Origin of the sequence: Dongia sp. (assembly GCF_041910485.1) — a bacterium.
Taxonomy (GTDB): Bacteria; Pseudomonadota; Alphaproteobacteria; order Dongiales; family Dongiaceae; genus Dongia.
Window position 1 is genome coordinate 1 of sequence record NZ_JAYRQR010000024.1, and the last position, 55969, is coordinate 55969.

57 protein-coding genes, 1 tRNA gene and 2 pseudogenes (1 of these 60 cut by a window edge) are annotated in these 55969 nt (G+C 59.5%); 30 read left to right on the plus strand and 30 right to left on the minus strand.

Features of this window, described 5'->3' with window-relative positions:
* Positions 1-272: 272 nt before the first annotated feature.
* The 3 genes from ACE3PP_RS06600 to ACE3PP_RS06610 are packed head-to-tail and all read right to left on the minus strand — an operon-like array spanning position 273 to position 3558.
* Positions 273-1163, minus strand: a complete 891-nt coding sequence (locus ACE3PP_RS06600) for a transglutaminase domain-containing protein (protein ID WP_374379454.1) — start codon at positions 1161-1163, stop codon at positions 273-275.
* 15 nt (positions 1164-1178) lie between these two features.
* Complete coding sequence (locus ACE3PP_RS06605; protein WP_374379456.1) at positions 1179-2120, minus strand: alpha-E domain-containing protein; 942 nt, start codon at positions 2118-2120, stop codon at positions 1179-1181.
* A gap of 1 nt (position 2121) precedes the next feature.
* Positions 2122-3558, minus strand: a complete 1437-nt coding sequence (locus tag ACE3PP_RS06610; RefSeq protein ID WP_374379459.1) for a circularly permuted type 2 ATP-grasp protein — start codon at positions 3556-3558, stop codon at positions 2122-2124.
* A 348-nt stretch (positions 3559-3906) separates the two neighbouring features.
* Here ACE3PP_RS06610 and ACE3PP_RS06615 point away from each other — a divergent pair, with 348 nt between their 5' ends.
* The 3 genes from ACE3PP_RS06615 (at position 3907) to ACE3PP_RS06625 (ending at position 6533) form a co-directional block, all read left to right on the plus strand.
* Positions 3907-4689 carry a metal ABC transporter ATP-binding protein gene (locus ACE3PP_RS06615; RefSeq protein WP_374379462.1) on the plus strand — a complete coding sequence of 261 codons (783 nt, stop codon included), beginning with the start codon at positions 3907-3909 and terminating at the stop codon, positions 4687-4689.
* A 9-nt stretch (positions 4690-4698) separates the two neighbouring features.
* Positions 4699-5568 (plus strand): metal ABC transporter permease, encoded by an 870-nt coding sequence (locus ACE3PP_RS06620; RefSeq protein WP_374379464.1) that lies wholly within the window; start codon positions 4699-4701, stop codon positions 5566-5568.
* A 224-nt stretch (positions 5569-5792) separates the two neighbouring features.
* Positions 5793-6533 carry a type 1 glutamine amidotransferase gene (locus tag ACE3PP_RS06625; protein ID WP_374379467.1) on the plus strand — a complete coding sequence of 247 codons (741 nt, stop codon included), beginning with the start codon at positions 5793-5795 and terminating at the stop codon, positions 6531-6533.
* A 110-nt stretch (positions 6534-6643) separates the two neighbouring features.
* Here ACE3PP_RS06625 and ACE3PP_RS06630 read toward each other — a convergent pair whose 3' ends face one another.
* From ACE3PP_RS06630 to ACE3PP_RS06650, 5 genes are all read right to left on the minus strand, one after another.
* Entirely contained in the window at positions 6644-7993 is a 1350-nt protein-coding gene (locus ACE3PP_RS06630; protein ID WP_374379470.1) for an RsmB/NOP family class I SAM-dependent RNA methyltransferase, read from the minus strand.
* A gap of 82 nt (positions 7994-8075) precedes the next feature.
* Positions 8076-9539: an IMP dehydrogenase gene (gene guaB, locus ACE3PP_RS06635; protein ID WP_374379473.1), complete on the minus strand. Its 1464-nt coding sequence runs from the start codon at positions 9537-9539 to the stop codon at positions 8076-8078.
* A gap of 151 nt (positions 9540-9690) precedes the next feature.
* Positions 9691-10608, minus strand: a complete 918-nt coding sequence (locus tag ACE3PP_RS06640; RefSeq protein WP_374379476.1) for a nucleoside hydrolase — start codon at positions 10606-10608, stop codon at positions 9691-9693.
* A 42-nt stretch (positions 10609-10650) separates the two neighbouring features.
* Entirely contained in the window at positions 10651-11382 is a 732-nt protein-coding gene (locus ACE3PP_RS06645) for an RlmE family RNA methyltransferase (RefSeq protein WP_374379479.1), read from the minus strand.
* Between the two features lie 15 nt (positions 11383-11397).
* Positions 11398-12519 (minus strand): Ppx/GppA family phosphatase, encoded by a 1122-nt coding sequence (locus ACE3PP_RS06650; protein ID WP_374379482.1) that lies wholly within the window; start codon positions 12517-12519, stop codon positions 11398-11400.
* A gap of 272 nt (positions 12520-12791) precedes the next feature.
* Between ACE3PP_RS06650 and ACE3PP_RS06655 the strand changes: the two genes are divergently transcribed.
* Positions 12792-12865 (plus strand) — tRNA-Gln (locus ACE3PP_RS06655).
* A 294-nt stretch (positions 12866-13159) separates the two neighbouring features.
* Here the strand turns inward: ACE3PP_RS06655 and ACE3PP_RS06660 are convergent.
* From ACE3PP_RS06660 to ACE3PP_RS06680, 5 genes are all read right to left on the minus strand, one after another.
* Positions 13160-14842, minus strand: coding sequence for a recombinase family protein (locus ACE3PP_RS06660; protein ID WP_374379485.1), 1683 nt, complete (start codon positions 14840-14842; stop codon positions 13160-13162).
* Positions 14835-15284, minus strand: coding sequence for a DUF2924 domain-containing protein (locus ACE3PP_RS06665; RefSeq protein WP_374379488.1), 450 nt, complete (start codon positions 15282-15284; stop codon positions 14835-14837). Before ACE3PP_RS06665 ends, ACE3PP_RS06660 begins: the two co-directional genes overlap by 8 nt.
* Positions 15285-15295: 11 nt before the next feature.
* Entirely contained in the window at positions 15296-15586 is a 291-nt protein-coding gene (locus ACE3PP_RS06670) for a DUF3489 domain-containing protein (protein WP_374379491.1), read from the minus strand.
* Positions 15587-16068: 482 nt separating this feature from the next.
* Positions 16069-16860 carry a hypothetical protein gene (locus ACE3PP_RS06675; RefSeq protein ID WP_374379494.1) on the minus strand — a complete coding sequence of 264 codons (792 nt, stop codon included), beginning with the start codon at positions 16858-16860 and terminating at the stop codon, positions 16069-16071.
* A gap of 85 nt (positions 16861-16945) precedes the next feature.
* Positions 16946-17116 (minus strand): YegP family protein, encoded by a 171-nt coding sequence (locus ACE3PP_RS06680; protein ID WP_374379497.1) that lies wholly within the window; start codon positions 17114-17116, stop codon positions 16946-16948.
* Positions 17117-17129: 13 nt separating this feature from the next.
* Here ACE3PP_RS06680 and ACE3PP_RS06685 point away from each other — a divergent pair, with 13 nt between their 5' ends.
* From ACE3PP_RS06685 to ACE3PP_RS06695, 3 genes are all read left to right on the plus strand, one after another.
* Complete coding sequence (locus ACE3PP_RS06685; protein WP_374379500.1) at positions 17130-17351, plus strand: hypothetical protein; 222 nt, start codon at positions 17130-17132, stop codon at positions 17349-17351.
* Between the two features lie 514 nt (positions 17352-17865).
* Complete coding sequence (locus tag ACE3PP_RS06690; RefSeq protein ID WP_374379503.1) at positions 17866-19062, plus strand: AAA family ATPase; 1197 nt, start codon at positions 17866-17868, stop codon at positions 19060-19062.
* A gap of 450 nt (positions 19063-19512) precedes the next feature.
* Positions 19513-21603: a S8 family peptidase gene (locus ACE3PP_RS06695; protein WP_374379506.1), complete on the plus strand. Its 2091-nt coding sequence runs from the start codon at positions 19513-19515 to the stop codon at positions 21601-21603.
* 307 nt (positions 21604-21910) lie between these two features.
* Here the strand turns inward: ACE3PP_RS06695 and ACE3PP_RS06700 are convergent, their stop codons facing one another.
* From ACE3PP_RS06700 to ACE3PP_RS06710, 3 genes are all read right to left on the minus strand, one after another.
* On the minus strand, positions 21911-22390 hold the full coding sequence (locus ACE3PP_RS06700) for a helix-turn-helix domain-containing protein (protein WP_374379508.1): 480 nt from the start codon (positions 22388-22390) through the stop codon (positions 21911-21913).
* Positions 22391-22507: 117 nt separating this feature from the next.
* Positions 22508-22699: a hypothetical protein gene (locus ACE3PP_RS06705; protein ID WP_374379511.1), complete on the minus strand. Its 192-nt coding sequence runs from the start codon at positions 22697-22699 to the stop codon at positions 22508-22510.
* Between the two features lie 155 nt (positions 22700-22854).
* Positions 22855-23046 (minus strand): helix-turn-helix domain-containing protein, encoded by a 192-nt coding sequence (locus ACE3PP_RS06710; protein ID WP_374379514.1) that lies wholly within the window; start codon positions 23044-23046, stop codon positions 22855-22857.
* A 146-nt stretch (positions 23047-23192) separates the two neighbouring features.
* Here ACE3PP_RS06710 and ACE3PP_RS06715 point away from each other — a divergent pair, with 146 nt between their 5' ends.
* From ACE3PP_RS06715 to ACE3PP_RS06735, 5 genes are all read left to right on the plus strand, one after another.
* The gene (locus tag ACE3PP_RS06715) at positions 23193-23426 is read left to right on the plus strand and encodes a hypothetical protein (RefSeq protein WP_374379517.1); all 234 of its coding nucleotides are present in this window, start codon (positions 23193-23195) and stop codon (positions 23424-23426) included.
* A 201-nt stretch (positions 23427-23627) separates the two neighbouring features.
* Positions 23628-24443, plus strand: coding sequence for a hypothetical protein (locus tag ACE3PP_RS06720; RefSeq protein WP_374379520.1), 816 nt, complete (start codon positions 23628-23630; stop codon positions 24441-24443).
* Between the two features lie 292 nt (positions 24444-24735).
* Entirely contained in the window at positions 24736-25203 is a 468-nt protein-coding gene (locus tag ACE3PP_RS06725; RefSeq protein WP_374379523.1) for a hypothetical protein, read from the plus strand.
* Between the two features lie 327 nt (positions 25204-25530).
* Complete coding sequence (locus ACE3PP_RS06730; RefSeq protein ID WP_374379526.1) at positions 25531-26823, plus strand: site-specific DNA-methyltransferase; 1293 nt, start codon at positions 25531-25533, stop codon at positions 26821-26823.
* On the plus strand, positions 26810-27334 hold the full coding sequence (locus ACE3PP_RS06735; protein ID WP_374379529.1) for a DUF5681 domain-containing protein: 525 nt from the start codon (positions 26810-26812) through the stop codon (positions 27332-27334). The genes ACE3PP_RS06730 and ACE3PP_RS06735 overlap by 14 nt, the downstream gene beginning before the upstream one ends.
* A 123-nt stretch (positions 27335-27457) precedes the next feature.
* Here the strand turns inward: ACE3PP_RS06735 and ACE3PP_RS06740 are convergent, their stop codons facing one another.
* A complete protein-coding gene (locus ACE3PP_RS06740; protein WP_374379532.1) occupies positions 27458-27595 on the minus strand; it encodes a hypothetical protein in 138 nt (45 codons plus the stop codon).
* Positions 27596-27783: 188 nt separating this feature from the next.
* Here ACE3PP_RS06740 and ACE3PP_RS06745 point away from each other — a divergent pair.
* Positions 27784-28592, plus strand: a pseudogene (locus ACE3PP_RS06745) (IS3 family transposase); the annotation flags it as partial.
* 218 nt (positions 28593-28810) lie between these two features.
* Here ACE3PP_RS06745 and ACE3PP_RS06750 read toward each other — a convergent pair.
* Positions 28811-30103: an IS110 family transposase gene (locus tag ACE3PP_RS06750; protein WP_374379535.1), complete on the minus strand. Its 1293-nt coding sequence runs from the start codon at positions 30101-30103 to the stop codon at positions 28811-28813.
* 155 nt (positions 30104-30258) lie between these two features.
* Here ACE3PP_RS06750 and ACE3PP_RS06755 point away from each other — a divergent pair.
* The 5 genes and pseudogenes from ACE3PP_RS06755 to ACE3PP_RS06775 all read left to right on the plus strand — a co-directional run.
* Positions 30259-30645: pseudogene (locus tag ACE3PP_RS06755) on the plus strand (transposase); the annotation flags it as partial.
* On the plus strand, positions 30638-31552 hold the full coding sequence (locus ACE3PP_RS06760; RefSeq protein WP_374379538.1) for a sensor histidine kinase: 915 nt from the start codon (positions 30638-30640) through the stop codon (positions 31550-31552). The pseudogene ACE3PP_RS06755 and the gene ACE3PP_RS06760, both read left to right, overlap by 8 nt.
* Positions 31553-31611: 59 nt before the next feature.
* Complete coding sequence (locus ACE3PP_RS06765) at positions 31612-32961, plus strand: MASE1 domain-containing protein (protein WP_374379541.1); 1350 nt, start codon at positions 31612-31614, stop codon at positions 32959-32961.
* A 15-nt stretch (positions 32962-32976) separates the two neighbouring features.
* Positions 32977-34893 carry an ATP-binding protein gene (locus tag ACE3PP_RS06770; RefSeq protein WP_374379544.1) on the plus strand — a complete coding sequence of 639 codons (1917 nt, stop codon included), beginning with the start codon at positions 32977-32979 and terminating at the stop codon, positions 34891-34893.
* Positions 34894-35016: 123 nt separating this feature from the next.
* Positions 35017-35553, plus strand: a complete 537-nt coding sequence (locus tag ACE3PP_RS06775; protein ID WP_374379547.1) for an enolase C-terminal domain-like protein — start codon at positions 35017-35019, stop codon at positions 35551-35553.
* A gap of 373 nt (positions 35554-35926) precedes the next feature.
* On the opposite strand, the gene ACE3PP_RS06780 is transcribed toward ACE3PP_RS06775, so the two are convergent.
* The 3 genes from ACE3PP_RS06780 to ACE3PP_RS06790 all read right to left on the minus strand — a co-directional run bounded on the left by ACE3PP_RS06780 (position 35927) and on the right by ACE3PP_RS06790 (position 37750).
* Entirely contained in the window at positions 35927-36253 is a 327-nt protein-coding gene (locus tag ACE3PP_RS06780) for a GFA family protein (RefSeq protein ID WP_374379550.1), read from the minus strand.
* Between the two features lie 79 nt (positions 36254-36332).
* Positions 36333-36998: a ChrR family anti-sigma-E factor gene (locus tag ACE3PP_RS06785; RefSeq protein ID WP_374379553.1), complete on the minus strand. Its 666-nt coding sequence runs from the start codon at positions 36996-36998 to the stop codon at positions 36333-36335.
* Positions 36995-37750 (minus strand): sigma-70 family RNA polymerase sigma factor, encoded by a 756-nt coding sequence (locus ACE3PP_RS06790; protein WP_374379556.1) that lies wholly within the window; start codon positions 37748-37750, stop codon positions 36995-36997. Before ACE3PP_RS06790 ends, ACE3PP_RS06785 begins: the two co-directional genes overlap by 4 nt.
* Before the next feature lie 255 nt (positions 37751-38005).
* On the opposite strand from ACE3PP_RS06790, the gene ACE3PP_RS06795 reads away from it, so the two are divergent.
* The 4 genes from ACE3PP_RS06795 (at position 38006) to ACE3PP_RS06810 (ending at position 42212) form a co-directional block, all read left to right on the plus strand.
* Positions 38006-39340, plus strand: a complete 1335-nt coding sequence (locus tag ACE3PP_RS06795; protein WP_374379874.1) for an NAD(P)/FAD-dependent oxidoreductase — start codon at positions 38006-38008, stop codon at positions 39338-39340.
* Between the two features lie 4 nt (positions 39341-39344).
* On the plus strand, positions 39345-40169 hold the full coding sequence (locus ACE3PP_RS06800; RefSeq protein WP_374379559.1) for a DUF1365 domain-containing protein: 825 nt from the start codon (positions 39345-39347) through the stop codon (positions 40167-40169).
* A 91-nt stretch (positions 40170-40260) separates the two neighbouring features.
* Positions 40261-41568, plus strand: a complete 1308-nt coding sequence (locus tag ACE3PP_RS06805; RefSeq protein ID WP_374379561.1) for an MFS transporter — start codon at positions 40261-40263, stop codon at positions 41566-41568.
* 23 nt (positions 41569-41591) lie between these two features.
* On the plus strand, positions 41592-42212 hold the full coding sequence (locus tag ACE3PP_RS06810; protein WP_374379564.1) for a DUF3833 domain-containing protein: 621 nt from the start codon (positions 41592-41594) through the stop codon (positions 42210-42212).
* On the opposite strand, the gene ACE3PP_RS06815 is transcribed toward ACE3PP_RS06810, so the two are convergent.
* From ACE3PP_RS06815 to ACE3PP_RS06835, 5 genes are all read right to left on the minus strand, one after another.
* The gene (locus ACE3PP_RS06815; RefSeq protein WP_374379567.1) at positions 42171-42620 is read right to left on the minus strand and encodes a nuclear transport factor 2 family protein; all 450 of its coding nucleotides are present in this window, start codon (positions 42618-42620) and stop codon (positions 42171-42173) included. The genes ACE3PP_RS06810 and ACE3PP_RS06815 overlap by 42 nt on opposite strands.
* A gap of 16 nt (positions 42621-42636) precedes the next feature.
* A complete protein-coding gene (locus ACE3PP_RS06820; RefSeq protein ID WP_374379570.1) occupies positions 42637-43377 on the minus strand; it encodes an SDR family NAD(P)-dependent oxidoreductase in 741 nt (246 codons plus the stop codon).
* On the minus strand, positions 43374-44096 hold the full coding sequence (locus ACE3PP_RS06825) for a DUF6134 family protein (protein WP_374379573.1): 723 nt from the start codon (positions 44094-44096) through the stop codon (positions 43374-43376). Before ACE3PP_RS06825 ends, ACE3PP_RS06820 begins: the two co-directional genes overlap by 4 nt.
* 300 nt (positions 44097-44396) lie before the next feature.
* Entirely contained in the window at positions 44397-44864 is a 468-nt protein-coding gene (locus ACE3PP_RS06830) for a tetratricopeptide repeat protein (RefSeq protein WP_374379575.1), read from the minus strand.
* 24 nt (positions 44865-44888) lie between these two features.
* Positions 44889-45773, minus strand: a complete 885-nt coding sequence (locus tag ACE3PP_RS06835; RefSeq protein ID WP_374379578.1) for a metallophosphoesterase — start codon at positions 45771-45773, stop codon at positions 44889-44891.
* A 158-nt stretch (positions 45774-45931) separates the two neighbouring features.
* On the opposite strand from ACE3PP_RS06835, the gene ACE3PP_RS06840 reads away from it, so the two are divergent.
* Both ACE3PP_RS06840 and ACE3PP_RS06845 read left to right on the plus strand, forming a co-directional pair.
* The gene (locus tag ACE3PP_RS06840) at positions 45932-46465 is read left to right on the plus strand and encodes a sigma-70 family RNA polymerase sigma factor (RefSeq protein ID WP_374379581.1); all 534 of its coding nucleotides are present in this window, start codon (positions 45932-45934) and stop codon (positions 46463-46465) included.
* Positions 46462-47241 (plus strand): anti-sigma factor, encoded by a 780-nt coding sequence (locus tag ACE3PP_RS06845; protein ID WP_374379583.1) that lies wholly within the window; start codon positions 46462-46464, stop codon positions 47239-47241. Before ACE3PP_RS06840 ends, ACE3PP_RS06845 begins: the two co-directional genes overlap by 4 nt.
* 23 nt (positions 47242-47264) lie before the next feature.
* Here the strand turns inward: ACE3PP_RS06845 and ACE3PP_RS06850 are convergent, their stop codons facing one another.
* Positions 47265-48395, minus strand: coding sequence for an FIST N-terminal domain-containing protein (locus ACE3PP_RS06850; protein WP_374379586.1), 1131 nt, complete (start codon positions 48393-48395; stop codon positions 47265-47267).
* Positions 48396-48974: 579 nt separating this feature from the next.
* Entirely contained in the window at positions 48975-49688 is a 714-nt protein-coding gene (locus ACE3PP_RS06855; RefSeq protein WP_374379589.1) for a GntR family transcriptional regulator, read from the minus strand.
* 265 nt (positions 49689-49953) lie between these two features.
* Between ACE3PP_RS06855 and pcaD (ACE3PP_RS06860) the strand changes: the two genes are divergently transcribed.
* Entirely contained in the window at positions 49954-50769 is an 816-nt protein-coding gene (gene pcaD, locus ACE3PP_RS06860; RefSeq protein WP_374379592.1) for a 3-oxoadipate enol-lactonase, read from the plus strand.
* Positions 50770-50809: 40 nt separating this feature from the next.
* On the opposite strand, the gene ACE3PP_RS06865 is transcribed toward pcaD (ACE3PP_RS06860), so the two are convergent.
* Together ACE3PP_RS06865 and ACE3PP_RS06870 are read right to left on the minus strand one after the other, a co-directional pair.
* Positions 50810-51547 (minus strand): MBL fold metallo-hydrolase, encoded by a 738-nt coding sequence (locus tag ACE3PP_RS06865; protein WP_374379595.1) that lies wholly within the window; start codon positions 51545-51547, stop codon positions 50810-50812.
* The gene (locus ACE3PP_RS06870) at positions 51540-52676 is read right to left on the minus strand and encodes an NAD(P)/FAD-dependent oxidoreductase (RefSeq protein ID WP_374379598.1); all 1137 of its coding nucleotides are present in this window, start codon (positions 52674-52676) and stop codon (positions 51540-51542) included. The genes ACE3PP_RS06865 and ACE3PP_RS06870 overlap by 8 nt, the downstream gene beginning before the upstream one ends.
* 105 nt (positions 52677-52781) lie before the next feature.
* Between ACE3PP_RS06870 and pcaD (ACE3PP_RS06875) the strand changes: the two genes are divergently transcribed.
* From pcaD (ACE3PP_RS06875) to ACE3PP_RS06895, 5 genes are all read left to right on the plus strand, one after another.
* The gene (gene pcaD, locus ACE3PP_RS06875; protein WP_374379601.1) at positions 52782-53573 is read left to right on the plus strand and encodes a 3-oxoadipate enol-lactonase; all 792 of its coding nucleotides are present in this window, start codon (positions 52782-52784) and stop codon (positions 53571-53573) included.
* A gap of 68 nt (positions 53574-53641) precedes the next feature.
* Positions 53642-54709 carry a sugar ABC transporter substrate-binding protein gene (locus ACE3PP_RS06880; RefSeq protein WP_374379604.1) on the plus strand — a complete coding sequence of 356 codons (1068 nt, stop codon included), beginning with the start codon at positions 53642-53644 and terminating at the stop codon, positions 54707-54709.
* 43 nt (positions 54710-54752) lie between these two features.
* Positions 54753-54977 carry a 2-hydroxymuconate tautomerase gene (locus tag ACE3PP_RS06885; protein ID WP_374379876.1) on the plus strand — a complete coding sequence of 75 codons (225 nt, stop codon included), beginning with the start codon at positions 54753-54755 and terminating at the stop codon, positions 54975-54977.
* Between the two features lie 26 nt (positions 54978-55003).
* Entirely contained in the window at positions 55004-55759 is a 756-nt protein-coding gene (locus ACE3PP_RS06890) for an SDR family NAD(P)-dependent oxidoreductase (protein ID WP_374379607.1), read from the plus strand.
* A gap of 85 nt (positions 55760-55844) precedes the next feature.
* Positions 55845-55969, plus strand: partial view of an ABC transporter permease gene (locus ACE3PP_RS06895; RefSeq protein WP_374379610.1) — the beginning only. The gene runs 859 nt beyond the window's last position; only the first 125 of its 984 coding nucleotides appear in the window; the start codon lies at positions 55845-55847; its stop codon lies beyond the right edge, outside the window.

Sequence of the window (55969 nt, forward strand, 5' to 3'; positions counted from 1 at the left end):
ACCCTGGGGGAGCGTCCTGTGACCCGGGACTCGCGGAGGATCGCTCACCCGCTGATCCGGGGGGCCGGGCCTTGTGGCCGCCGACCAAGCCTGCCCCTCTCAAACAGGGGCCGATGCTTTCGGCCTGCGTCCATCGCTGGACTTGCGCCGAGGGACAACCGAGCGGCTCCGGATGGGGAGCCAGGGTGATGTGTGTGCACAGCTCTATTAGTACAACATTCCTAGTTCTTTGTCAAGAACAATTTAGGAACATCCGGAAGATCGGGCGCACGCTAAGCCTGGAATTGCTGGCTGGCTTGTTCGATGGCGCCGATCGGGGGCTGCCAGCGGCTTTGCTGGGCGAGGTCGTGGGGATAGGTGTCGGCGACGGTGACTTCGACTTCCAAGCGTTCGGCATGGCCGCCCAGCCTGGCGCCGCGGATGGGGGAGGCGCCGAGATAGTCGAGGCCGGTCGCGACCCTGACATGCGCTTCCGTGGGGCAGATACCGTTCGCCGGATCGAAGCCGACCCAGCCCAAGCCGTCGATATAGGCCTCGGCCCAGGCATGGCCCGCTTCCTGGTGGATATTGTCGTCGGAGCGCATGAGATAGCCGCCGACATAGCGCGCCGGGATGCCGAGATACCGGGCAGCGGCCACGAAGATGTGGGAGAGATCCTGACAAACGCCCTGCTTCATCTGAAAGGCGGCAGCGGCGGTCGTCGCCGTGTCGGTCTGTTCGGTGTCGAAGACGATCTCGCTGTGGATGGCGCCGAGGAGGCCGTGCAGGATTTTGAGCTTGTTGCTGCCCGCCTTGCCGGCAATGTCGCGCGCGAAATCGACGATGGCGGCATCCGCGACCGTGAGGGGCGTTTCGCGCAAATAGAGGTCGGCTGGAAATTTCTCGAGCGCGCCGCGCACGATGCCGTTGGTGTCGAGCATTTCGACTTCGCCTTCGACCGTGATGGTGAGGCTCGACAGTGGCCCGTCGAGGGAGAGCATGTGTAGGACATTGCCGAAGGAATCCTCGCCCGGCCGCAGCGTCCCGTCATGATCGACGTCGATCTGCCAGCGCCGCACATATTGCCCTTCGTGATTGCGGGGAGAGAGGCGCAGGGCCTGGATCATCGACTGGACCGGATGATCGTAGGTATAGCGCGTGCGGTGGCGGACATGGATCAGCATCGGTGGGCTTTCTCCTCAGCTCAAATATTGCGCGGCGACGGCGGCCCCTAGGCGGTTGTTGTTGTTGATGAAGGCGGTGACGAATTCATGCAGGCCCGACTGGAAGACCTGCTCGATGCGGTTGTTCTCCAGCTGCACCAGGATCGAGCGCGCAAGACGCTGCGATTCACCGTGGCGGCCATAGGCGCCGGAGAGCCTTTCCAGATTGGCGACGATCGCGCCGTAGCAGGAGGCGAGCGAGCGCGGCATCTGCTGATTGAGGATGAGGAGATCGGCGATGAGCCAGGGCTGCAGACCCTGGCGATAGACCCAGTGATAGGAGGTCAGCGCCGAAACGGCGCGTAAGATAGCCGCCCATTGCGAATAGTCGATGCCGCCGCCGACCGCCGCATGTTCGGGCAGCAGCACATGATATTTGACGTCGAGGATGCGCGCCGTGTTGTCGGCGCGTTCGATGAAGATGCCGAGGCGCGCGAACCAATAAGCATCGTTGCGGAGCATCGTCCGGTAGCCGGACCCGTCGAAGCGCAGCGAGATTTCCTTCACCCAATCGATGAAGTCCATCAGGCCGTCGGGATCGGTGGCCTTGGCTGCCATCTGCGGCAGTTCCAGCCAGGCGCCGTTGATGGTCTGCCACATCTCGGCCGTAATGGCGGTGCGCACGGCGCGGGCATTGGTGCGGGCGACTTCCAGGCAGCGCTTGATCGAGGAGGGATTGTCCTCGGAAAAGGCCAGGAAATGGACGACATTCGCCGCGTCCGGCGTTTCGTGGAATTTGTGAAAGAGGTCGGTGCAGCTGGCGGTGGCGATGGCGCTTTCCCATTCATTGGTGCCGCTGCCATAGGCCTTGGGGAGGGCCGAGAGGCGCGCCGCCGCTTCGAGCACGCGGGCGAGATAGTCGGCGCGTTCGACGTAGCGCGACAACCAGAAGAGTGAATCGGCGGTGCGGCTCAGCATCTTATTCTTCCACGACCCCAGAATCTTCGACGATCCACGTATCTTTGGTGCCGCCGCCCTGACTCGAATTCACCACCAGCGACCCAGCGCGCAGGGCGACGCGCGTCAGGCCGCCCGGCACGATGCGGATGCCGTCGGCGCCGGTCAGGATGAAGGGCCGGAGATCGACATGGCGCGGCGCGATCCCCTGATCGACGAAGGCGGGGCAGGTCGAGAGCGAGAGCGTGGGCTGCGCGATATAGTTGGTGGGATCGGCTTTGAGCTTTTCGGCAAAGAGTGCGATGTCGGCTCCGGTCGCATGCGGCCCCACCAGCATGCCGTAGCCGCCGGAACCATGCACTTCCTTCACCACCAATTCGGAAAGGTGGTCGAGGACGTAAGCGAGATCCTTGGGGTCGCGGCAGCGCCAGGTGGGCACGTTTTTGAGGAGCGGCTCTTCACCGAGATAGAAGCGCACCATGTCGGGGACATAGGAGTAGACCACCTTGTCGTCGACGGCGCCGGTACCCACCGCATTGGCGAGCGTCACGTTGCCGGCCATGTAGGCGGCAAAGAGGCCGGGGACACCCAGCATGGAATGGGGATCGAAGACGAGCGGATCGATGAAGGCATCGTCGAGACGGCGATAGATGATGTCGACGCGCTTCGGCCCCTCGGTCGTGCGCATGAAGACGACACTGTCGCGCACGAAGAGGTCGGAGCCTTCGACCAGTTCGATCCCCATCTTGTCGGCGAGGAAGGAATGCTCGTAATAGGCCGAGTTGAACTGGCCCGGCGTCAACAGCACCGCCGTCACATCCTTGCTGGCATTGCGCGGCGCCGCCGATTGCAGGGTGGCGAGCAACTCGTTGGGATAATTCTCGACCGGGGCGACGCGGTGGGCGCCGTAGAGTTCCGGCATCAGGCGAATCGAAATCTCGCGCCCGCCCAGCATGTAGGAAACGCCGGAGGGTGTGCGGGCATTGTCTTCCAGCACATAGAAATCGTCGCCGTCGACGCGCACGATGTCGATGCCGGCGATATGGATGTAGATGCCGTGCGGCACGGCGAGCCCCGCCATTTCGGGCCGGTAGGCGGGATTGCGCCAGACCAGATCCGCGGGGACGATGCCGGCCTTCAGGATCTCGCGCGGACCGTATATGTCGGCGAGATAGGCGTTCAAGGCTTTGATACGCTGCTCGAGCCCGGCCTTGAGCCGCGCCCATTCGGCCGCCGACAGGATGCGCGGGATGATGTCGTAGGGAATGATGCGTTCTTCGCCCTGGGCGTCGCCATAGACCGCGAAGGTAATGCCGCCGCGGCGGTAGAAGAGCTCAGCTTCGGCACGCCGCCGTTCTAACTGGGCAGAGGTGACACCTTGCAGCCATTTCGCCACCTCGAGATAGGGCGCGCGGACCGAGCCGTCTTCCAGCCGCATCTCGTCGAAAGGCATGAGCATTCCCCAGCAGACCTGTTTCCGCCGGGCGTTTGGACCGCCGGCGCTTTCAAAGGGAACAGCAAGGGCTGTGCCATGTGCCGGCCGTTGGATTCATTGCTGAAAGGGGCGCGACTTCCGGGAATTTGCCTAAATTTTAGGCAATGGCGCCAAATGCAGCGGCGGAGCCTGCCAGTTCGCCTGCCGGATCAAGAGAGCACTGGCTGGAAGATAACGTTATGTTATAACAATCCCTGCGCACAGATTATGGGAGCGGTCATGGGCTTCGGCATGAGCATGGTGGAACGGTTGTCGGTGGCGGCGGGCCTTGGCCTCGCCCTGCTGGTTCTGCTGCGCTGGGCGCTCTAGACGATGGATCATATTACCGCCCACGCGCACGGCGTCCATTTTCACGGACCCGACAGCACCGACCCGTCGATCCGCCTCGACAATGTCACCATCGCCTATCAGCGCCACCCGGCGGTCCATCATGTGAGCGGCAGTTTCGCCAAAGGGAGCCTCACCGCCCTGGTCGGGCCGAACGGCGCCGGCAAAAGCTCGCTCCTCAAGGCCATCGTCGGCTTGCTGCCCTTGAGTGGCGGCCATATCGATGTGGAAGCGCGGGACAAGCTCGCGTTCCTGCCGCAGGTGACCGATGTCGATCGCAGTTTTCCTATGTCGGTGCGTGAGGTGGTCGATCTGGGGCATTGGCGCAAGATCGGCGCCTTCGGCCGGCTGACGCCCGCGATGCGCGCCGCTTCATCATCCGCGTTGACCAAGGTGGGCCTTGCCGGTTTCGACGCGCGGCCGATCGCGAGCCTGTCGGTGGGGCAGTTCCAGCGCGTGCTGTTCGCGCGCCTCATCGCCGCCGATGCAAGCCTTATCCTGCTCGATGAGCCGTTCAACGCGGTCGACCAGCGCACCATCGCCGATCTGATGGCGTTGATCGACGCCTGGCATCATGAAGGGCGGACGGTGGTGGCGGCACTGCATGATCTCGATTTCGTGCGGCGGCATTTTCCGCACTGCCTGTTGCTGGCGCGCGAGCCGGTTGCCTGGGGTCCGTCGCCTGACGTGCTGACGCCGGACAATCTCGCCAAGGCGCGCATCGCCGCCGAAAGCTGGACCCAGCCCGCCAACATCTGTGCCGCCTGATAGCCTCCCATGCTCGCCGATCTCTTCATTGCGCCCTTCGTCGATTTCGCTTTCATGCGCCGCGCGCTGGTGGCGGTCATTGCCGTCAGCCTCGTCGCCGGTCCCTTGGGCGTCTTCCTGCAGCTCCGCCGCATGAGCCTGATGGGCGATGCGCTGGCGCATGCGATCCTGCCCGGTGTCGCCATCGGCTTCTTTCTCTTCGGGCTCGACCTCTGGGCGATGAGTGTCGGCGGTCTCGTTGCGTGTCTCACCGTGGCGCTGCTCTCCGGCGCCGTCGCGCGGCTGACATCGCTCAAGGAAGATACGAGCCTCGCCGCGCTCTATCTCATCTCGCTCGCGAGCGGCGTTCTCATCGTCAGCTTGCGCGGCAATACGCGGGATCTTCTTCACATCCTGTTCGGCTCGCTGCTCTCTATCGGCGGAGATGCGCTGGTGCTGGTGGTAGCGGTCGCCATCCTGTCGCTCGTCACCTTCGCCATCATCTACCGGACCCTGGTGGTCGAATGTTTCGATCCCCTGTATCTGCGCGCCGTGGGCGGGCACGGTGTGGCGGCGCACATGGCCTTCCTCATCCTCATCGCCGTCAATCTGGTGGCGTCCATCCAGGCGCTGGGGACCCTGATGGCGGTGGGCCTCATGATCCTGCCGGCCGCCGCCGCGCGCTTCTGGGCGGGATCGGTCGCCGGGATGATTGCGCTCTCAAGCGGGCTTGCTCTTCTTTCCGGAATCGCCGGCCTGCTCGGCTCCTATCATTTCGACCTGCCGCCCGGCCCCTCCATCGTGCTGGTGGCGGGGCTTGCCTATGCCCTTTCGGTCATCGCCGGGCGCCAGGGCGGCCTTGTGCGGCGCCTCTTTCCGGGTGCGCATCTGCAGCATTGAAATTGCTCGGCTAAGAATGTTCCCCTGAAAATGTTCCCCTGAAAATGTTCCCCTGAAAATGTTCCCCTGAAAATGTTCCCCTGAAAATGTTCCCCTGAAAATGTTCCCCTGAAAATGTTCTGGGGGCGGGGCCGTTATGCGCGCCGTGCATTGCCCTTCGCTTGTCAGCGACCGTTCGGGACCGCATGATCCCGCCAACGCTTTCGCGAAGAGGAAACGGCTCCATGCGCATCCTGGTCATCCAGAACGAACCCACCTCGCATGTCTCGCTGCTGGGCGAGCATCTCAAGGCCAAGGGGGCCGATTTGGTGACGGTGCAGCCGCATCATGGGGTGGATCTGCCCGAGACGCCCGCCGGCTTCGACGGCGCCGTGATCCTGGGCGGACCGCAGCACGCCCATAACGACAAGGATTTTCCGGCATTCGTGCCGACCTGCGAGCTGCTCAACGCCTTTCATGACGAGGGAAAGCCGCTCCTGGGCCTGTGCCTCGGCGGCCAGTTGCTGGCACGGAGCTTCGGCGCCAAAGTCCGGGTCAACGACTTCTTCGAATATGGTTATCTGCCGATCGACATCACCGAGGATGGCCGCAAGGACCCGTTGCTCGGCGGGCTCAATCCGCGCCAGCACATCATGCAATGGCATGAAGACACGTTCGCGTTGCCCGAGGGTGCCGTGCGGCTGATGACCGGCGCCACCACCGCCAACCAGGCCTTCCGCTATGGCGACACGACCTATGGCTTCCAATGCCATTTCGAAGTCTCGCTCGACCATGCCACCAGCTGGATCGAGGATTTCAACCACGTCATCATCGGCAAGCTCGGCGAGGAAGAGGGCCGCAAGGCGATCGACCGCGCCCGCGGCGAGTTCAAGCAACATGCCCGCGACGCCAACGAATTCTGCCGCGTGGTCGGCGGAAGATGGGCCGAACTGGTGAAGGCACAGAGACAGGCACGGGCGGCGTAAGGTCTCCTCTCGAAACAGGGGTTCTATCCGCCGCGTCTATCGCTCGCCGCAATCTCTGGATCGCACCGAACGATGCGCTTTTCCGCCATCACCTCATCGGCTTCGGCCTGCTACTCCTCGACGGCAGGCTGTTCTGCTTTCGCTGAGGCCTTGCGCTGCATCACGGCGACGAAGAAACCGTCGGTCCCCTGCCGCAGGGGCGTGAGCGACAGGGTGGGCCCATCGGCCGGGCAATCGGTGCCGATGACGTCGCGCCAAACCTCGGCGATGGGTACGCGCTCGAAATCGGGATGGCCCGAGAGGAACGCGTCGATCTGCGCGTCATTCTCTTCTGCCAGCATCGAGCAGGTGGCGTAGACGAGGCGCCCGCCGGGCTTCACCAGGCGCTGCGCAGAATCGAGGATGCTTGCCTGCAATTTGGTGAGGCGCGGCAGATCATCGGGTTGCAGATTCCATTTGGCATCCGGGTTGCGGCGCCAGGTGCCGGTGCCCGAACAGGGCGCATCGACCAGCACGCGGTCGAAGCTCGCGGCATGGCGCTTCACCCAGGGGTCGCGCTCACTCTCGAGCCCACGGCGTTCGACATTGAAGACACCAGCGCGCTTCAGCCGATCGCCGGCGCGTTCGACGCGGCCCTTCAGCGTGTCGCAGGCAACGATCTTGCCCTTATTCATCATGGCGGCGGCAATGGCGAGGGTCTTGCCGCCCGCACCCGCGCAGAAATCGACGACACGGTGGCCGGGCCGGGCATCAACCAGCAGGGCCGCCAATTGCGAGCCTTCGTCCTGCACTTCGATGAGACCATCCTGGAAGCATTTCAAGGCGCCCATCGGCGGACGGCCCTCCAAGCGCAAGCCCAGCGGCGACAGATGCGTCGCCGTCGCGGTCACATTCTCGGCCGCCAAGGCGGCGATGGCTTCCTCGCGCGTGGCCTTCAAGGCATTGGCGCGGATGTCGGTCGCGGCTTCCTCGATCTGGGCCGCCATTTCCTGTTCGAAATGGGGGCCGAAGCGTTTGATGAGGCTCTTCTCGATCCATTCGGGATATTCGAAGCGCACCCATTTCGGCTGCGCGCCGTTGCGGATGTCCTTGCCTTCGAGGGACAGGGCAAAGGAGCGCTCGGTGCGGTTCATCTGCTTGGGGCGGTAATCGCCACCGTCGAAACTGCCGGCGACTTTGTCCGCCGTCCAGCCGTCGATGAGGACGAGCTTGGCGATGAGGCGTGCGCGTTCGAGATGCGGCAGGCCCTGTTCGGATGTGAATTCGCCGATCCACCAATCGAGCTTCGCCATCTGGCGGAGGACCGCATAGGCGTGATCGAGGATCGCACGCCGGTCCGACCCGCCGATATAGCGCCGGTTGCGGAAGAAGGCGGCGGCCGAGCGGTCGGCGGGTGCGGTGCCGCTGTGCATCTCGGTCAACAGATCAATGGCCGCCTGCAGGCGTGCGCCGGGAGTCATGAAGGTCAGTCCTTAAAACGCCGTCATCCCCCGCTTGTGGGCGGGGGATGAAATAGAGAGCAATGAACGCCGTGATGGCTTCTTACATATTCTGCCGGTAGTTCGGCGCTTCGCGGGTGATCTGCACGTCGTGGACGTGGCTTTCCTGGAGACCCGCATTGGTGATGCGCACGAAGCGGCACTTGGTCTGCATGTCGGGGATCGTGCCGTTGCCGGTATAGCCCATCGACGCCTTGAGGCCGCCGACCAGCTGGTGAATGACGGTGCCGGCCGGACCCTTATAGGCGACGCGGCCTTCGATGCCTTCGGGCACGAGCTTCAGCTTGTCCGAGACTTCTTCCTGGAAATAGCGGTCGGCGGAACCCCGTGCCATCGCCCCCAAGGAGCCCATGCCGCGATAGGATTTGTAGGAGCGGCCGTTCAGCAGGAACACTTCGCCCGGCGCCTCGTCGGTGCCGGCGAGAAGCGAACCCACCATGCAGCAATCGGCGCCCGCGGCGATGGCCTTCGCCACATCGCCCGAATATTTGATGCCACCATCGGCGATGACGGGGATGCCCGACCGATGCGCGCGCTCGGCGGCATCCGAAATGGCGGTGAGCTGCGGCACGCCGACGCCGGCGACGATGCGCGTGGTGCAGATCGAGCCCGGGCCGATGCCGATCTTGATTGCATCCGCACCCGCATCGATGAGGGCCTGGGCACCCTCGGCCGTCGCCACATTGCCGGCGATGACCTGGGCATCGTTGGAAAGACGCTTCACCGCGCCGACCGAGGCGAGCACGCCGGCCGAATGGCCGTGCGCCGTGTCGACGACGATGACGTCGACGCCGGCGTCGAGCAACGCTTCGGCGCGGCGCAGGCCGTCGTCGCCCACACCGGTCGCCGCGGCAACGCGCAGGCGCCCGTTCTCATCCTTGCTGGCATGGGGATAGGCTTGCGACTTCTCCATGTCCTTCACAGTGATGAGGCCGATGCAGCGGTAATTCTCGTCGACCACCAGCAGCTTCTCGATGCGGTATTGATGGAGGAGCTTGCGGGCCTCGTCGCTGCTCACCCCTGGCTTCACGGTGACGAGCTTGTCCTTGGTCATCAGATTGGCGACCGGCTCGTCCATCTTGGAGGCAAAGCGCACGTCGCGGTTGGTGAGGATGCCGACCAGCTTGCCGTTGCCGCGCTCGACCACCGGAATGCCGGAGATGGAATGGGCTTCCATCAGGTTGAAGGCATCGGCCAGCGTCTCGTCCGGGTGGATGGTGAGCGGGTTCACCACCATGCCGCTTTCGAAGCGCTTCACGCGGCGGACTTCCTCGGCTTGCCGCGCGATATCGAGATTCTTGTGGATGACGCCCATGCCGCCATTCTGCGCCATGCAGATCGCCATCTTGGCCTCGGTCACCGTATCCATCGCCGAAGAGAGCAGGGGAATATGGAGATTGATGCGGCTGGTGAGCCGTGTGGCCGTGTTGGCCTGGGCCGGCAGCACCTGGGAGTGCGCGGGCTCGAGAAGAACGTCGTCGAATGTGAAAGCGTCGCGGATCTGCATCGCACCAACCTTGCGGATATGAAAAACCGCCCCCTGTGTGGAGGGCGGTGTGGGTTGGCGCCTCATCATACAGATTGGGGGGATTCCCACAAGCCTTTGGGCCCTGCGCCCGACGCTGGGCGGCAATGCGCGCCCGCTTGGTGGCAGAAAGTCACGGCAGGTTCAGGAAATGCTGCCCAAGGAGCTCGAAAATCGTATCGGGATCAGGGGTTTGCAGAAGGATATGGTCCGTCTGGGTGGCGCAGGGTTCGACCAGCAATCGCCCGAGTTCGGGATTATCCCCCGTTACGACACGGAAATGGGCATGGGTCTTCCCGAACAAGTCCGGCTGCAACAGATAAGCGACCACCAGCGGATCGAACAGCGCATCGGCCTTGGATTCGTGGACATAGGCGCGCAAGAGGGCGGCGACGGCCTTGGCGATCCGGGTACCGGCCGCCTCGATCCGCTGGATGCGGGCGGGCGTGGCGCTCACCGGGCGCGCCGTTTCGATGGTGACGAGAGTCATGGGCACGCCGCTCAGGCAGACGATGTCGGCGGCATGCGGATCGAGCCAGAAATTATACTCGGCATGGGGTGTCGCGTTGCCGCCATTCGCGGCAGCGGCGCCACCCATGACGATCATCTCGCGGATGCCTTGCCGCGCCGCCGGATGTTCCTGGAGGAGGCGCGCGATGTTGGTGAGCGGGCCGATGGGCGCCAGGGTGATGCTGCCAGGGGCTGCCTCGGTCAGGGTCTTTGCGAGCCAAGCGACGGCATCGGTTCCATCCGGCTGTCGCGAGGGCTGCGGCAGGCCGATGCCGCCCAAGCCATCGGCCCCGTGCACGCCCCAGCCGGCCCGCGCATAGGATCGCTGCAAAGGCTGATCGGCACCGACATGGACCGGAATGCCACTCTTGCCGGCGGCATCGAGAATGCGCTGGGCGTTCTCGGCGCAAGCCAGCGCGTGACCGTTGCCGAAGACGACGCTCAAGCCACGGACGTCGAGCTCGGGTGCCGCAAGAGCGAGCCAGATGGCTATGGCATCATCGATGCCGGGGTCGGTGTCGAAGATCAGCTTCAAGGGCATGATGATGTCTAGCGGCGGAAGCCTGTCATTGTCGGAAGCCCGTCACTTTCGGAAGCCCTGGGCCACGACATAGATCTCAGCCGAATCCTTGCGGCTGGCATCCGGCTTCACATGCTTCACGCTGGCGAAATGTTTCTTGAGCTGCGTCAGCAATTCGTTGGTGGCGCCGCCCTGCAGCACCTTGGCGATGAAGGTGCCGCCGGGCGCCAGTACTTCGACCGCGAAGGCGAGGGCCGTCTCAGCCAGATCGATGATCTTCAAATGATCGGTCTGCGCATGGCCTGTGGAAGAGGCCGCCATATCGGAGAGCACGACATCGGCTTCGCCTTCCAGCAGTGCCTTCAGCTTGTCGGGTGCCGACGGGTCCATGAAGTCGAGCTGGATGATGGTGGCGCCCGGCATGGGCTCGACCGCCTGCAGATCGATGCCGATCACCTTGCCGCGCCCATCGGCCGAATGCACGCGGTCGACCGCGACCTGGGTCCAGCCGCCGGGGGCTGCACCCAAATCGACGATGCGCCCGCCGATCTTGAAGAAATGGAACTTCTCGTCGAGCTGCAGGATCTTGAAAGCAGCGCGCGAACGATAGCCGCGCTTCTTCGCCTCGGCGACGTAAGGGTCGTTGAGCTGCCGGTCAAGCCAGCGCGCCGATGAGAGCGACCGCTTGGCGGCGGTCTTCACGCGCGTCTTGACGCCGCGACCGGTAAGCGCGCTTTCTTCCCGCGCGCCGCCGCGCTGGCCGCCGCGGCCGCCTGATCCCCGGTTGTTACGCATGTCGAAACTCCAAAATCAAAATTCGCTGGCGGCGACGAGATCGGCCGGTGCATCGGCCGCGCGCAAGTCAGGCACATCCTGCTCGTCGAAATCGCCATAGACGGTGTCCGGCGCGGTGCCGGTCATGAGGCTCATCAGAATGCCTTCGCGCACGCCGCGATCGGCGACGCGGAGCGTACCCACCGGCCACAGCCGGCAGATGGCCGACAGAATGGCGCAGCCGGACAGAACCAAATCCGCCCGCTCGACACCGATGCAGGGAAGGGTTGCGCGGCCGCGGCAATCGCGCCGCGCCAGATCGCTGCTGATGCGCTCGACATCGCCGAAACGCAAATATGATCCATCGACCAGGCTGCGTTCATAGCGCGCGAGGCCCAATTGGATGCCGGCGAGCGTCGTCACGGTGCCGGAGGTCCCCAGCATCTGCACGGCACCCTCGCCGATGAGACGGCCCGCGCCGATGGCGCGGCGGAAGGGATCAAGCTCCCCCACCACCTTGTCGACCATGCGGCGGTAGAAGGCGAGTGGTGCCTCGCCGCCGCTCGCTTCGGCACCGAATTCCTCGGTGAGGCTGACGACGCCGAACGGCATCGAATGCCAGGCGACCATCTGCGGCGGGCGGCCGGGTTTGAGGCGCAGCCAGCCAAGCTCGGTCGAGCCGCCGCCGATATCGAAGACGATGGCATGAGCGACGTTGCGGTCGAGGAGCGGCGTGCAACCCTTGAAGGCGAGGTCGGCTTCCTCGCCCGAGGAAATGATGTCGAGGGCGATGCCGGCCTCGGCTCGGGCGCGCTCGACGAAGCTCAGGCAATTGTCGGCGCGCCGGCAGGCCTCGGTAGCCACGGCCCGGGCAAGGCTCACCCCGCGTCGCTCCATCTTGGCGGCACAGATTTTCAGGGCCTCGATGGTGCGGTCCATCGCCTCGGCGGAGAGGAGGCCGCTCTGCGACACGCCCTCCCCTAAGCGGACGATGCGCGAAAATGCGTCAATGACCTGATAGCCGCCCGACCCCTGCCGCGCGATCAGCAGGCGACAGTTGTTGGTGCCAAGGTCAAGGGCAGCCATGACTTGGCCGGGCTTGGCCGCACGCGTACGCCATAGCGCAGGTGCCGGCGACCCGGATAATGCACCGTTCACGCCTCAATACTCCTATGCCCCGATGGATAACCCATTGAAACAGCGCGGAAAATAACTACCGCAGCCCGTTCGGGCAACCCATGCCGGGTATCGTCGTCACATATCCTACATGGATCGGCGGGCGAGATAAAGTTGGGGGGATTGGGGTGGTTTTCCCGGCTCACCGGCGGCGGCGGCCACGAACGCCACACAAGGCTTGAACTTGACCCATCAGGGCATTATGTTCCGCCCGCTTTCAGCCGCCCGGCCCCATCAGGCCCGGCCGCCCCTGCTGGGGGATCGTCTAACGGTAGGACAGCGGACTCTGACTCCGCCAGTCTAGGTTCGAATCCTAGTCCCCCAGCCACACTCTTTATGAGTGTATATCTCAAAAGATACAATCAGGAATTGTGCCGTACTTCCGGAGGTTAGCTGGTAGATCATCGCCGCGCATAACAGAGATCTCGAGAATATCAGGTTTTTCGGCGCTTTCTCGCGTTCCCATCTCTGAATGCCAAAAATCCGGTTATGGCTGGTGGGCTGATTGGCGATAGATCATGAGCAGAAACGTGCTCTCGTCACGCGACATAAGACCCGCGTCGCGAAAATGTTAGGGGTGAGGGCGAGAACTCAAGTCGACGCGCTGAAGAAATATGCGCCGCTAAATGATCAGCAGAGCCCGCTGTTCATCCCAAGATACCGGCAGCGGGCAAGCGCGCTTCAACGCTTCAGGCGTCAGGCGCATGGGCTGGGTGCCGGTGACGATCATCTCGGTGATGTCCGGCGCCAGGAACGCGAGTGAGATCTTCTTGCTGATATACGGCGCGCTTACGCCGGAGAGTCTTGCAAGGTCCGCGATGCTGGCAACGCGCCGGTTGGCGAGATCATCGAACCATTGACGCGCCTGGACGATCTCCCGCACCAGGCGGCTGTCGACCTTGGTATCCTTTGTTTCGTCCTGACCGATCACGAGCCTGACTTCCTTGCCGCAGCGGATGAACTGACCGAACACGTTGATCTCGATCGGTGGCTGGAATTGCTCGGCCTCACTTACCTGCCCAAGCAAGAGTGATATGAAGCGAGCAGGCTGGGCTTTGATCGTGATGGTCTTCTTCGCCACCACAATGCGATCGATGACGGTGGGAATCAGGCCAGTGCCCTGGGCCAATTCCTTCTCGATCATATTGGCGAGGTTGCCGGCTAATGAGGTGAGACGCTGGAACCTCGTGACGTCGACATGGCCTTTAAATGTTTGGTCCAGCCAATGTTGGTCCCGTAGATGGCGGGCAAGGGATTGGACGACAATCTTTTCCAGATCCGATGCCGGAACACGGAAACCATCCCCGGCCTGGGTGGGGCCGCGCATCTTGCTTGCCGAGACATAGTAACGGTACTTCCGGCCCTTCTTATTGGTATGGCTCACCTGGAGCGGAATTCCGGCTTCATCAAAGACCAGGTCCTTTAGCAAGGAGGTCGACGGTCGCTTTGTGCGTGCAGCCTCCCCAGGCCCCTGGGCATTGAGGGCCGCCTGGACCTCCTGAAACAGATCCTCCGGTACGATCCTGGGGTGTTCACCGGGGTACAGCTCCCCCTTGAACAAGACCAGGCCCCGGTAGACCTGACCCGTCAGGATGTAACCCAGGGCGCCCCGACCGATGACGCAGCCGCCAAATGGGCGGCCATCGGTCCCGATATGGTTCTTTGACCGGATGCCGGCCTGCTTGAGGTCGGTCTGCAGGGCGTTGAGGGATCTGAGTTCCAAATAGCGTCGGTAGATATGCCGGACGGTCTCAGCCTCCGCTTCATTGATGACCAGCTTCCGGTCTTTGACGTCATAGCCGATAGGCGGTCTTCCACCCATCCACATGCCCCGGCGCTTGGAGGCAGCGATCTTGTCCCGGATGCGCTCACCCGCCACTTCCCGTTCGAACTGGGCGAAGGAGAGCAGGACATTAAGTGTCAGCCGGCCCATTGAGGTGGAGGTATTGAACTGCTGGGTCACGGCCACGAAGGAGACCCCGTACTTATCCAGGGTCTCGGTCAGTTTGGCGAAATCCGCCAGGGATCGGGTCAGGCGGTCGATCTTATAGACGACGATGATATCGATGGCGCCATTGACAATATCAGCCAGCAGGGCCTGGAGGGCAGGGCGCTCCAGGGACCCACCGGAGAAACCGCCATCGTCATAGCGGGTCTCAAGAGGGATCCAGCCTTCATGCTTCTGGCTGGTGATGTAGGCGGCACAGGCATCCCGCTGAGCATCCAGAGAGTTATAGGCCTGGTCCAGACCTTCATCGGAGGACTTCCGGGTGTAGATGGCGCAGCGGCGGGGGCGCTCAGCCATGGTCTGACCCCTTGGCATCACCTGGCTTGCGGAGTCCGAAGAAGCGGGGACCGGATTGGTGGGTGCCGGTGATGAGCTTCGCGATCAATGTCAGGCTCTTATAGGTCTTGCCCCGGTAGGCGAACTGGCCGTCCTCCAGGGTCAGGACCTCATGGACCGTTCCCTGCCATTCTCGGATGAACTTGGTGCCGGATTTGGGAAGCGGGGTGGTGCTCACGCGGCCGGGTTTCGATCCGGTCTTGAAAGCGGCGAGGCCAAGTTGTGTTCGGCGGCTGAGGCCGCCGAACACCTGTTCCTGGAGTTTGTAGCCGATCGCCAATCGGAGCAGCTCGCGGCTCATGAGACCTGGAGCCTGGTTGGGGTAGAACTCACGCCACCGCTGGCGGAGAGCTGAGATATCCATGGTCTCCAGTGTCGCGAGTTGCTGATCGATCGAACTCATGACGATTACCGTCAGGCCGGCACCCGGTAATGTCGGGTGCCGTCGATCACTTCGCTGGTCAGTTTGAGGCCGTACCGTTTCTTGACGGTACCGGAGAGGAAACCGCGGACGCTGTGGGGCTGCCAGGTGGTGGCGATGGAGAGTTCATTGATCGTGGCGCCATGCGGTCGGCGCAGCAGTTGCAGGACCTGGGCCGACTTCTTGTCGGGGTTGGCCTTGGTGGCCTGTTTGCCGGCCTTGGAGGCGGGCTTCGGCTTTGCGGCGGTTTTGGGGGTGACGGTCTTCTTGGTGGCTTTAACCATGGTGGTGATCTCCTGATCATCAGGGACCCGGAATTGGGTCCCCCACCACCCAAAGCCCGCTAAGCGGGCTGACATTCGGCGAGGACGGCGATAGCGCCCTTCGAATGCCAATAGCAATGCTCTCGTTGCAAAGGAAGTCCAGTTCGTTTCGACGTTTGAGAGGGTAAAATGCAACGGTTGCGCCTTAACTTGAACGGATTGTTTAGTGCGCTCGGATAATATCGCAGCAGCATTCAGCCTAGACAGTTTATAGCCTAGGTGCAGCTGACGTCGCCGCCATGAGGCCATCTATGAAAAACAGAGATGGTGAGGCAGTGAAGCCATTGCCGCGGCGGTCAGCGTGGCTGAACGAAATCAAATATCGGATTCTTTCGTAGTGCGAGGTGCTACGTGACAAAACTCGGGCGGCAATTGAAGTAGGCGCCAAGATGTTCGCTGATCCTGCTCCGGTGAAGGAATGGCGGTGGATGGTAAGACCGCGCTCAGTTTGGCGCTTCGAGTAAGCCAGCCAATCCGTTTTCCTTAACGAGTGAATACGCGCCATAAACCGCCAGCGCGAACTGGCCCATTTCAACCCCTTCTTTTACCGCTCTCGCCTTCGAATAGATATTCTTGGCCAGGAGCCCCAGCTTTAGCAATAAGGCCTGTGCTACGGGGTCTGCGCCGTCCTGCGGCAAGTTTCGCTCTAGTGCCAGATATGCGCCGACGAGTTTTTGGAGAGAGTCGATTGTGTATCCCCAGCCCAGCCATCCGATTTTCTCTAGTCGGAACCTGAGGGCAGTAAGCCCGTCGATAATCGCTTGCCGGATGAAATCGTTTTCTTTGAGTTGCGCGTCACGCAACCAAGTCAATAAGCCGTCAATCTGCTCGACCAACTCAGCGATCGCTTGATCGTCGAGCTTAGGATAGCTGACGACCTTTTTTACGACAGGTGACAGCATCTTGATCGGTTGGGTATTGTTACTGCCGAGGTACTTGTGCCCCAACTGCTCCCAAGTTCCGATCAAGCAGTCTCGAGAAAACGCGGCTTTCAATTGATCTATGTGTTTGCGCGCATCGGTCTTTATCTCTTGCTCAACATTCATTGTATCGATCAGGTCAGCGAGGAAATTAGCACGATCTACTATGCTGAAAAGAATCAGATAAAACTCGGAGGACCATGCCGGCACGCCGAATTTCTTGGCCAAATGCTCATCGCCTTTATGCTTACTCGCCCCGGAAAGTTTGGCGCAAACTTCCGCCAGTTCCTTTGCTGGATCCGTCTCGCTGCTCATGCACGCCTCCCGCGGATGAAAGAGGGGCCCGGCCTTTGGTAGGCCGAGCCCCAAGCGCAACTAGGGTACCTTGAGATGAAGAAAGCTACGCTTCGCGAACCGGCACAGCTGCCGAGCCCTTGACCAGCTGGACGACCGCAAGGCAGTCCGACTTGTTAACGTAACCTTCACCAGAGTTGGCGATCTTACGGTTGTTGGCCGCGAGAAGGTGCCAGCGCCAGTAGCCCTGTTGATCCTTGTAGATAATGTAAACCATTGGGGTAATCCCTATGCATGCACCCGCCCGGCTTCATCTGTTTTCCTACCGGTATCAAGGTGCCGACTACGTCATCGAGATCCCGGCCGACAACGCCGACGATGCAAAAGCACGCATCGCTCAACTGGCCTGGGCCAGATATGACGGCGAAGTGGTGGCGAAGATCCCTGCTATCGCAGGCCCGCTGCCAGCTGTCATCGCATGGCTTCGGAACCTGATTTTCCGGGCTCTGTGACCCTTACGTGACCAACAGCATGCGCACCCCCAGGTGTATGGCGCGCGCTTGACGTCGACGGTTGCGGGAGCGTAGCTTCCCGCTCGCAGAGGGGTGTCAACGGCCTGACGCGCAGTGTCTGGCTTTCGCCCCTGAATTCGGCCCGGCGGTGCTAACGCCGGGCCGAATTGTTCTACAGGGGTTCCAGCTAGGATTTCCTCATAATGGCCCTATCCGTCAAGGGCTATCATGCTTCAGAAAAATGTTGTTTCAGAATCAGTTAGTTGCTCCAACGCTTTCGTGCGGTGGCACAACTCTGAGGTGATCATTTCATCGGTCGACTCGGGACAGTAGTGCTGTCAAGACAGCCCGAAAGCGCCCATTTGCTGCAGCTTTTACTTCATCTCTCGAGGCCCCCGTCCGCGGCGGCCAACTCACCCTTCCAGTGAGTAATTTGTTGTATAAATCACTCTTACATTGAATAATATGATGCATTAATGAATATATGTCTACATCAAATGAATGGGAGAGCAGTGTGGAGTATTTTTCGGTTGTCCAGAGCCTATGCCGAATTGGCTTGGAAAGCCCAACTCCCCAGTTTCGCAAACAGGTCGAGCGTCTGAGAGATCGCTTGGTTGCTGATGGAGATGAAAAATCTGCGGCGGCTCTCAGTCGGCTTCTTGCCGGGGGAGCGTCGGAGCAGACAATGGCTCCTAGCGCAGTAGAAGTATCGCGTTCCCTTGTCACGGGAGATGAATTAACGAGCAACGTGCATCCGCCTTCGGATAGAGAAACAAGTGTCGCGTTGGCGGAAGTGGTTTTAGAGCCAGGAGCGGGAAAGCCGGCTCCGATCTTTACCGAGACACTGCAAATCGCGCTGGATGCAATGCTGAATGAGTGGCGCCAGGCTGCCGCACTGCGTGCTGCCGGCGTTGAGCCTTCACGCTCTTGTTTGATCTATGGTCCTCCGGGCACTGGGAAAACACTATCTGCATTTTGGTTAGCGTCTCAGCTGAGGCTGCCTATCGTAAATGCTCGTATCGATGGCCTTGTGAGTTCCTTTTTGGGGACGACCGCGCGAAACATCGCAAATCTTTTTTCTTTCGCTAATAGATACAGATGCATGTTGGTTCTGGATGAGTTCGATGCGCTGGCCAAAATGCGCGATGATCCTCACGAGGTGGGGGAGATTAAACGTGTAGTTAACACGCTGCTACAGAACCTCGACGGCCGCGCAAACACAGGACTGACTATTGCAATCACGAATCACGATACGCTGCTCGATAGTGCGGTATGGCGACGGTTTCAGAACCATATTCGTATCGACTTACCCGATGAGAGAACGCGCATATCGATGCTGCAGACTTTTCTCACGCCGCTTGAGATTGAGGAGGACGTGGTCAAGGCCCTTGCTTTCATAGTAGGTGGGAGATCGGGTTCGGATCTCAAGAATTTTACTGATGCACTGAAACGCGTTCTGGCTCTTGGGGCGGTGAAAGTATCGTCGGCGGTAGTTATAGAGGCGGCAAAATCGCTCGTGCCACGCATGGGGATAGATACCGGGGAGAGCTCGCCAGGCCGGTTGTTCGTGGAAGATGAGCCCAGTTTTGTTGGGGCGCTATTGTCCTCAGGGCTTGGCATCAAGCAAGAGTCGGTTGCCACAATGCTCGGCCATAGTCAGCCGACAATTTCCCGCTATCGTAAAGAATATGCTGGTAGGCGGGCAAATTAAGGGGGGTTTATGCCAAATAACCCGGTGCAGATTGTCCTAAACGACGACGCCTATCTTCGAGCGCCAGACCCAAAAAGGGGAGGCACGGATAAGGATTTCTTTGAAAAAAGAGACGGTGATTTTGTGCGCCATCGTGACGGGCTTATCGTGAAACTTGACCAAGTTGCGCAGTCTCTCCAAGCGTCCCCTTACGGTCCCCTTAGCTATTTGAGGGTGCGGATGCGAACAGAGGCTATCGCTAAGTCGTACCGCCCCAACCGTGCGGTCTTTATCCCTGATCAGTTTCCTTGCGTTGGAGCCGGAGCGCCGGGAGAGTTGTTTTTTAGAGCGCCCCAAATTCACCTACGTCGACTGCAGTCGAGGATTGCTGAGGCCGAGAGCGAGGCGCAGATCCGTCAGTCTCGCGAGACAGGGAAGCCATATCACTACGTATCGCGAGCACGATCGGAGGTGGGAGCTATTGAGGCGATCGATATTGCGCCTTCTGACAGAAAGCGCAGCTTTTCTGCTGCTGAAGCCGTAAGCGCGATGACTGATCCAAGAGCGGCAAGCGGTTATCTAATCGAGTTGTTTGAGGCGCAACCGCTTGGTGTTGGTCACGATGGCGATGCACTAGGATTTCATAAATCCTTTCTCAGCCTCCAATCAATTTTCCTCAACGCAGGAGATGGATTGGTGGCGACACTACTGCCGAGCCCAGGCGGCACTCCCGCAATCGAAGCGCTTCTAACTTCCACGAAAGAAGCTCCACGTCTCGAGGATCGGCGGCTCGTTCAGACAAACTCGAATGATTTCCGGCATCCGGTGCGTGTCGACCAGGACGTTATGCGGCACGACGAGTTCCTTCGAGCATTGTCGGCGCATCCATTGGTGAGGCGTATCCGTCTTCCCTTGCTGATTCAACCTACCAATGTCGATAGCACTCCTTCAGGCAGTATTTTCTCCATTCCGGCTCGCGTTGTGGAAGGGCGATACCCAAAGGTTGGAGTGATTGACACAGGAATCGCCGGACCGTTGGAGGCTTGGGTCGAAGCACGTCACGATTTCTTGCAGCCAGGTGAATACGACCCAGACCACGGAACGATGGTGGCGGGCGTCCTAGTTGGCGCTCGGGGGGCAAATGGTCCGGCCTTGGCACGAGAGGAGGACGGATGTTCGGTGGTTGATCTCCCTCTACTGCCCTCTGGCCCTTTTCTTGACACCTATGGTCGACGCGGGTTTGAGGCGTTTCTCGAAGAGCTCGAAGTTGCAATTGCGGAGGCTCGTGAAACCTACGGCGTCCGAATTTTCAATATGTCGCTGAATGTCGTGGCTTCCGTTGATCCGGATACATACAGCATTTACGCTGCGCGGCTCGATGATATCCAGGACCGCTTGGGCGTGTTAATCGTCAATTCTGCCGGCAATCTTAGCGGAGCCGACTGGCGCCCCGCATGGCCAGGAAAAGTCAATCAAGTGCTTGCGCAGATTGCTACTAGGACCGTGAACGATACAATTTTCATGCCTTGTGAAAGCGTGAGAACGATTGCTGTTGGAGCCTTGAATCCGCCGGGGTCTGCTCATATGGAGCACGCTCCGGCCACTTATACTCGATGGGGCCCCGGCTTGCGGGTGGGGGTCAAGCCTGATGTTGCTCATTTCGGCGGCACAGGTGATGCGGCAAACCCAACCGTCACTCATCTGATATCATGCGCTCCTACTGGCGAGCAGGTGCAGACCTGTGGCACAAGCTTCGCTGCGCCACTTGTAGCCAAGACCCTTGCAGCATTGGACATTGCCACGGCCGAAAGGCTAGCACCTCGGACATTGCGCGCATTTATGATTCACAACTCGATTGTGCCGGCGCCGCTATCCAACAACCGGCTAAAGGACGTAGCACGACGCTTTGTTGGTTTTGGCCAACCGGCTGACGCTGCCTCAATGTTAGAAACCGGCGATCATGCAATTACTCTTGTATTCGAAAGCCGTCTGTCTGTGGGGGTAAACCGACCCGCTATACTGCGTTTTCCTTTTGCATGGCCGGCACCCCTCGTAGATCAAGCCAGTCGTGCATGTCGCGGTCGTGTCAAGATGACGCTGGTATATGACCCCCCAATTGATCAGGCGTTCGGTGCCGAGTTTATTCGGGTAAATCTCAGCGCACATCTAAAGCAGAGGCAGCCGGCCGATCAGAAGGATGGTACCCCGAGTTTTCACGATCAGGTATCGCAAGCCTTCTTACCGCGAACTGGTAAGTTATCGATACCAGAGAAAAGTCTGATCCAGTATGGGCTGAAGTGGTGGCCGACTAAACGCTATGAAGCAGATTTCTCTGAGGGCGTGGGTAATTCAACCGAGTGGCGAGTTGAGGTCGAAAGCGTGGTGCGTGCGGAGGCTACATTTCCTGCAGAAGGCATTCCGTTTTCACTCGTTGTAACCATTGAAGATGAGCAAGTCGGTGCGCCGATTTTCGACTCGCTCAGACAATCTCTAATCGCCAATCGGGTTCAGATGCAGGATATTCGAACTGCAATTCGCGTGCGGCCTACAAACCGAACTTAGCATGGACCTCTAAGAGGCCGCGTGTGGCGGGGATTGACCCTGTGATCCCTACCATGTGAGCACTGTATCTACGGCGCAATAGTAGTTAGTTACTCTATTTTCCATAATGCATGTTAGGCGGCTACCACCTGACATCAATCAACTGTGTCTATCCGATGCGACCATCACAACTGGAATTTTTCAGCGATCCGTGGCCTAGATTCTGAGGATCGGTCAAATTTAAGCGACCCGCGCCGTGCATATGGCGGCGGTACAGTTGGCGTCCGACAGCTCCGCAGGGGCGTAGCCGCGGCAACTGGGCCGGCGCCTATTCCTCGCCACCGGCCTTTGCCAGCACCTTCACCAATTCCGCCAGCCGCTTCCGCGTCGCCGCTCGTGGAATTCGGTAGTAGGCCCGCACCAGCTCCAGCGTTTCCCGCTTCATCGTCGGATCGGCCTCATATTCGACCGGCGCCGGTGCCTTGACGCCCATGAGCTTGGACGGTGATTTATTCTGCACATCGCCAGGGATATCCTCAAAGAAATAGGATATCGGCACATCGAGAACGCGACTGAGATCGAAGAGACGGCTACCGGAGACCCGGTTGGCGCCGCGTTCGTACTTCTGCACCTGCTGGAAGGTAAGGCCGATGGCATCGCCCAGAACTGTCTGGCTCATACCCAGCAACGTCCGTCGCTGGCGCATACGCTGACCCACGTGAACGTCGATCAGGTTCGGAAAGCCTTTGCTTGCCATGCGGCCGGATGACTTGCGCGGCTTGGTCTTGCCGGCCGTTTTCTTCGCCATTGTCATGTTCTCGCCAGTTACGGCCCCCGATTACCATACTACGGCAATCAACAGCTGTGGAAACCCCCTCGCCGGCGAACGGCAGGCAGCCGCCACGCCACCCGGCGCCCGGATCCGCTATCTACCGGCGCGCCGTGCGAAGTCCTGCCGAAGCGCCCAGGCCTGGGCTTCCAGATCCCCGGCCATGTCGAGCTGCACCCCCGGATTCCGGCTCTTAGTGGCGAAGTCGAGTGTGACCTCCTGCACCAGTTCCCGGATCAGGCGTCGGGTTTCCTCGACGAGCGCGGCTTGGATAGGACGAAGTTTCATGGCGTTTCTCCCCTGCCAGAATGGCCCCGGCAGCACCGCCTGCAACTGCCGGCGGCGTGCCAATGGTCGCGCCGCTACTATCGAGGAGTCGCGCTGCTCTCGACTATGTTCAAAGTCGGTCTGCCTCGGCATTAGATCGGCGAGCTAAAATCTGACTATTGACGCCGCCCACTCTCATCCAACAGTGCAGCCGCCGGCACCTTGAGCGCCTTGGCAATCTTCTGCAACACGATCACCGTCGGGTTCCGGACCCCGCGCTCGACCCCGCTGATATAGGTCCGATGCAGGCCGCATTCGAAGGCGAGCTCCTCCTGGGACCAGCCCCGCTCCTCCCGGTGCTTCCTCATATTGATCCCCACGCGACGGCGAATATCCATGCCCCGAGGGGACCGGATCGTCGCCTATTGATCTACAGCCTAAGAGTCTCATTTCGCTGGACTTGGGTCGGGAAGCAAGCCATCAGAGTGGCGAGGAATAGGAAGGAGATAGGTGGGTGACAAAGCCGGCGCGGGGTACCGATAGCGACATTGCCCAAGGGATGGCCGTCACGATCGCGGCACTCTCGCACCTTCTGGGCGATGCGGTAGAGCATCTGACGGAAGCTCAGGTCTATGTCGAGCAAGGCGAGATGAACGCCGCCGTCGGCACCCTGCTGGACCTTGAAACCCGGCTGACCGACGCAGCCGCCCTGCACCGGAGCATTCTCGTTCTGCATCGACAGCGCTGACCCGGCGCCCAGCAAATCCCCTTCCAGCAACCGCTAGGAGGATGACGCCTGCTTGCAAGTGCCTGAGCGGGCAGGGTCACCTCAATGATGTAGACGATAAGTCTCATGCACGGATCATGCTGCCGGTCGTTACACTGAATGGAGAGACAAGATGACGGTAGGAAAAGCGACGCTCCTGACCAACGGCCAGAGGAGGGGCGTATGACCGAAAAAACGCCCCTTGAGGCCAAGCCGCGCGTGGCACCGTTGACCCTCGCCGAAGCACATGCCCGCTGGCGGCCCCTGACCTTGGGGCGGCAGTACCCGGCCGATCTGGATGCGGCACAGGTGGCAGCAATCGACTGGCTGATCCGCTGCGGCGAGGAACGGCTCGGTCAAGCAAAGATCGGGTCGGACTTTGAGACCGGTGATCCCGCGGCCGAGTCATATCTGAATAACATCGCGGAATTCCCCCATCTTTTTGTTCTGGGCTGTGTCATGGACCGCCAGATCCCCACCTCGCGGGCCTGGCGTATCCCAACCACGGTTGGGGAAGCGCTCGGCGGCATGAGCTTCACCCACTTCTCAAGCTGCGACGCCCAGCATCTCGGGGAGATCTTCGCATCCGGCCGATTGCATCGGTTCCCCGGCAAGATGGCCGCCTACTTTTATGGTGCCATTCGGCTCATCACAGAGAGATACGAAGGCGATGCCGGCAGGATTTGGGCGCCGGGGTCGAGCAGCGCCGGGGTCATTCGCCGCCTGCTGGAATTTGACGGTATCGGCCTCAAAATCGCCAATATGGCGGTCAACATCCTGGCGCGGGATTTTCGGGTACTGCTCACCGAGTACTCCAGCATCGACATCGCGCCCGATAGCCGCGTCGCGGAATTCTTCAAGCATCACCGTATGTTGCGGACCAAGAAGCGGGAAGAGATCATCTATCTCGCACGCGAGCTCTACCCCTGGTATCCGGGCATGTTGGATATCGGGGCGTGGGAATGGCAGAATCCGGCCAGTCGGTCTCGTCGTTCTTAGCCGCCTATAGATTGACCGACAAAAACTCGAGCAGAATTTGACAAACCCAAACTGCGTGGGGCCACGCTAGAGTTGTGGTGTCAACAGCAATGAAACTTTATCGCCCAACTTTATCTTCACCTCATCTGGCCGTGCCGAAGATGAGTGGATTGCGGATCCGATTGTAGCGGCGCAAAGTAACATCTAGCAGGTAACGATTGCCGCCTATGCGCGGATGAGAATTGCATCAAAAAGCCGTGCTCATAGCTCCGAATGACAGCCTATCGACACCAGACCACACAAGGAGAACCGTATGTCACTCAAAACAGCGAAACGCGGTGCGCCAAGAAAGTTTCCCGAAGGAGATGACCGAATCGCGCTCTTCCTTGCGGTATTGGCAAGATTGCTCGGGAACATGTCTCTCAGGAACATTTGCCGGCTTTACTCCAAGGCACCCAAACGTGTTCCACATGGGCCGAGGGCTGTCGCCTACTACTTTATGGTTATGCTTGCCATTCCTGACAAAGAGCTGGAGACCATGCGCCGACTCCGAAACAAACAATTCAATGATATGAGACTGGCTGATCGAACTCACCCCCATGAAGTACTTGCTGGATTGGGTGCCCGCACACAGATTGGGCGCCATCCACTTGACTCATACATGGCGTGGTTCGACTACAAGCTGGCGGCCCTTACTGGTGGGAGCTTGGAAATCGTACCGGTACAACGCCAGCTACAGTTCGGCGGCCCCCGGCGCTATAGCGCATATGTGGCCGCGTAGCCGGCGAGAACTGGTCTGGAATGGCACGGAGAAGAAGAGTGCCATTCCAGATGCCTCCTGCACGCGAATGTTTGCCTGATTTACGCCCAACATTCTTGAGTATTGTGGCAGAGCCTCAAGGAATTGTCTTTTTCTGCCCAACCGGAAGTGGCCATTGTGATCTTCTCAATTGGAAGAATCATCATGGCAAAACAGAACGCATTGCAAAGGGTACCACGAGAAAGATTGTATTGGCGATCGGCCAGCGATCGGCCGGAGAGCCCAAAGTCATGTGGTAAGAAAAGCCCGACTTTCTCCGGACAATCGCAGGCTCTGGAGATTCTCCCGATGCCGGTGAAGGCCCTCCGGCCAGATCCTCGGAATGCGCGCAAGCACAGTGCCAAACAGATCGCCCAGCTCGGTAGGAGCATCGAGGCCTTTGGTTTCAACGTCCCCATTCTCATCGACGGCAATCACAACGTCATCGCCGGCCACGCCCGTCTGCTCGCCTGTCAACGGCTCGGCTGGCAGACTGTACCCACGATCTCCCTCAGACATCTTTCGGAGGCCCAGATCCGCGCCTTCATGATCGCGGACAACCGCCTGGCGGAGATCGCCGAGTGGGATGACCATATCCTGGCGACTGAGCTCCGCGATCTCTCTTTGCTCGATCTGGAGTTTGATCTCGACGTGATCGGGTTCGACATGGGCGAGATCGATATTCGGATCGGACAATTGTCGCAGGTGGAGCCTGAGCCGGATCCAGCCGATGCGCTACCCGAGGCCGGTCCCGCGGTGAGCCGGCCGGGCGATCTCTGGCTGCTTGGCGGCCATCGCCTCTACTGCGGTAGTGCTCTTGAGAAGGCCTCTTTCGAGCGGTTGATGGGGGGTGAGAGGGCGGGTCTCGTGTTCATCGACCCGCCCTACAATGTTCCCATCGACGGACATGCCACGGGCCTTGGCAAGACGCGGCACCGGGAATTCGCCATGGCCGCCGGCGAGATGTCGGAAGCGCAATTTACCGCCTTCCTTTCAAGGGCTTTCTGTCTCCTCGCAGCAGCCAGCCGGTCCGGCTCTCTTCACTACATCTGTATGGACTGGCGCCACATCGGCGAGCTGCATAAAGCTGGCACAGATGTCTATGCCGCACTCCTCAACATGTGCGTCTGGGTCAAGGATAATGCCGGGATGGGCTCCTTCTATCGCAGCCAGCACGAGCTGATCTCCGTGTTCAAGAAGGGCAAAGAAAAACACCACAACAACGTCCAGCTCGGCAAGTACGGGCGCAACCGGACCAATGTCTGGAATTACCCAGGAGCAAACACGCTCGCCAGAACGAGTCGCGAAGGCAGCCCCCTGGCCGTGCATCCCACGGTCAAGCCAACCGCCCTCGTCGCTGATGCCATTCTGGACGGCTCGCGGCGCAACGACATCGTGCTGGACAGCTTTCTCGGCAGCGGGACGACCCTGGTGGCCGCCGAAAGAGTCGGCCGCCGGTGTTTTGGCATGGAGCTCGATCCCCTCTACGTGGATACGGCTATTCGACGCTGGCAAGCCTTGACCAAGGGTGAAGTGAAGTTGGAATCAACCGGAAGAACTTATCAGCAAACTGCGAAGGAGCGAAACAATGGCGAACAATGATGACGACGACATGCGACGTCCGATCAAGCGAGAACGGCTGAACGACCCAGAGGAGCCCAACGAGAATCTACCTGACTCTTGTGAGGTGGGTTACTGCAAACCGCCAAAGCACAGCCAGTTCAAGAAGGGACAGTCGGGCAATCCAAAGGGCCGGCCAAAAAAATCCAGAAATGCCAAGACTATCCTGACTGAAACCTTTGATGAACTTGTCGAGATCAAAACCAATGGCAAGGCCAAGAAGCTCACCGTGAGAGAAATCATGTACCGCGCGCAAGCAGGTAAGGCCGCCCGCGGGGACACGAAGGCGTTTCAAGTACTAGAGGCATTCGCTGTGGAGTGCGGAGTTGGGATCGAACCCGCAACAGAGAATGGCAAGTCAGGCGTTCGGATCTTCATCCCGCACAACTTCCGCGACGAGCCGGTAGGCCCAGTTTACCGGGAAGACCCGACCAAGCCACATGAGGAGTGGGAGGTGATCCCGAACTTCAAGAACCCGAAGAAGGAAGACTAGGTTCATAGGCTGGCCCGCAGTCGTGAGTTTGGGGCCAAAGATGGTAGACGCCTGGTGATTGTCGGGAGGTTGCTTGGTGTCTGGTTGCCACGCCGCTTCAACAGTCCAGCAGGCCCCGGTCGATCAGGGAAGCGTTTTCCTTGGCTGTGCCGGGGTCTGCGGGGTTGCTGGTGCCGCCAGATTGCTTGCCGATCCGATTGCCGTGTCATTGGCACTGTAGTTGACCAGCGTACCGGTCGGGTCGAACTCAAACCAGACCATGCTGGTCTCGACATCGGCGCCGCCGACCAGGGGGCCAATCAGCGGGATGAAGGATTCCGGTCGCGCCTGATAGGCGGTGGAATTCTAGATGAGCATCTGGCTGCCATCGGCGTGCTCTGCCCCTGACCTGAGCCCCTAGACCTCCTCCATTTTTGGGTAGAATCCGTCCCTGAAGAAGGAGACGGACGATGAAGCGATCGCGGTTCACGGAAGAACAGATCATCAGCATCCTGCGAGAGCAGGAAGCAGGGGTGGCAACGGCGAACGTCTGCCGGAAGCACGGCATCTCGACTGCCACTTTCTATAAGTGGAAGTCCAAGTATGGCGGGCTGGATGTCTCGGAGGCCCGGCGCCTGAAGGTGCTGGAAGACGAGAACGCCAAGCTGAAGAAGCTGCTGGCCGAGGCGATGCTGGACAACGCCATGTTGAAGGATCTCACAACAAAAAAATTCTGACGCCCGCCGCAAGGCGTGAAGCGGTGGCCCATCTCTGTCGGAGCTACGAGGTGAGCCAGCGTCGGGCGTGTTCGGTGATCGGAACCGACCGTAGTTCGATCCGCTATCGGTCGTCACGGCCCGACGATGCGGCGCTGCGGACCAGGCTGCGGGAGTTGGCGGCGGTGCGGCGCCGCTTCGGTTATCGACGCCTGCTGGTGCTGCTGCGGCGGGAGGGAATCCAGATGAACCACAAGAAGCTGCGGCGGCTCTATGCCGAGGAGCGGTTGCAGGTGCGCCGCCGGGGCGGCCGCAAGCGCGCCCTGGGGACATGGGCGCCCTTGGCCGTCCCGCAGGGACCGAACCAGCGCTGGTCGCTGGATTTCGTGAGCGATGCCTTCACCGACGGGCGGCGCTTTCGCATCCTGACGGTAGTCGATGACTTCACGCGGGAATGCCTCACCCTGGTCGCCGATACCTCGCTCTCCGGGGCACGGGTGACGCGGGAACTGGAGGCGGTCATGGCCGGGCGCGGGCGACCATTGACCTGCGTCTCCGACAACGTCCTATATTGGGATGCAAGAGGGAAATTCAGTCAGCAAATCCCATCGTCCGGCATGCCGGACGTTCGTAATTTGTAGGTATTCACCAAGTGGCTTCCACCGTTGCAGATAAAGCTCTCTGCCATAGCAAACATAGGGTCCATCGGTCTCGTCGATGCCGCGGCCCTGACCGTCCTTAAAACGAGATACCCAATCCAGGTGGAAGGCCCGAACATTATCTACAGGGTCGCCGGAGCGCCCTCACGGCCACTACAGAGAGGGGTCCTTCCACCTGGCATCGCCCCCACATAGAAGGGACGATAGTCGGCACCGTTCTTGATGACCGCATGTACGACGCGCGCCATCTTGGCGGTGATTGCAGTTACCGCCTTGCGGCGGTGATCGGGGTCATCGGGCATTCGCTGCATATAGCGGCCGAACTTATCCCGAAAGCTGTTGTCCTTCTGGCGGATTGCCACCTGTGCCGCCATCCACAAGGCCCGCCTGAGCCTGGCGTTGCCGAACTTCGACAGCTTGGTACGGCCTCGGAAGGTACCGGATTGATGGGTCGCCAGATCGAGACCACAGAACTTCAGGAACTGGCGATGATGGCTGAAGCGGCGCAGGTCACCGGCCTCGGCGAATATTGTCAGTGCATGGATAGGGCCAATGCCAGGAATTTGTCGGAGGAGCTGATAATCCCGGTCGCCGGCGAGCCTATCGTGCGCCAATCGCTCGATCTGATCGCGCTGCCGGATGAGGCCTCGGGCCTCTGCGAGCACCATCCGGAGCATGGTGATGGCAGCGGAATCGAGCGGGACCGGCAAGGCGACGGAGGAACAGGCGGTCTCGTAGATATCATTGATAAGGCGGGCTTTTGACACCTTCTTGCCAACCACGCCCCAGGCCGCCTTGAGAAAAGCGTCTCGCTCTAGCGCTGTGATACTGGCTGGCGTCGGGAACTGTTCAAGGAAGGCCAGGAACCAGTCGCTGCGCGTATTGCCCCGGAACCGTTCGATCTCGGGAAAATACAGTGGCAAGTAGTGATTGAGCAGCCTGTGCCAGATCTCCGTCTTTGCCTTTGAGATCATCTCATGAGTCTTTGAGAGTTCCTGCAGGTCATTGATTCCGGTGCCCAAGGGATCGCAATAGCGTTGCGTGGCGCCGATCCTCAGCATGTGCAGGATGACCTGCGCATCCTTGGGGTCGTTCTTGTCCCAACCGTTATGCAAGGCCTCCCGGGTGCGCGCCAGAGCGACCGAAGATACCAGGCGTAGCTCGAAGCCTGCCTGTAGCAGGCGATAAGCCAAGGCCCTGTGATAGTTCCCTGTTGCCTCGAAGCCGATCACAACCGGACATCCCAGATCGCCGAGGATAGCGACGAAGCGGTCATGTTCAACACGGCTATTGAGAACGGTCAGCCGTCGACGCCTGCCCATTCCCGGGGCCTCGATCAATACCTCATGGCGATGCTTTGAAACGTCAATTGCTACCAATGCCGCCCTGTCAGGCGTAGACTTCTGCTTGGTCATGGTTGGTCCATCTCCAAAGTGTTGTCGTTGACAACGGCACTTTAGAGATTTGCTGGCTGACCATGACCGCCTGGTTCAGGCGCCGGTCGCTACGCTCTCTACGCCTGAACCAGGCAAGAGCGCTTCCCCCCAAAGTTCACTTCCCAATGTGCTACGGCACGGAGCTGACCTCCATGGCGATCCTCAAATGGTCGCAGGAGACGGGGATAGACTGGCATTACATCGCGCCGGGTAAACCGACCCAGAATGCCTTCATCGAAAGCTTCAACGGGCGGCTCAGGGACGAACTGCTGAACGAAGTGCTGTTCACCTCGCTCGCTCAAGCCAGGCAGGCCCTGCGGGCCTGGAAGGACGACTACAACACGGTCCGGCCGCACAGTGCGATCGGCAACATTCCACCAGCCCTCTACGCCGCCATCAGCGCCCCGGAGAAGCAACGGGCTGGGACGCCTGCGCTGGTTGAGGGCTCCGCGCCCCACCCCGTTGCCCAACAACCCGAACTGGGTTCAAATGTGGAACGGATTCTCCTTCCGAATGGATGAGCCATGGGGCTCACGTCAGGTCGACATTAGATGCAATCCGATCTTGGACGACGCAGGCAATCCGAAAGGCTTTCTGGCGATTGAGTTAGATATTTCGAATGAGCAAAAGGCTTTATCGAATGCCGAGAAAGCAAGAGAAGAGGCAATTGTAGCCAGGGATGCCGCGCGAGCGGCGTCCCGAGCCAAGGATGCCTTTTTAGCGAGCATGAGTCATGAGCTGCGGACGCCGTTAAATGCCATCATTGGATTTGCCGAGCTTCTTATGAGCGGTATCGCCGGTGAAATTGAAAGCGATCAGCAGCGGCAATACATCTCTGATATGCACAGAAGCGGCAAACATCTCTTATCTTTGATCAACGAAATACTCGACTATTCTCGGGTTGAAGCGGGCAAGAGCGACCTCAATCCAGAGAATGTGAATGTGTGCGACACGATCAAAAATGTGCTTGAAATCATGCACCCTCTAATGGCCGCGAGAAAGGTGGTTTATGAATTTCACAGCCAATCAAATAGAGAAGTTGCTCGTGTCGATGAAAAAGCATTGCGGCAGATTTTGATAAATTTGATCGGCAACGCGATTAAATTTTCTCGAGATGGTGGAAAGATCCAAATCGACGTGCGAGATGACGAGGGAAAGATCGTCTTCGAAGTGCTAGACCATGGAATTGGAATCAGCAAGCTTGATATAGCGAAGCTCGGGCAGCCATTCGTTCAAGTGTCGAGCCCATATCTAAGAGGTAAAGAAGGCAGTGGATTTGGTTTGGCAATCGTCACTTCTCTTCTCAAGCAAATGAATGGGCAAATTGAGTTTGGAAGCGAGAAGGGGTCTTGGACCAAGGTAATCGTAAAATTGCCGGCAGCGCTTGAGGAACGGGAAACGTTGGAATATGGCCGCGATAGAAACTGACCTGATGGGATGGACGACCCCCGCACCGGCATCGAGGTGCCATAGTGGCATGAGGTGCCATGGCCACTAACAGGGGAGCCGCCAAGGAAACCGCGTCCAGCCGGCCTTTGCTTTCGAGTGTTCCTGCGCGAATCTTAATACTCGCCCTCGCATATTTCACCACGGGCAGGCTGTCTCTGCTCATGCCGCTGGTGGGCAACAACATCTCAGACATCTGGCTGCCGGCCGGCATCGCGGTTGCAGGGATTCAGCGCTGGGGCTGGCGCTGTTTCCCGGGCGTCCTGTTTGGCTCCTTCTTACTAAACATTTCCAATGAAAACGGATGGGTGGTGTCTTTCGCTATCTCCATCGGCGCCACCCTCAGCACGCTTGTCACCGTCCATCTACTGCGCGGGACGCAAATCGTCCAATCCCTGACAGTTGGCGGCGACCTGCTGCAGCTTTCCGCGCGCTTATCCGCCGGTACCTCCATTTCCGCCATCGTCGGCACGTTATCCCTGTACCTGGGTGGCATTGTGCCAGCGGATGCAATGATCAGCGCTGGACTGAAATGGTGGCTGGGCGACCTTCTTGGCATGCTTGTGATGGCCCCGTTCCTGCTTACCGTAAACGTGCCGGCAGTTCGGGCCATCAAAAGCCGAAGTGTTGAAACCTTTTCATATCTTGGCGTTCTCGGCCTCGTCACGTTCATCACCTTCTTTGCAAATAGCAGCAACCCCATTGCTTTTCTGCCCATACCCATCTTGGTCTGGGCCGCGCTCCGCCTCAGCCCGATGCTGATGTCTGGCGGCGCACTCACCTTGAACGTGGCCGCCCTGGTCGCAACGGCAAGCGGAAAAGGCCCTTTCGGGCATGCCGGGCAATGGACGGAACTAATACTGTCACTCTTCCTGGTCGAGACGACCGCTATTGGATGGCTAACCACCGCAGTCGTTGCCAAAGGTGACCGGGCCCAGAGCCGCTTTAATGAGGTTTACCGCCTGCCGCTCATCGGCATAGCGATCACTTCGCCGCAGCGGATTTTCCTCGATGTCAACGACGCCTTAGCAAAGATGCTGGGTTACATCCAAGCAGACCTCATCGGCAAGTCGTGGACCGACATCACCCATCCCCAAGACGTTGCCGAAAACAACCGGCTGCTAGAGGAAATGGTTGCGAGAAAATCAGTTGGCTACCGGATGGAAAAGCGGTTCATCCGCGCCGATGGATCAGTGATGCATGCCGACGTTTCGGCCCGTTCGGTCCCAAGCGCAAGCGGTGAGATCGATCACCTGGTGAAGGTGGTGCAGGACATCACCGAGCGCAAGGCGGCCGAAATCGCGTTAAGGCGGTCAAACGAGTTCCTGTCGGCGCTGCGCGAACTGACCAACGAGATGCTTGCAAGACGCGAACTGCAGCCCCTGCTCTAACTGGTCGTCGAGCGCATGTGCACACTTTGGAACGCACCGCATTGCGACCTTATGCTATTCGAGGGCGACGACCTCGTGACCAGGGCCTGCACAAGTAATTCCGGCATCAGGGTCGGCGACGTCGCGACAAGAGGGGTTGCAAAACTCGCCTGGCAGGCGATCGATGACGGAAAGCCCGTGGTCATCGACGATTATTCCTCATGGCCGAACCGCAGGTCCGACCTCGCAGATGTTCCGTTCAAAAGCGTCGCGGCGTTCCCCATTATGCAGCAAGGGCGCTGTCTCGGCGTCTTCATGCTGGGCCGACTTGCGGCGGACCAGCCGTTCACCGGGCAGGAACTCGCGCAATGCCATATGCTCTCGGAAACCCTCGTGCTGGTCCTTGCAGATGCGCGGCAGTCCGAGGAGCTGGCCTCCACCGCAGGCTTGCTGGAGCGCACCAGCCTCATCTCCAGGGTCGGGGGCTGGGAACTAAATCTCTCGACACTGCAGTCAATCTGGTCCGACGAAACGTTCCGCATTTACGAGCTTCCGCCGCCGGTGGCACCTGCGACCGAAGCGGCACTGGGCTTCTTCGCACCAGATGCCCAGCCGGTGGCCCGGGCCGCAGCGGAGACCTGCATAGACCATGGCACGCCATGGGACCTTGAACTTCCACTCGTGACCGCGAAGGGGCGCCGCCTGTGGGTACGTTACCAGGGCCAGGCCGAAATGCGCGACGGCAAGGCTGTACGGCTGTTCGGCATCGTGCAGGATATTACGGAGCGGAAAACTGCCGAGCAGGCACTGATAGCAAGCGAAGCCCGGCTTTCTTCCATTCTCGACACTGCCATGGTGGGAATCATCACGGTCAATGAAGAGTTCAAGGTCACCGTGTTCAACGCGGAAGCCGAGGCGATCCTGGGTTATCGCGCCAGCGAGATCCTGGGCCAGCCGATCGACCGGCTGATCCCTCTGCCGAATCGCGCCGACCATGGGCACAAGATGCGGGCTTTTGCTGAGGGCGAGCGATCTCGCCAAAAGATGTCGAACTGGCGCAAGGTCAACGGCCTGCATCGCAGCGGTACCCTCGTCCCCCTGATGGCTGGCATCTCGAAGGTCAGGGTCGGCGACAGTCTTTCCATGACAGTCATTTTCCGCGATATGAGCGAAGTCCTAGAGGCCGAAGCCGGGCTCCGAAAGCTTGCCGAAGAAAGGGAAATCCAGTTAAAGAAGGCGGAAACTGCCAATCGGGCCAAGTCTCAGTTCCTAGCCACCATGAGCCATGAGCTGCGAACACCGCTCAACGCCATTATCGGATTTGCATCGCTGATCGAGAACGAGACTCTTGGGCCGGTTGGCAACGAGAAGTACCGCGAATACATCCATGACGTACATGAAAGCGGCCGGCACCTACTTTCTCTCATCAACGACATCCTTGACCTGTCGCGCATCGAGGCAAGCAGGTACGACTTCGAGATTGTGCCAGTTGACACGACCGTGGCGATGCGCGAGGCGGCAACCCTTATGGAGGCGATCGCCGCTCAGAAAGCCATCAGTTTGGAAATCCAGGAAGGAAGCAGCGGCAGCATGGTCCTCGGCGACCGCCGCGCTATCCATCAAATCCTTACCAACCTGATCGGCAACGCCATAAAATTCACTCACAAGGGGGGCAAGGTCCGGGTTGAAGTGCAACGGGACGGTGGCTGGTTGGCACTCGTCGTCAGCGACAATGGAAGGGGCATACCGGCGGACCGCATCGCTGACTTTGGGCAACCCTTCGTCCAGGTGCAGGGAGCTCATTCTCGTGACCAAGGCGGCTCGGGCCTCGGACTTGCGATCTGCAAGGGTCTAGCGAGGGGCATGGACGGCAACATCAAGATCGACAGCGAAATGGGCAAGGGAACAAGGGTTCACCTTATACTTCCAGTCGCAGCCAACTCGACCAACTGAAGGTCTTTCGTATGTCGCCAACCGTATTTCAGTACGCTCGGGCAGATATCGGCTATGGGTAACCCTTCCTCGCCCTGCTTCAGAATGAACGCTTTCTGCGCGTCCGTGAAACGCGATGCCTTCATGTCTTCCACTCCTCCCAGCCTGGGAATAGGCAGCGGAAAACTCTACCTCAAAACGATCCAGTTTGCCGGGGGCAGAGCAGTGCCGGTTTGCGGTGGCGAGATCATCACCACGCCCAAGGAGATGATCGAGCGCTTAAATGCTGACGTCTATGAGTTCGTGCAGCCGGACGCTTCAGTGATGGGAGGGATTTCAGCCGTTATGGATGTTTTTGCGGCGGCCGGGAAGAAGGGCGTCGATGTGGTGGTTCATGCTTGGGGCGGTGCCGCCGCCATCATGGCGAGCTATCATGCGGCCTTTGCCGGCGGCGGCAAGCTGGTGGAATATCCGATGCTGGCCTTTCCACTGGGGACGGAGATGATCGGCGATCAGGGGCGGATCGAGGGCGGCCGTCTGTTGCGGCCGACGGCGCCAGGTATAGGCATCACGCTGACGTCGGAGATGGAGGCGCGCTATCCCTTTGATGAACAAGCAGTCAATTCCTGCGTCCTTCACGATTGGGGCCCGCCGCCGGATTCTTATTGGACCCGGCCGTGACACATCTTGTGGTGCGACGTAGTGAGATCAGTTCAGACCATGTCATTTCAGGTTTTGCAGAAGCCTTGCGTCAATTGGCTACTTCCTTGTGCCTTTTCCCTGCAGTTCCTAAAAAATTCCCTGTTCGAGCGAATAGGGAAATTTGCACTAACCATCTGCTACTCAGCCAATAAATTGGCTATTAGGAGGATCTAGGGGTCCGATTTTGGTACTATTCCCTGTTTCTTCCCTGAAAAGCAGGGTATCGGGCCAGAGGCTGGTTCGCTGCGGACTGCCACCACAGCCAAAAACCCACCTAACTCATTGATTCTTTGAGTGTAAATCAGCGTGTCTGACGCCAGTCGGCGCTTGACTCAGCGAACCTCATTCCGAGTTATCTGAGTGGGCGGCGACAGGTTAAGCAAGGGCGGCGGAGGTGCGTGCGAGCCACAAGGTGCCATTGTGTTTCAATTCGTCCACATGGCTCGCCCATCGCAGCCCAATCCTGTGCTGATCGACGCCCGTATTGCGCTCTTGGTTGCAGTTGTGCCCGCTGGCGAACAGTTCCCAGCCGAAAATTGAAAATTCGAGGCCCGGCTCCTGGAGCCGTCGAGTAGATGGGCGACGCGCATTCCGGACAGAATTGCTGGTGACTCGTTGCGCCGCCCGAAGTCACTTTGACATAAGTCTTAGGGCTGCCCCCCGTGCCGAGACTTCGCACTCGAGCTTTACCTTTTCCACGCGCGCGAGGCGACGGGAGGGGCTCAGATCAATGGCCTCGTGCTGCCAGCGCTGACGCCCTAGATGCCGATGAAGGGCTGCATCAAACGACCTATCCAGTTGCCAAAGCGCAGGGGCGCATCGGTCACCGCGAGGCAGACGCAGATGTCTTCGCTGCCGGCAATGGGGCGGTGAGAGACACTGCCGTCGGCCATTTCAAGGTCACCACGCCGGAACTCCTCGCCACCAGCCGAATAGCTGCCGCGCAGCACGATGGTAATCTCGTTGCCGGCATGACTGTGCTCAAATACCGATCGGCCGGGAGCGATGCGCAGTAGGCGGGCAGTGGCAGCGCCATCCGTAATGAGCGGCATGTGATGGATGCCGGGACCAAGCGTACGCCATCTTGCGACAGCAAGATCACCGCCCACGTAATACTGCAGCGGCAGCGGGAGGATCGAGGCACCAGCAGTGGGCGCGGCAGACCGCTGCGGCACCGAGATGGCCGTGACCTCGGACCGTGCCTCCCGAATCATGCCAAGCGTACCGGCGAGAGCATCCGGCTTCAGTGTGTCGGCCGAATTCTCATCCATCAATGCGCCACCCAGCGCCTCGAAATCATCGCAAACCGCGCGGCAGGCGGGGCAAAGGGTCAGGTGCGTCACTATTGCAAGCGAGTTAGCTTCGTCGAGCGATCCGGCCGCATAGAGCGCGAGCAGGTCTTCCCCGGGATGATGTGTGATCATGACTCAGGCTCTCCTAGGGCCTTGCGAAAGCGTTGGAAGGCAAGCCGCATGCGCGACTTCACTGTGCCGAGTGGAATGCCCAGTTGTTCGGCAATCACGGCATGAGGCTTGTCCTCGAAGAAGGATAGGTGAACGATGCGCGCCTGTTCGGCGGGCAGGGTTGCCAGGGCTGAAAGCACGGCAGCGGCTTGTTGGCTACGATCCATTTCCCGCTCCGGCGACTCAGGCTCGTCCGGAACGAGGGAGGGGTCGTTCATCAGCACTTCAGGGCGGCGCTGGCGCCGCAAAGCATCAATCCGCAGATTGCGTGCAATAGAGAATATCCACGTCGAGGCGCCAGCCCGCTCGGCATCGAACAAGTGTATTTTGCGCCAAACCATGGCCATTGATTCCTGAGCCAGTTCCTCGGCCTGATCTTCCGGCGCTCCCAGCTTGCGCATGTATGATTTCAGGCGTGGTGCGAAGAAATGGAACAATTCGGCGAACACCGTTTCGTCCTGGTCTTCTTTCAACCGAACAAGCAGGGCTGTCATCCGTTCGGAATCAAGGCTGCGCGCGGCCGCCATCGTCGAGGGTCGGTTAGCTTCAGTCACACTTGAATCCGGCCGCTGGTCGTTTGATCTGCATGCCTTGACACTAGTCTGAGCATGAATTGCCTGCACGACATTCCTTCCCATGAACAATGTGGGGCGGTTTGCCTTGCCAAGATAGCCAAATGCGCCGGGTACGGCGGTGCCTGCCAGAATAGTCATACCCCTTAGTACGCGTCATCTGGGGGTTTGGATCTTCTGCAGCGATAGCCGGCGAGCGGGGTGATCTGTCCAGCGTCCGCCGCCGTAGGAAATCAAAAAATCCCATCCAGCCAGTTAGTTCGTGGAGAGCGACTTGGCGCCCAATTGGACGAGCTCGCAATGACCCCGAACGATCAGGCTAATGTTCCCATACCCACAAACCCTGGGGCGACGACGCCGGATTGCCCCGGTTGGCCGGGCCGCTTACGGATAGCTGTGATTGGAAGTGGTATCGCCGGCATGAGCGCCGCGTGGTCTCTGGCGGCGAGGCATGATGTTGCCCTGTTCGAACGGGACTGCCGGCCGGGCGGTCACAGCAACACGATCGATATAGCCCTGCCAGAGGGCAGGGTCCCGGTTGATACTGGCTTCATTGTTTACAATGAACGGACATATCCCAATCTGACTGCCCTGTTTGCTCATCTTGGAGTGCGGACTCGGGAGACGGAAATGTCCTTCGCCGCTTCCCTCGGCGATGGCGCCTTCGAATATTCGGGCTCCAGCTTAGGTGGTCTGTTTGCTCAGAGGCGCAATCTCATGCGCCCGCGCATGTGGCGAATGCTGGCCGATACAATGCGTTTCTATCGCGAGGCACGCGGTGCTGCTGCTGTCGGTGCCGATGATCTGACATTGGGAGACTATCTGAAGCGAGCCGGCTTTGGTGAGGCCTTTGTCCGCGACCATCTGCTGCCAATGGGTGGAGCGATCTGGTCAAGTTCGATCGATCAGATGCGGGATCATCCGCTGCGCGCCTTTGTTCGGTTCTGCGACAATCATGGCCTGATGCAACTGAGCGATCGTCCAAAATGGCGCACTGTCGTGGGCGGCAGTCGGGCCTATGTGCAGCGTCTGCTGGCGGATCGGCCGCTGGATCTGGCGCTGTCGGCTAAGCTTGCGCGGGTCGAACGCGGCCATCGGGGACCCATATTGGTGATGGAGGACGGAACTCGGCGTAACTTTGATGCCGTGGTCTTGGGAACGCATTCTGACCAAGCGCTGGCTCTGTTGGATATGCCGACCGGAGATGAAAAGGCACTGCTCGGGGCGCTGCGCTATCAACCCAATCGGGCCGTGGTCCATTGTGACGAGAGTTTGATGCCGAAGCGACGGGCCGCTTGGTCGAGTTGGAATGTCATCGGTGGGCCGGAGAATGATGGTGCGCTGATCTGCGTTACCTACTGGATGAATCGATTGCAGCATCTGCCAACCAAACAGCAGGTTTTTGTGACACTCAATCCGAACCGACCGATTGCTGCTGACAAGACACTTGCCAGCTTCAACTATGCCCATCCGATCTTCGACTGCGCCGCGTTGCGCGCCCAGGAGGCTCTCTGGCGCCTGCAGGGTGTTGGAGGTGTGTGGTTTTGTGGTGCCTATTTCGGCGCTGGCTTTCACGAGGATGGGCTGCAATCCGGCCTTGCCGTGGCAGAGGCTCTGGGCAATGTGAGCAGGCCCTGGCAGGTCGCCGGCCAGTCCGGCCGGATAGCGGCCATCGCTGAGACGCAGCCGCTGCGGGTGCCACCAACGGCGATTCCGGTGCCGGCGGAGTAAGCAAATGCAAGGTGCCATAAAATCAGCGATCTACCGCGGCTCAGTCATGCATCGTCGCCTGAGACCGAAAGAGCATTACCTGCGCTATCGCATCTTTTACCTGTTGATAGATCTCGACGAACTGCAGAGCCTCAGGCGCTTGCGCCTGCTGGGGATCGAACGTCGTGCCATCATGGCGTTCCGTGCCAGCGATCACGGCGATGGCAGCGGCAATCTCAAGGGCTGGGTCAGCGGGCAGATTGCCAAGGCGGGGTTGCAGTTCACGCTGGGGCGCGTGCAAGTGCTCACTCTACCAAGGATATTCGGCTTTGTGTTCAATCCGATCTCGGTGTTTTACTGCTACGATGGCAAGGGTGCCCTCCGTGCGACAGTCTACGAGGTGAACAACACTTTCGGTGAGCGACATAGCTATGTCTTGCCAGCTATCGGCAATGACCGGGTCGTGCGCCAGAAATGTGCGAAGGCACTCTTTGTCTCCCCCTTCAATGACATGTCCGGCGGCTATCGTTTCTCGCTGCTGCCGCCGGCTGCGCAAGTGGCTCTATGCATTGATCAATTCGATGCCGGTGGCTCGCTACTGCGTGCCGCGTTCACCGGGCAGCGGGTCGAGCTGAGCGACACCGCACTGCTAAAATTGCTTTTTGTCTATCCATTCCTGACGATTCAGGTCATCGCCGGAATTCATTGGGAAGCTCTTAAACTGTGGTGGAAAAGGGTTCCTTTGCAGCTTGAGAAGCGCCCGAGAAGCTCCAACGCTGCTTTGGGGGAACCGGCTCAGCCCGTTGTGACTCGCCTCGCAGCATTGGAGGGAAAGAACGCGCGCACATGATGACGAGCAGGGCGGGCGAATTCTGGCCGAGCATCTTATTGCTCAGCTTTTGCATCGGTTCGATTGACGTCGTGCATGTGAAGATGGGTTGATGATGCAAGTGGGCCGGCTGCAGCATTGTCTCTACGGTCTGCCGGCTCTAGCCTTGATGGTACCAACACTGCCGGCGCATGTGCTGGTACCGACCTTCTACGCACAGGAATTAGGGCTGGGGCTGGCGGCAACCGGGGCTGCCATATTCTTCGCGCGGACGTTTGACGTATTGACTGATCCCCTGGTCGGCCAAGCCAGCGACCGGGCTGGCCGGCGCAAGCCTTTCATTGCAGTGGGTGCCATACTGGCGGCGATCGCGCTGGTTGCTGTGTTCGATCCACCGACGAATGCCGGTGTCATCTATCTCGGCGTCTGGTGCGCAATTCTCTATGCGGCTTGGTCGCTGGTTATGGTGCCCTATACGGCCTGGGGCGCCGAACTAACGGTGGACTATACCGAGCGCACCAGTATCACGTCCTGGCGTGAAGGGTTCGGTCTGGTCGGCATCGCCATAGCGGCCAGCTTGCCGGCACTGCTGCAGCAGGGCGGGCGATCCTTGTCCGATGCCATGATGATGACCGCGCTGGTGGCCATTGGCCTGGGCGTACCGTCCCTGATCCTCCTACTGCGCTTTGTTCCAGAAGGTCGCCGCCATTCGTCGGCACGGGTGATCGGGTGGTACGAAGCCTGGACAGTGATAGGCCGCAACGCACCGTTCCGCCGCTTGCTGGTTGCCTGGTTCATCAATGGCGTCGCCAATGGACTGCCGGCAGGCCTGTTTCCCTTATTCACTACCATCGTTCTCGGTGCAGAGGTCAGGCAAATGGGGATCATCCTGCTGATCTATTTCGCGGCAGCCCTGCTCAGCTTGCCGGTCTGGCTGAAGCTGCAATCCCGTGTGGACAAACACCGCCTCTGGTGCGGGGCCATGGTAGCGGCCATCCTCGCTTTTCTGGTGGTGCCTCTGCTGTCGGTCGGGGCGATTCCGGCCTTTACTGTGATTTGCATCGTTACAGGCTTCGCCCTCGGCGCCGATCTCGCCCTGCCGCCGGCTCTGCAGGCGGATGTGGTCGATCTCGATCGCTTGCGGCAGGGTGGCGAGCGAGCTGGGTTGTTCTTCGCGCTTTCCAGCATGTCGGCGAAGCTCGCGGCGGCGATTGCGGTCGGTATCGCCTTTCCAATATTGGATCTTTTTGGCCTCGACCTGTCGGCGGCGGTGCCGGGAGCGGATTCGGCGACGATGGCGCTTGCAGTGATCTACGCGTGGATCCCCTGCGTATGTAAGGCCATAGCGGTGTTGGTGATGTGGCGCTATCCACTCGACCGGACAACGCACACTGAGATCGTTCGGGTTCTGAACATTTAAACGAAGAGATCGGCTGGACGAGCATGCGCCGGGTAAACGACTTGGCTTCCAGATTTAGTGCCTTGCGGCTAGGGCTGACCGTGATCTTCGCTGGGCTGGTCGGCGGGTGCAACAACATGAAGATTGACGAGTTTGCGGCAGTGCAGCCAACTTTGAAGATCGAGGAGTATTTCCTCGGCAACCTCAGGGCGTGGGGCATGTTCCACGACCGCTTCGGCAACCTCCGCCGGCAGTTTGTGGTCGACATCAAAGGGACCATTGAGGGAGAAGAACTGGTCCTGCGCGAAGACTTTGTCTATAACGACGGTGAAACGCAGCAGCGGGTCTGGCGCATCCGAGCGTTGGGGGACGGCCGCTATGAAGGGCGAGCTGACGATGTCGTCGGCGTTGCTGCAGGTAGAGCAAAGGGCAATGCCCTCAACTGGACCTACAAGATGGATCTCAAGGTCGGCGACGGCAGTTGGCGCGTGTCGTTCGACGATTGGATGTTCCTGCAATCTGACGGGATGATGCTGAACCATGCGACGGTCAGTCGGTGGGGCTTCGACTTCGGCGTGGTGACGATTGCCTTCCGCAAGCTGCCCGACGCAAACCAGGCTGCATCAACTCTTCAACCTCAGCCTCATTCGCAGGCGGCGGAGTAAGCAGCCGATCAATGGAAAGTGCTCGAACAGGCCGGTTGCGAGATCCCAGTGATCTTCGTGAGACGCAACCAAACCAGAGTCGTCGAAGCGAACGTCGCTCATACCTGTGACTGACCAGTTTCGCAGGTTTAACCTTCTGATCGTGCCTGCATAGCGCCATTTCACGAAGGCGCGGCTCTGATCGACCCAGGCAATCCCGTCTATGCGAACGTCACTGTCGGCCACAGTATGGTGGCTATCGGCAAAGAGCAGTTTAAGGCCGGCGCGACCGTGTACTTCCTGGATCGGATCGCGAAAGATGACATTCTCAGCAGTGAATTTGTCAAGCTGGTCAAGATCGCGGTTGGGCGACGGGTCCATCCAGAGGGCTAGGTAATGTTGCAGCGTTTTCGCGGCATCGTTCTGCATGCCAGTTTCCCCTCTGTCAAAGCATGCGCCGCGTCAGGGCGAAATAGAGTCGATACGGGAGCAGGCGCGCCGCCTTCAGCAGCATGACGAATGGCCAGGGAAAGGCAATTTCGAATACATCCCGCCTAAGCCCAGCCAAGATGTGGCTTGCCGCCCTCTCGGGTGAGATCAGGAATGGCATGGGAAATTGGTTCCCGGCGGTCATTGGCGTTTCGACGAACCCGGGATTGACGACCTGTATGATGACGCCGTCTACCGCAGCGCCAGGCCGTAGGCTTTCAGCCAAATTGATGAGGGCTGCCTTGGTCGGTCCATAGGCAGCTGCTTTCGGCAATCCGCGATAGCCGGCCACCGAGGCAATGAGGACGATACGCCCCTTGCGGCGGCGCCTCATCCTGGCCAGAAGTGGCGCTAGGCAATGCACAGTGCCCATTACATTGGTCTCGATGTGATCGCGAAAACCGGCAGAATCGAAATCTGCGGCGTCCATCGCCTGATATCGAGCGGCATTGAGTATCGCAATGTCGACGGGACCATGTCGCATCTCGATCGCATCTAAGACCGCATCTACTCCAACCGCATCGGTCACATCAAGTATGGCGGGAAAGATGCTTGCGTGATCTCGGCTGGTCTCCTCCAGCGCGTCCTCCCGCCGGCCACTGACCGTGACCAGCATCCCTTCGGCTGCCGCAGCGCGTGCGACCGACCTTCCAATGCCGCTGCCGCCCCCGGTGATCCAGAGATGGGTCTTGCTCACGGTCGATCGCTGGCCAAGGAAGTCATATCGGCGCGACAGTTGCGACAGCGATATTCGATGGTCGAACCGTCCCGCGCCAGGAAGCGCATGCCAAGCCAGCGGCCAACTTCGTCGTACCATGTCTCTAGCTGGATATCGCCAACAATACGGTATCGCGCTGCCGCAGTTATGCCGGTGGCCAAGGGCACATAGGCGGTACCGAGCGGCTCGGCATCGATCCGATTGACGGCACCAGTGATGGTATTGAGTTGTTCCTCTCCGGCAATGAAACGCTGCCACCAATGCTCGGACAGAGGGAGGACGGGTGCAATGGGAGTTTTGCCCGACGGGCCATCGACGACCAGGCTGTCATCCATCGGTATCACGCGCACCACGCTGCGCTCGCCGTTGTCATCCGTCGTCGCCTCAAGATTCAGCAGCTCGCCGTTCCGCCAGCGTGACCTAGCCACATAGGAAAAGTTGTATGCTGTCACGAACAGCAGGCGAACCTCGATATCCGAGCGGCTTTGCACGGCCATGATATCGCCGGTCCGCGTAAAGCTGATGCGATGCGATCCGACCAACTCACCGTCGCGTAAGATATCGTAAGTTGCCGCAGGACCATAGACTCCCAACGGATCGAAACCAGCGTCGGCGCGGAGTGCGGAATCCTCAACAGCGAGGGCGCCCCGGCTGAACCAGGCAACGAACAGGACAGCCAGCACAATGATATGTTGCATCTGCTCCTCCCTCTTTGGTTACGTCGAGGGGGGCGTTGCAGATCATACCCGCCGAAAAATCCGACCGACTGGGAAAGCCCGGCACGGTGTTCTTGCGCCTCGTCCTCGACTGGCCCGCCCCATCTTCTGGAAGGCAGGCCGCCTTTTGATGGCTCGAAGAAAAAGATACGTAGTTGAAATGGCTTAGGCTGGAATTTGCCTGACAGTACTAGCCCCCACCCAAATTTCTCTTATGTGCGCTTCGCAGAGTGACGGCCAGCCAACGCGTCGCTGGTTCGTGCGTTGGCTGACGGGCATTGCTTAGGATTGCGGTCTGTAACCCTCGATCTTCTCCTTCAACTCCATGAACTCGTCGCAATCGCCGCAGGCTTTCTCGAGAACGGCGAGGCGAGCCTTGGCCATCTCCGGCTGTTTGGTCTCGAGATAGAGTTCCCCGAGATACTCGTTGGCACCGAGATGCATCGGATTGAGGGCGAGTGCCTTGTTGTAAAAGACAAGCGCATCGGCGAGCTTGCCGGTCTTGCGCATCGAGAAGCCGATCAGATTGAGGACGTCCGGATTGTCGGGCGATTCCTGATCGAGTTTCTCGAGGGCCGGCAGCGCATTCTCATATTCGCCCGCATCGACCAGGCGACGCAGATCTTCGAAAGTCTGGTTGCCGGCACTCCCGGGCGTTTCATCGGTATCAGCAGCCAATGCGCCGAGTGGCGGCAACGAGAGCGAGAAGAGCAGGAAGGCGGCGAGGCGCAGTTTTATCGATTTCGACATGATCGTGACCATTTCATCTCTGTTTCAGGTGGTGGGGTATTCTTTGAGCGAGAGCGTATCGGCGGACGCGCCGATCTGACGCCAGCCGATGCCGTGATCGGCGGCGGCCGGATCCCAGGGCAACGGCGCCTTCTTCGGCTGGCTGCCGGGTGCCGGCAGCGGATACATCGCGGAGCGCGCGGAGATATGGGCGACGTTTCCGGTCATATGGTGGTTTTCCTGATGGACATGCCCATAGAACACCGTCGCCGCCTGGAAAGGTTTGAGTAGTTCGACGGCTTCCGGGCCATCCTTCGTGAACCAATCCCAATCTGCTTTGAGATCGAAAAGCGGCCGATGCGTGAAGAGAACGACCGGTTGCGTCGGCGGCAGTGCGGCGAGCTCGCGCCTCAGCCAAGTGAGCTGCTCGATGCCGATGATGCCGTCGGGATCGGAGACATTGTCGATGGTCGCGAAATAGACGCCCTTGTGTGTAAAGCTTTGATGCGTTTCGCCGAAGAACTCCTTGAAGGCGGCACCGCGATCCATATCGGCATCGTGCTCACCCGGCAGGAAGTACAGTTTCGGGACTTTAATCCCGCTGACGATTTCCTTGAATTCGGCCATGCGTCTGCGTCGAATGGCAGCATCCTTGGTCTTGTGCGTCAGGTCGCCGGTGAAGACGACGAAATCGGGGGCGGGGCTGACGCCGTTGATGGCCTCTACCGATTTCGCCAAAGTGGCGCGCGGATCAGGGTTAACCGTTGGATCGTCGAAACCCCAATGGGTGTCGCTGATCTGGACGAAGTAGAAATCGTCGTCGGCATGGGCCGCCGACAGGAAACGGTCCGGCACCAGGCGGGAGGCAAACACCACCCCGCCGATGGCCGCGAGTTTGAGGGCGTCGCGTCGTGATAGTTGGGCTTTCATGGCAATCTCTCCAAAATGGGTGACGACCAGGAGACCCTGGGGAAAGGCCGCTTATTCCCGAAATCTTTGCCGGGAATAAATGAGCGGCCAGCGGGGTATAGAGAGACGTGCCCGGCCTGGACCCAGCGGTCCCGCTTGTCGGAATGGGAGTGCTGATCTTGTCGGAACTTGACCGCCGCGCGCATTTCGAGCGACTGGCGATGCCGTTGCTGGATGACGCGGTCAATCTGGCGGTTTGGTTGACAGGCAACCGGACCGATGCGGAGGATATTGTGCAGGAGGCCATGTTGCGTGCCTTTAAGTATTTCGATCGCTTCACCGGGGAGCATTTCCGTCCCTGGCTGCTGGCGATCGTGCGCAACGCGGCGATGACTTGGTTGGCACGGAACCGCTCTACCCGCATGGTCTTCATGGCCGATGCCGAGGCAGCGGAAGCGGCTGCTCCCAGCGATACGGCGCGGGCCGAGAGCCCGGAACAGGAGATGCTGCGTCAGGACCTTGCAGCGGAGATCAACCGCGCCGTGGCGGATCTGCCGGTCGAGTTCCGGGAAGTGATCATCCTGCGGGAGATGCAGGATCTTTCCTATAAGGAGATAGCGGCGGTGATCGACGTGCCGATCGGGACGGTCATGTCGCGTCTTGCCAGGGCGCGCAAGATCTTGATGTCGGCTCTGCCGAGGTATGCGTCATGAGCGAGCGCAAGACAATCGGCTGCGAGGCGCGCGACGCCTATATCGACGGTGAGCTCAGCGTAATCGAAGCTGTCGCCTTCGATCAGCATGTTGCCGAATGCGCGGCTTGCCGGCAGGAATTGGAGCGCGGCTTGGAATTGCGCACCGATCTCCGCAGCCAACTGGCGCGGCATGGAGCGAGTTCCGATTTGCGCCTGCGCATTACGTCGCGCCTGCCGGTGCCTGTCTCGGCAAAGCCAGAGATCCGCCGGGCGCGGTCGGACCGGCGCCAGTGGCTGTCACTCGCGGCGGCCGCTTCGCTGGCGGCGATTCTCGCCAGCAGCGGTACTTTCTATGCCGTGCAGGAATCGCCCCAGGAAATGTGGGATCAGGCCGTGCTCGACTCCCACCTCAGGGCGACGCTGTCGGGCCATGTCTTCGATGTGGAATCGTCCGATCGCCATACCGTCAAGCCCTGGTTCAACGGCAAGACCGCTGTCGCGCCCGTCGTCGTCGATCTCGGCACCGCGGGCTATCCGCTCATCGGCGGCCGCCTCGAAATTCTCGAACGGTCGCCCTTGCCGGTGCTGGTCTATCGGGCGGGGCCTCATGTCATCAGTGTCGTCGTGCGGTCGGGCAACGGTTCCAGCGAGCCGGGCTTGCAGAGGATAGACGGGTTCAGCTTGCTGGATTGGCGGTCACATGGCTTTGCCTTCACCGCAGTGTCGGATGCCGATAGCAGCGAAATCATCGCTTTTCAGAAAGTCTTCGCCGCGGCCGTCGCGCAATTGCCATAACGGTGGGATTCGTCGCAATGCATCTAAACGAAGGCGACGAAGACACTCGTATAGAAATAGATCTGATCGCCGGAAATCTCACCATTCCCGAAGAAACCCGCCAGGGGAATGTCGCCTAGGGTGGCGCGAATGAGATCCACTTCTTCATTCTCGGCGGCGAACAGATTGGGGCCGCGCATGATGCAGCTGAAATACAATCCGCCCCGTACCGGCTTGTCCGTTCGGCGTTTGATGCCTTCCAGCATGCGCTGCAGATCGGCAATGGCATTGGAGGCATCCCGCCGGCAGAATAAAATGCTGTCGCCGGCCGAGATGTTGTAGCCGACCGTCACTGTTTTGTTTTCGATATCGAAGCCAGTGAAGTTGCGGACCAGATATTCACCATCCTCGCCGCCCATCAACTTGAAACCCGGAAACACCTGCCGGGTTATACGGTGCAGGTCGCGCGAAAGGAGTTCACCGATCTCCTCGCGCAACACGTCCGTTGCGGGGCGATCGTCGATCATCGTGATCACATTGCCATGTGCCGCTGTAATCCGGTGCATGGGCCCGATGGGCCGACATCCTTGCGTGAAGCCCGTCACCGTTGTGACCTCCGGCCCGAACATTGCGCCGGAGATACCGCCCTCTGTGACCTCGTCGGCGACCTGCAGCGGTCGTTTCCGCGCCGACGTCACGCCGCCCACCACGAAGTGGGAGTTCTTGCTGCTTATGCTGGCGACGATGCCGCCCAGATCATGGCCGCGCGGGTCGCCATGCACAACGCTGAGCGCAGGTCGATTTTCGTTCAGCCAGGCCCCTGTCTTCGGATCGAAGCCCTGTGTCGGCTCGGCCAGCGGGGAAAACACTTGGAAGCTGCCATCGGGGAGCGTCGCGAGCATGACAGAGACCGCCGGCCGTTCGAAGATTTCGGCGCCGGGGCTGCAGATGCCCAACCCGACACTGCCAACCCAGTGCTGGACGCCTGTTCGCTCCTTCAACGCTTTCAGGATCTTGCCGAGGTCGTCGGCGAGTGCATCGGTGACATAGACAAATCCGAGGCTCGCATTCTTAGGCAGCGGAGTGAGGCGCGCGACGCAGGACTTAACGAGCTCCTGCCAAGTGCCGTCGGCAGCATGAGCCGCAACGAAAGCCCTTTCCGTCGCCCCGCTCACCGGCGGTCTCCATCGTCAGCGGCTGACACCTGATCGCGGCACGCAGGTCCATAGAGGCGGCGTAATGGGCCCGCAGAGTTCGCCATATCCATCGGCCACAGGAGGACGCCGCATTCAGTAGAGGGCGAAAATTTGTGGGATACCATATCGATACTGCGCTCTGACGATTTGCTGGCGTTGACTGATACTGGCGTAGATTGCGGGCTCAGGTTCTTGAACTCGTTCGACAGAAATGACGGCCCAACAGGGCACGCTGAATTTAGCCAAAGCTGCCATCGACCGCATGCGAATGATAGAAAAATGAGTTAACATCGGCGCGTATTTTATTAATGGCCGTGCTGAAGATCATAAAAAACATCTATCGATAGCAATATCCGCTATCAAGCGAGGCACGAGTCGATCGTGACCAGCTGGCAGGCTCCATTTTCAGCGGGCCTCGGCGGCTGCCCAGGCATCCAACTTAACTATAATTGGTGCGTGAGACGATGGTAGGCGCCGGCAATCTGACAGTCGGCCCAACTCATTTCCCGGGCAGTCTCGCCCAGGCAGGCCGTCGCGATCGGCGCCCCAAAATCCGGCCTATTTGGCCTTACGCCGCTTCAACCCAGTCGCCTCTTCGGGCATAGCGGACTGGTTGGCCATGGATTTCGATGCCCAGCCGCCATGCAGGCGCTTATATGCTTCAAGGGCTGGCCAGCTATGGTCGACACAAAGACGCAGCAATTCGCGGCGATTTCCCTTCCGCAAGGCCTCTAGGATCTGACTGTGTTCCTGGCGCGCCCGATCCAGCAATTCCGGGATCGCCATCGCATAGCAGCGGATGGCAAGCGTCATCGTCCAGATTTGCTCGATAAGATCTGACAAGCACTTGTTATTGCTGGCGCCATAGATGACCCGATGAAACTCGATCGTATCGGCACTGACCTGTTCCAGGTCGACGCGGTCGATCGCCGCGCAATAACTGCGGTGAATGCCTTCAAGAATGCGCAAGGTTACCGGTTCGAGCGGAAGCGGAATGCGCTTCACTGCCTCGGCCTGAAGCAAGGCACCGACCTCAAAAAACTGCTCAACTTCCTCGACCGAAAAATCGCGAACGATGACGCCTTTGTTGGGGCGGCGCGTGACGAGACCGATCCGTTCCAGTTCGGTGAAGGCGGCACGAATCTGGTGCCGGTTGGCGCCGAACTTGGTCGCCAACTCATCCTCGACCAGCCTTTCCCGCGGGCGCAGGCGCCCGAACATGATTTCCTGCTTAATCTGGCCGACGACCTCTTCAGGCACTTTGACGTCCAAGATAATTTCCTTTCGTACATCCGCATGCGCTTATGGCCAGCGGGCGGCCTGGCGTGTCGGGGCAAAATGAGCCGATCGAAGCTAGCGCGACGCGGGGAGAATCCGACAGTTCATTCAAAGCATTGCATATAATCGGTCTTAGCCGAAGGATTTTCGACTGTCGACATTTTTGTTCCAACTTCATCGGCATAATTGTTGACAATTTTGTTGCCACATGGAACCGTCGCACAATAAAAAGATCGAATTGGGAAGGACCTCGGCTCGAATGAGGGACGAACACAGACGCGCGAACGGCACGACACTACGGTGCCGCGTGGAAGGCCCCTCCTCGGCGCAAGCGATCCTATTCAGCCACACCTTGGCCGCCGACCTGTCGATGTGGGACGAGCAGGCTGCGTATTTTGCGCGACACTATCGGGTCATTCGATACGACTGTCGCGGCCATGGACAGAGCGGCACGACGGCGCCACCCTTCAGCCTCTCCTTGCTGGTCGAAGACGTGCGTAGCTTGCTGGACGCACTGGGCGTCGAACAGGTGCACTTTGTCGGCCTCTCTCTTGGCGGGATGGTGGGGCAGATCTTCGCCGCGCGCTATCCGCAACGGCTCCTCTCGTTGGCGCTCTGCGATACATCGGCGCGGATGGACATCGACGTTTGGGAAGATCGGATTGCTCTAGCCAGACATGACGGCTTGGCCAAATTGGCAGACCCGACGATTGAGCGATGGTTTACGGAATCGTTCAGGGAGAAGAACAAGGCTCGCGTCAATCAAGCCCGGCAGATGATCTTAGCAACGTCCGTCGAAGGATATATCGGGGCGTCATCAGCCATTCGTGACATGGATAACACGACCGTACTATCACGCATCGCCACGCCGACGCTGGTGATCGTCGGAAGGAACGACCGTTCGACGCCGCCGAGCGATGCCGAGGTCATTTGTTCGAAGATTGCCGGCTCGAGCTTGGTCGTCATTGAAGATGCCGCCCATCTGTCGAACATCGAGCAAGCAGAAGACTTCAACAATGCGCTGGAAAGCTTCCTGCAGCGCCAAACATCTCGCGCCCTTGAGCAGCATTCATAATTTAAGCAGCCGATCCACGTAGGCGCGTGTGGCGCCATGCTTACCGAACCAGAAGATGGAAATGAGCGGCGTCGTCCCATGAAAACGATCCGTTCGCTTCCCTGATCAATTCCGGAAAGTGACCGGGTACAATTCTATCCGCATCCGTCATAATCCGCTGGATGCTGGCTGTTCCGTCTTCGATGGAGCCGAAGGCCATCTCGCAGCGGCAGATGATCGTCTCCTTGACGTATTTGATGGCGTCACCGGCAAGAATGACACTGCCATTGTCTTCTGTCTCAAGCCGAAGCGCATGGCTTCCCGGCGTGTGCCCTGGCGTCGCGAAGTGCGTGATGCAATGGTCGATCTGGCCCTCGCCGTCGATCAGCTCAACGCGCCCCTGGGACAGTTGGTCGAGAATGCCCCACGGCAGCAGGACATCTTTCGGGTGGGGGTTCCTGGCATATTCCCATTCGCGCGCGCTTAAAACAAAGCGCGCATTGGGGAAAAGGTCTATGTTATGGGCGTGATCGAAATGGAGATGGGAGAGGAAGACGGTCTGGATGTCGTTTGGCGCCACACCTCTTTCGCCAAGGGCCTTCAGCAATCCCAATCGAGAGATATAGCCGCCCGTATCGAAGAGCATCGGACCGGAAGCGGCATGAATGAGTGTAACATTCGCTAGGCCAAGGAAATCATCCTGCAGACGCAGGCTGTTGCCGTGGACGATAATTTCATAAGTAGGTTTCATTAGGCCCTCGTCCAAAATGAGACAGTGAAGCATCCCGCCTTCAAGCATTGTATCCGAGCTTCGTCGCGACAAGCTCGGCCAATGCCAGGGACGATGTCAGTCCCGGTGATTCAATGCCGAACAGATTTACCAGTCCGCTTATGCCATGATCTGTGGGGCCCTCGACGATGAAGTCGGCGGATTCCTCGCCTGGACCGCTGATCTTCGGGCGAATTCCGCTATAGGTCCAATGTAACTCCCGGTCCATGACCGATGGCCAATAGAGACGGACGGCGTCGTAGAAGGCACCGACGATGCTGGTGTCGGCGGTGTAGTCGGGCCCATCGACCCAATGCAGGTCCGGGCCGAGCCGCATGCGGCCGGCAAGGTCGAGAGTGACGTGAACGCCGAGTCCGCCGGCAACAGGAAGCGGATAGATGAGATGTTTGAAGGGCGTAGCGCCCGAGACAGACAAATAATTGCCCTTGGCGAAACGTCTTTTGGGAACCCGAGCATTGGGATATCCATTCGTGCTCCCGGCAATCAAAGGCGCATTGAGACCTGCCGCGTTCACCAGGGTTGCACATTTCAGCGTTATTGAATCTGTGCCGGCCGTTGTCACTTCAAATCCGCCGTCCCGGCAGCTAACCGTTTCGACGGGGCTCCGAAAGGCGATTTGGGTGCCGTGTTCTTCCGCCTCTCCCTGCAGAGAGAGCATCAAGGCATGGCTGTCGACAATGCCCGATGAAGGGGAGAACAGGCCCGCCTTGCAGACTACCTCCGGCTCGAGGCGTGCCACGGCCGCTGTATCGAGCCAAGCCAGATCGGTCACGCCGTTGGCAATGGCTTTTGCCTGCAGCGCGTGGAGAGCCGCAATCTCGGCTTCTGTCACGGCAACAATGACTTTGCCGATGGCTTTGGCGGGGACGGCACGATCGGCGCAGTAGCGATAGAGTGCTCCTCGCCCCTCGACACAAAGCCGGGCCTTCAGGCTGCCGCTCGGATAATAAATGCCGGCATGGATCACCTCCGAATTCCGGGAAGAGGTGTGCATGCCGATGTGATCCTCCGCCTCTAAAACGAGAACCTCTTTGCCCGCCACGGCGAGGCGCCGCGCGATCGCAAGGCCCACAACGCCAGCCCCTATTACGATTGTCTCAATATCGAAATTCATCCCCCACCTGTGTGTTTTGGCCATTCCTGACAAAATGATCTACAAAATTGTTGACAACTTTGTCGCCGTGATCTCAGATCATTGCAAGTGTGGAAAACACACATCGAGTTTGTCTGGGGGGAGAGCAGGTTGGGTCAGCTTGTTGCGAATGGCATTTCCGTTCATGTGAACGATGCCGGTCCGCAGGATCGGCCCGCGATCGTCATGAGCAACAGCCTTGCGGCCGACCTCGGCATGTGGGATGCGCAGGCTGAGGCCCTTGCCAAGACATATCGGGTTCTGCGTTTCGATGCCCGCGGCCACGGCCGAACGCAAGCGACCCCGGGCGACTACACACTCGACCTGCTTGTCGACGACGTCATCGCGCTTCTCGACGCCCACGGAATCCAGAAAGCCCATTTCGTCGGGCTGTCATTGGGCGGCATGATTGGGCAACGGATCGCCGAAAGAGCGCCGGACAGGATTGCGAGCCTCGTCCTGTGCGCCACATTTGCCGAAGCGCCGTTCGACCTTTGGGATCAGCGCGTTACAACGGTGCGCAAATCGGGCATTGCCCCGCTTATCGACGGTACGCTGCTAAGGTGGTTTACACCGGCCTTCGCCGAGACATCGCCACATATCGTCGACAAAGCGCGACGCATGATCGCCGCGACGTCGGTCGATGGATATGCCGGCTGTGCGGCAGCCATCCGGGACATGGATCTCAAGACGGCGCCGGAAAGTATCAAGATGCCGACGCTTATTCTTGCGGCGGAGAACGATCCGTCCGCTACCCCGGAAATGATGAAACACCTTCACGCGCGCATATCAGGGGCAGAGTTCCAACTGCTGCCGGCTTGCGCGCATGTCTTCACGATGGAACGACCGACCGACGCAACGGGCGCAATCGGATCATTCCTCGAACGAAATTGGCGTGCCTAAGAAACGGTCGGCAGGGGCCGGCCGTGAAAAGACCCAGAATAGGGTTCGAACGGAGGAGGAAGTCCTACATGAGCGAAGATATTAAGAATGAGACGCCGACAGCGGGTCTCAGCCGTCGCCGGCTCCTGACCGCAACCAGCGGCGCATTGGCAACTGCCGGCGTACTTGGTTCCACTTTCGCGATGCCGCACCTGGCGAGAGCCGAGGGCAAGAAGGTGCGCGTCGGCCTTGGACTGAACTATGGTCCCTTCAATCAGCCCTGGCGGCGTGGATGCTATACGCTGCTCAAGAAAGTCGTCGAAATGGGCGGCGAGCCGGTCACGGTTCGCGGAACGCCCAGCAAGCAGAGCGAGCAGGATTCAGCCCGCACGCTTCTCGACCGGGACATCGATGTTCTCGTACTCGGCATCTATTCGCTTGAGTCGGAAACCGCATTCTTGGTCGATGAGGCGAAGAAGCGCAATATCAAGACCGTCGGCTTTGCCGTTCCGGTCAAGGATTCGCCCTTTGTCACGGAAGATACGTACGGAACCGGTGCGACGCTTTCGTACCACGTTCTTAACGTCACCGGTCGGCAGGGGACATTCGTTCAGACCGCTGAGAGCAAGGGTTTCTATACGCCCTTTGATCAAGAAGCAGACCAATTCGCCCTGATGGCGAGCTATGAGCCGCGCATGAAGGTATTGCCCTTCATGTCCGGCAGCGTCTCGACGCAGGACCAGATTTCGAAGGGTCGCGAAAACGTCCTTTCGTTGCTGCAGGCCAACCCCGAACCGGGTTCGCTCACCGGAATCATCTCGTGGTGGTGGCCACTGACCATCGGCGCCGCACAGGCCCTGCAGCAGATGGGCCGCACGGATGTCCGGATATTCAATCACTATTTCTCCAACCAGCTCCTTGAAGAGATGATCAAGCCGAACTCGCCGGTCGAATTCTCGACCGACGTGCCGTGGCATCTGATGGGCGAACAGGTCGCAGATATTGCGATGAAGCTCGGCCGCGGCGAGGAAGTGCCGAACTATCAGAGCCGGGTCCCGGTGACTGCGATCCTCAAGAGCGAGGCATCGAAGGCCCTGGATGAGGTCAAGAAGATGGATGACGAAGCCATCGCCTTCCTGAAGCAATACAACGGTTAAGCCTCCCTGTGATGACTCTGGGGCGAGCCCTAGGCTCGCCCCTATTGTCACGAAATCAGCGAAGAGCAAGGAAAAAACCATGCCCGTCGTACAGGTCAATTTGAAAAGCGGCAGAACCGTCGAGCAGAAGCGGGAGATCGTGCGACGCATGACCGATGCCCTGGTCGAAGTGTGTGGTGCTGTCGAAGAACGGGTGCATGTCATCATCAACGAAGTCGATGAAGACAGTTGGGGACGCGGCGGAAAGCTGCTGTCGGATCTGAAATAACGACGATTGCAATACGGAGGGCAACGATGACCGGACGTCTCGCGGGTAAGCGCATCATCATTACAGGCGCTGTGAGCAACATCGGAAAAGAGGCGGTGAAAGCCTTTGTGGCTGAGGATGCCAAAGTCGTCATTGGCGACCGGGATGAAGCCGGTGCCGCCACGGCACGTGAATTCGGTGCCGCCGCGCATTTCATCAAGGTCGACGTCACTTCCGAAGAGAGCGTCAGAAACTTGATCGAGCAAGGCGTCGCCTGGCTCGGGGGGCTCGATGTTCTATGTCAGAATGCCGGATTGCAGCATTCCGGCGCAGTGACCGAATTCGAGGCGGCAAAATGGGATGCGCTGTTCAATGTGAATGCGCGCGCTCATTTCTTCGGCGCCAAATATGCCGTGCCGCATCTGCGCAAGGGTAAGACGGGGTCAATCATCAATACCGCCTCGCTGGCTGGCAAACGCGGCGGTTCGGGCATGACGGCCTACTCGGCCTCGAAGGGTGCCGTTATCGCCTTCACGACGGCTTTGGCCATGGAACTGGCGCCCGACAACATTCGCGTCAACGCTATCTGCCCGGGCTGGGTCGATACGGCCTTCAATCAGCCGGCGATTAACTTCATGGGTGGCACAGCGCAGCAGGCCAAAGTCGTCGCAGCCGTCGTTCCTTTGGGCCGGCAAGCCGTCTCAAGTGAGATTGCACCGATGTTCGTCTACTTAGCGTCGGATGAATCCTCATACATGACCGCTCAGGCGATCACGATCGACGGTGGCGTTTACAATTCATGATCTCCCGGTATGCGGCCTGCGTTGAGCGCTCGAGGGAATTCAGATGTCAGCAATAGCGAACGAGAGCAATTCCAAGGAGGCTCGTATGGCGACCAGCAGCAAAGATAAGTCGGCAACCACGCTCGTCAACTTTCTGCGGCGCTGGGGCACGATCGCGGTGATTGTATTGACGGGTGTGGGGTTTGCCTTCGCTTCCCCGTACTTCTTCAC

Excerpts from the sequence above, each read along its gene's own strand:
- ACE3PP_RS06600 (WP_374379454.1), bottom strand. The coding sequence starts at position 1,163 with ATGCTGATCCATGTCCGCCACCGCACGCGCTATACCTACGATCATCCG.
- ACE3PP_RS06605 (WP_374379456.1), bottom strand. The coding sequence starts at position 2,120 with ATGCTGAGCCGCACCGCCGATTCACTCTTCTGGTTGTCGCGCTACGTC.
- ACE3PP_RS06610 (WP_374379459.1), bottom strand. The coding sequence starts at position 3,558 with ATGCTCATGCCTTTCGACGAGATGCGGCTGGAAGACGGCTCGGTCCGC.
- ACE3PP_RS06615 (WP_374379462.1), top strand. The coding sequence starts at position 3,907 with ATGGATCATATTACCGCCCACGCGCACGGCGTCCATTTTCACGGACCC.
- ACE3PP_RS06620 (WP_374379464.1), top strand. The coding sequence starts at position 4,699 with ATGCTCGCCGATCTCTTCATTGCGCCCTTCGTCGATTTCGCTTTCATG.
- ACE3PP_RS06625 (WP_374379467.1), top strand. The coding sequence starts at position 5,793 with ATGCGCATCCTGGTCATCCAGAACGAACCCACCTCGCATGTCTCGCTG.
- ACE3PP_RS06630 (WP_374379470.1), bottom strand. The coding sequence starts at position 7,993 with ATGACTCCCGGCGCACGCCTGCAGGCGGCCATTGATCTGTTGACCGAG.
- guaB (WP_374379473.1), bottom strand. The coding sequence starts at position 9,539 with ATGCAGATCCGCGACGCTTTCACATTCGACGACGTTCTTCTCGAGCCC.
- ACE3PP_RS06640 (WP_374379476.1), bottom strand. The coding sequence starts at position 10,608 with ATGCCCTTGAAGCTGATCTTCGACACCGACCCCGGCATCGATGATGCC.
- ACE3PP_RS06645 (WP_374379479.1), bottom strand. The coding sequence starts at position 11,382 with ATGCGTAACAACCGGGGATCAGGCGGCCGCGGCGGCCAGCGCGGCGGC.
- ACE3PP_RS06660 (WP_374379485.1), bottom strand. The coding sequence starts at position 14,842 with ATGGCTGAGCGCCCCCGCCGCTGCGCCATCTACACCCGGAAGTCCTCC.
- ACE3PP_RS06665 (WP_374379488.1), bottom strand. The coding sequence starts at position 15,284 with ATGAGTTCGATCGATCAGCAACTCGCGACACTGGAGACCATGGATATC.
- ACE3PP_RS06670 (WP_374379491.1), bottom strand. The coding sequence starts at position 15,586 with ATGGTTAAAGCCACCAAGAAGACCGTCACCCCCAAAACCGCCGCAAAG.
- ACE3PP_RS06675 (WP_374379494.1), bottom strand. The coding sequence starts at position 16,860 with ATGAGCAGCGAGACGGATCCAGCAAAGGAACTGGCGGAAGTTTGCGCC.
- ACE3PP_RS06680 (WP_374379497.1), bottom strand. The coding sequence starts at position 17,116 with ATGGTTTACATTATCTACAAGGATCAACAGGGCTACTGGCGCTGGCAC.
- ACE3PP_RS06685 (WP_374379500.1), top strand. The coding sequence starts at position 17,130 with ATGCATGCACCCGCCCGGCTTCATCTGTTTTCCTACCGGTATCAAGGT.
- ACE3PP_RS06700 (WP_374379508.1), bottom strand. The coding sequence starts at position 22,390 with ATGGCGAAGAAAACGGCCGGCAAGACCAAGCCGCGCAAGTCATCCGGC.
- ACE3PP_RS06705 (WP_374379511.1), bottom strand. The coding sequence starts at position 22,699 with ATGAAACTTCGTCCTATCCAAGCCGCGCTCGTCGAGGAAACCCGACGC.
- ACE3PP_RS06710 (WP_374379514.1), bottom strand. The coding sequence starts at position 23,046 with ATGAGGAAGCACCGGGAGGAGCGGGGCTGGTCCCAGGAGGAGCTCGCC.
- ACE3PP_RS06720 (WP_374379520.1), top strand. The coding sequence starts at position 23,628 with ATGACCGAAAAAACGCCCCTTGAGGCCAAGCCGCGCGTGGCACCGTTG.
- ACE3PP_RS06725 (WP_374379523.1), top strand. The coding sequence starts at position 24,736 with ATGTCACTCAAAACAGCGAAACGCGGTGCGCCAAGAAAGTTTCCCGAA.
- ACE3PP_RS06730 (WP_374379526.1), top strand. The coding sequence starts at position 25,531 with ATGCCGGTGAAGGCCCTCCGGCCAGATCCTCGGAATGCGCGCAAGCAC.
- ACE3PP_RS06735 (WP_374379529.1), top strand. The coding sequence starts at position 26,810 with ATGGCGAACAATGATGACGACGACATGCGACGTCCGATCAAGCGAGAA.
- ACE3PP_RS06740 (WP_374379532.1), bottom strand. The coding sequence starts at position 27,595 with ATGGTCTGGTTTGAGTTCGACCCGACCGGTACGCTGGTCAACTACAGT.
- ACE3PP_RS06750 (WP_374379535.1), bottom strand. The coding sequence starts at position 30,103 with ATGACCAAGCAGAAGTCTACGCCTGACAGGGCGGCATTGGTAGCAATT.
- ACE3PP_RS06760 (WP_374379538.1), top strand. The coding sequence starts at position 30,638 with ATGGATGAGCCATGGGGCTCACGTCAGGTCGACATTAGATGCAATCCG.
- ACE3PP_RS06765 (WP_374379541.1), top strand. The coding sequence starts at position 31,612 with ATGGCCACTAACAGGGGAGCCGCCAAGGAAACCGCGTCCAGCCGGCCT.
- ACE3PP_RS06770 (WP_374379544.1), top strand. The coding sequence starts at position 32,977 with ATGTGCACACTTTGGAACGCACCGCATTGCGACCTTATGCTATTCGAG.
- ACE3PP_RS06775 (WP_374379547.1), top strand. The coding sequence starts at position 35,017 with ATGTCTTCCACTCCTCCCAGCCTGGGAATAGGCAGCGGAAAACTCTAC.
- ACE3PP_RS06785 (WP_374379553.1), bottom strand. The coding sequence starts at position 36,998 with ATGATCACACATCATCCCGGGGAAGACCTGCTCGCGCTCTATGCGGCC.
- ACE3PP_RS06790 (WP_374379556.1), bottom strand. The coding sequence starts at position 37,750 with ATGACTATTCTGGCAGGCACCGCCGTACCCGGCGCATTTGGCTATCTT.
- ACE3PP_RS06800 (WP_374379559.1), top strand. The coding sequence starts at position 39,345 with ATGCAAGGTGCCATAAAATCAGCGATCTACCGCGGCTCAGTCATGCAT.
- ACE3PP_RS06805 (WP_374379561.1), top strand. The coding sequence starts at position 40,261 with ATGATGCAAGTGGGCCGGCTGCAGCATTGTCTCTACGGTCTGCCGGCT.
- ACE3PP_RS06810 (WP_374379564.1), top strand. The coding sequence starts at position 41,592 with ATGCGCCGGGTAAACGACTTGGCTTCCAGATTTAGTGCCTTGCGGCTA.
- ACE3PP_RS06815 (WP_374379567.1), bottom strand. The coding sequence starts at position 42,620 with ATGCAGAACGATGCCGCGAAAACGCTGCAACATTACCTAGCCCTCTGG.
- ACE3PP_RS06825 (WP_374379573.1), bottom strand. The coding sequence starts at position 44,096 with ATGCAACATATCATTGTGCTGGCTGTCCTGTTCGTTGCCTGGTTCAGC.
- ACE3PP_RS06830 (WP_374379575.1), bottom strand. The coding sequence starts at position 44,864 with ATGTCGAAATCGATAAAACTGCGCCTCGCCGCCTTCCTGCTCTTCTCG.
- ACE3PP_RS06835 (WP_374379578.1), bottom strand. The coding sequence starts at position 45,773 with ATGAAAGCCCAACTATCACGACGCGACGCCCTCAAACTCGCGGCCATC.
- ACE3PP_RS06845 (WP_374379583.1), top strand. The coding sequence starts at position 46,462 with ATGAGCGAGCGCAAGACAATCGGCTGCGAGGCGCGCGACGCCTATATC.
- pcaD (WP_374379592.1), top strand. The coding sequence starts at position 49,954 with ATGAGGGACGAACACAGACGCGCGAACGGCACGACACTACGGTGCCGC.
- ACE3PP_RS06865 (WP_374379595.1), bottom strand. The coding sequence starts at position 51,547 with ATGCTTGAAGGCGGGATGCTTCACTGTCTCATTTTGGACGAGGGCCTA.
- ACE3PP_RS06870 (WP_374379598.1), bottom strand. The coding sequence starts at position 52,676 with ATGGCCAAAACACACAGGTGGGGGATGAATTTCGATATTGAGACAATC.
- ACE3PP_RS06880 (WP_374379604.1), top strand. The coding sequence starts at position 53,642 with ATGAGCGAAGATATTAAGAATGAGACGCCGACAGCGGGTCTCAGCCGT.
- ACE3PP_RS06890 (WP_374379607.1), top strand. The coding sequence starts at position 55,004 with ATGACCGGACGTCTCGCGGGTAAGCGCATCATCATTACAGGCGCTGTG.